The organism is Streptomyces lichenis, from assembly GCF_023218175.1.
Classification (GTDB): domain Bacteria; phylum Actinomycetota; class Actinomycetes; order Streptomycetales; family Streptomycetaceae; genus Streptomyces; species Streptomyces lichenis.
In genome coordinates, this window is sequence record NZ_JALPTH010000021.1 from 57,672 (window position 1) to 113,576 (window position 55,905).

The 55,905-nt window shown below is 73.5% G+C and carries 55 protein-coding genes and 1 pseudogene; 24 read left to right on the forward strand and 32 right to left on the reverse strand.

The features are described from left to right. The first annotated feature begins 29 nt into the window (after positions 1-29). Positions 30-1,961, forward strand: a complete 1,932-nt coding sequence (locus tag M1O15_RS21015) for a peptidoglycan binding domain-containing protein (protein ID WP_248635645.1) — start codon at positions 30-32, stop codon at positions 1,959-1,961. Positions 1,962-2,035: 74 nt separating this feature from the next. On the opposite strand, the gene M1O15_RS21020 is transcribed toward M1O15_RS21015, so the two are convergent. Then, positions 2,036-2,278 (reverse strand): DUF6411 family protein, encoded by a 243-nt coding sequence (locus M1O15_RS21020; RefSeq protein WP_248635646.1) that lies wholly within the window; start codon positions 2,276-2,278, stop codon positions 2,036-2,038. Between the two features lie 145 nt (positions 2,279-2,423). Here M1O15_RS21020 and M1O15_RS21025 point away from each other — a divergent pair, with 145 nt between their 5' ends. Next, positions 2,424-3,662, forward strand: coding sequence for a phospholipase D-like domain-containing protein (locus M1O15_RS21025; RefSeq protein ID WP_248635719.1), 1,239 nt, complete (start codon positions 2,424-2,426; stop codon positions 3,660-3,662). Between the two features lie 84 nt (positions 3,663-3,746). After that, entirely contained in the window at positions 3,747-4,499 is a 753-nt protein-coding gene (locus M1O15_RS21030) for a PepSY domain-containing protein (protein ID WP_248635647.1), read from the forward strand. Between the two features lie 50 nt (positions 4,500-4,549). Here M1O15_RS21030 and M1O15_RS21035 read toward each other — a convergent pair whose 3' ends face one another. Both M1O15_RS21035 and M1O15_RS21040 read right to left on the reverse strand, forming a co-directional pair. Next, a complete protein-coding gene (locus tag M1O15_RS21035) occupies positions 4,550-5,374 on the reverse strand; it encodes a transglutaminase family protein (protein ID WP_248635648.1) in 825 nt (274 codons plus the stop codon). 5 nt (positions 5,375-5,379) lie between these two features. Next, positions 5,380-6,399, reverse strand: coding sequence for a GNAT family N-acetyltransferase (locus M1O15_RS21040; RefSeq protein ID WP_248635649.1), 1,020 nt, complete (start codon positions 6,397-6,399; stop codon positions 5,380-5,382). A gap of 114 nt (positions 6,400-6,513) precedes the next feature. Here M1O15_RS21040 and fdxA point away from each other — a divergent pair, with 114 nt between their 5' ends. Both fdxA and dapC read left to right on the forward strand, forming a co-directional pair. Then, positions 6,514-6,834, forward strand: a complete 321-nt coding sequence (fdxA, locus tag M1O15_RS21045; protein WP_105869511.1) for a ferredoxin — start codon at positions 6,514-6,516, stop codon at positions 6,832-6,834. Positions 6,835-6,935: 101 nt separating this feature from the next. Beyond that, positions 6,936-8,042 carry a succinyldiaminopimelate transaminase gene (dapC, locus tag M1O15_RS21050; protein WP_248635650.1) on the forward strand — a complete coding sequence of 369 codons (1,107 nt, stop codon included), beginning with the start codon at positions 6,936-6,938 and terminating at the stop codon, positions 8,040-8,042. Between the two features lie 110 nt (positions 8,043-8,152). On the opposite strand, the gene M1O15_RS21055 is transcribed toward dapC, so the two are convergent. From M1O15_RS21055 to M1O15_RS21095, 9 genes are all read right to left on the reverse strand, one after another. Beyond that, positions 8,153-8,584 (reverse strand): ATP-binding protein, encoded by a 432-nt coding sequence (locus tag M1O15_RS21055; protein WP_248635651.1) that lies wholly within the window; start codon positions 8,582-8,584, stop codon positions 8,153-8,155. A gap of 336 nt (positions 8,585-8,920) precedes the next feature. After that, entirely contained in the window at positions 8,921-10,090 is a 1,170-nt protein-coding gene (locus tag M1O15_RS21060) for a GNAT family N-acetyltransferase (RefSeq protein WP_248635652.1), read from the reverse strand. Beyond that, positions 10,056-10,631 carry a MaoC family dehydratase gene (locus tag M1O15_RS21065; RefSeq protein ID WP_248635653.1) on the reverse strand — a complete coding sequence of 192 codons (576 nt, stop codon included), beginning with the start codon at positions 10,629-10,631 and terminating at the stop codon, positions 10,056-10,058. The genes M1O15_RS21060 and M1O15_RS21065 overlap by 35 nt, the downstream gene beginning before the upstream one ends. Then, positions 10,628-11,347, reverse strand: a complete 720-nt coding sequence (locus tag M1O15_RS21070; protein ID WP_248635654.1) for an HpcH/HpaI aldolase/citrate lyase family protein — start codon at positions 11,345-11,347, stop codon at positions 10,628-10,630. The genes M1O15_RS21065 and M1O15_RS21070 overlap by 4 nt, the downstream gene beginning before the upstream one ends. Positions 11,348-11,355: 8 nt before the next feature. Further along, complete coding sequence (locus tag M1O15_RS21075; protein WP_248635655.1) at positions 11,356-11,586, reverse strand: acyl carrier protein; 231 nt, start codon at positions 11,584-11,586, stop codon at positions 11,356-11,358. Beyond that, positions 11,576-12,571, reverse strand: a complete 996-nt coding sequence (locus M1O15_RS21080) for a beta-ketoacyl-ACP synthase III (protein ID WP_248635656.1) — start codon at positions 12,569-12,571, stop codon at positions 11,576-11,578. The genes M1O15_RS21075 and M1O15_RS21080 overlap by 11 nt, the downstream gene beginning before the upstream one ends. Beyond that, the gene (gene dmpG, locus M1O15_RS21085) at positions 12,568-13,593 is read right to left on the reverse strand and encodes a 4-hydroxy-2-oxovalerate aldolase (protein WP_248635657.1); all 1,026 of its coding nucleotides are present in this window, start codon (positions 13,591-13,593) and stop codon (positions 12,568-12,570) included. Before dmpG ends, M1O15_RS21080 begins: the two co-directional genes overlap by 4 nt. Before the next feature lie 17 nt (positions 13,594-13,610). Continuing rightward, on the reverse strand, positions 13,611-14,474 hold the full coding sequence (locus tag M1O15_RS21090; protein WP_248635658.1) for an acetaldehyde dehydrogenase (acetylating): 864 nt from the start codon (positions 14,472-14,474) through the stop codon (positions 13,611-13,613). A gap of 83 nt (positions 14,475-14,557) precedes the next feature. After that, positions 14,558-15,349 (reverse strand): 2-keto-4-pentenoate hydratase, encoded by a 792-nt coding sequence (locus M1O15_RS21095; protein ID WP_248635659.1) that lies wholly within the window; start codon positions 15,347-15,349, stop codon positions 14,558-14,560. A 184-nt stretch (positions 15,350-15,533) separates the two neighbouring features. Here M1O15_RS21095 and M1O15_RS21100 point away from each other — a divergent pair, with 184 nt between their 5' ends. Further along, a complete protein-coding gene (locus M1O15_RS21100; protein ID WP_248635660.1) occupies positions 15,534-16,907 on the forward strand; it encodes an NsdA family TPR-like regulatory protein in 1,374 nt (457 codons plus the stop codon). A gap of 15 nt (positions 16,908-16,922) precedes the next feature. Here M1O15_RS21100 and M1O15_RS21105 read toward each other — a convergent pair whose 3' ends face one another. Together M1O15_RS21105 and M1O15_RS21110 are read right to left on the reverse strand one after the other, a co-directional pair. Continuing rightward, complete coding sequence (locus M1O15_RS21105) at positions 16,923-17,663, reverse strand: NUDIX hydrolase (RefSeq protein ID WP_308282376.1); 741 nt, start codon at positions 17,661-17,663, stop codon at positions 16,923-16,925. Between the two features lie 39 nt (positions 17,664-17,702). Further along, complete coding sequence (locus tag M1O15_RS21110; RefSeq protein ID WP_248635661.1) at positions 17,703-18,629, reverse strand: VldE C-terminal domain-containing protein; 927 nt, start codon at positions 18,627-18,629, stop codon at positions 17,703-17,705. 39 nt (positions 18,630-18,668) lie between these two features. On the opposite strand from M1O15_RS21110, the gene dapE reads away from it, so the two are divergent. After that, positions 18,669-19,769, forward strand: a complete 1,101-nt coding sequence (gene dapE, locus M1O15_RS21115) for a succinyl-diaminopimelate desuccinylase (RefSeq protein WP_248635662.1) — start codon at positions 18,669-18,671, stop codon at positions 19,767-19,769. Positions 19,770-19,977: 208 nt separating this feature from the next. Continuing rightward, the gene (locus tag M1O15_RS21120) at positions 19,978-20,751 is read left to right on the forward strand and encodes an LOG family protein (RefSeq protein ID WP_248635663.1); all 774 of its coding nucleotides are present in this window, start codon (positions 19,978-19,980) and stop codon (positions 20,749-20,751) included. Positions 20,752-20,767: 16 nt separating this feature from the next. Here the strand turns inward: M1O15_RS21120 and folP are convergent, their stop codons facing one another. Then, the gene (gene folP / locus M1O15_RS21125; protein ID WP_248635664.1) at positions 20,768-21,628 is read right to left on the reverse strand and encodes a dihydropteroate synthase; all 861 of its coding nucleotides are present in this window, start codon (positions 21,626-21,628) and stop codon (positions 20,768-20,770) included. A 125-nt stretch (positions 21,629-21,753) separates the two neighbouring features. On the opposite strand from folP, the gene M1O15_RS21130 reads away from it, so the two are divergent. Together M1O15_RS21130 and M1O15_RS21135 are read left to right on the forward strand one after the other, a co-directional pair. Beyond that, positions 21,754-22,158, forward strand: coding sequence for a DivIVA domain-containing protein (locus M1O15_RS21130; protein ID WP_248635665.1), 405 nt, complete (start codon positions 21,754-21,756; stop codon positions 22,156-22,158). After that, on the forward strand, positions 22,155-22,745 hold the full coding sequence (locus tag M1O15_RS21135) for a DNA-3-methyladenine glycosylase I (RefSeq protein WP_308282377.1): 591 nt from the start codon (positions 22,155-22,157) through the stop codon (positions 22,743-22,745). Before M1O15_RS21130 ends, M1O15_RS21135 begins: the two co-directional genes overlap by 4 nt. Positions 22,746-23,084: 339 nt before the next feature. Here M1O15_RS21135 and chcB read toward each other — a convergent pair whose 3' ends face one another. Next, a complete protein-coding gene (chcB, locus tag M1O15_RS21140; RefSeq protein WP_248635667.1) occupies positions 23,085-23,873 on the reverse strand; it encodes a 2-cyclohexenylcarbonyl CoA isomerase in 789 nt (262 codons plus the stop codon). A 328-nt stretch (positions 23,874-24,201) separates the two neighbouring features. On the opposite strand from chcB, the gene M1O15_RS21145 reads away from it, so the two are divergent. Beyond that, positions 24,202-24,369 (forward strand): DUF3117 domain-containing protein, encoded by a 168-nt coding sequence (locus M1O15_RS21145; RefSeq protein ID WP_181160481.1) that lies wholly within the window; start codon positions 24,202-24,204, stop codon positions 24,367-24,369. Between the two features lie 139 nt (positions 24,370-24,508). Here M1O15_RS21145 and M1O15_RS21150 read toward each other — a convergent pair whose 3' ends face one another. After that, a complete protein-coding gene (locus M1O15_RS21150; RefSeq protein WP_248635722.1) occupies positions 24,509-25,144 on the reverse strand; it encodes an O-methyltransferase in 636 nt (211 codons plus the stop codon). 317 nt (positions 25,145-25,461) lie between these two features. Between M1O15_RS21150 and sigE the strand changes: the two genes are divergently transcribed. The 5 genes from sigE to M1O15_RS21175 all read left to right on the forward strand — a co-directional run bounded on the left by sigE (position 25,462) and on the right by M1O15_RS21175 (position 30,754). Further along, entirely contained in the window at positions 25,462-26,229 is a 768-nt protein-coding gene (gene sigE, locus M1O15_RS21155) for an RNA polymerase sigma factor SigE (RefSeq protein ID WP_248635669.1), read from the forward strand. Beyond that, on the forward strand, positions 26,226-27,146 hold the full coding sequence (locus M1O15_RS21160; RefSeq protein ID WP_248635670.1) for a zf-HC2 domain-containing protein: 921 nt from the start codon (positions 26,226-26,228) through the stop codon (positions 27,144-27,146). The genes sigE and M1O15_RS21160 overlap by 4 nt, the downstream gene beginning before the upstream one ends. A gap of 118 nt (positions 27,147-27,264) precedes the next feature. Further along, positions 27,265-29,262, forward strand: coding sequence for a S1C family serine protease (locus M1O15_RS21165; protein WP_248635671.1), 1,998 nt, complete (start codon positions 27,265-27,267; stop codon positions 29,260-29,262). A gap of 119 nt (positions 29,263-29,381) precedes the next feature. Continuing rightward, on the forward strand, positions 29,382-29,828 hold the full coding sequence (locus M1O15_RS21170; protein ID WP_248635672.1) for a sec-independent translocase: 447 nt from the start codon (positions 29,382-29,384) through the stop codon (positions 29,826-29,828). 233 nt (positions 29,829-30,061) lie between these two features. Further along, positions 30,062-30,754: a hypothetical protein gene (locus tag M1O15_RS21175; RefSeq protein WP_248635673.1), complete on the forward strand. Its 693-nt coding sequence runs from the start codon at positions 30,062-30,064 to the stop codon at positions 30,752-30,754. Between the two features lie 76 nt (positions 30,755-30,830). Here the strand turns inward: M1O15_RS21175 and M1O15_RS21180 are convergent, their stop codons facing one another. The 3 genes from M1O15_RS21180 to M1O15_RS21190 are packed head-to-tail and all read right to left on the reverse strand — an operon-like array spanning position 30,831 to position 34,069. Continuing rightward, complete coding sequence (locus M1O15_RS21180) at positions 30,831-31,964, reverse strand: Mrp/NBP35 family ATP-binding protein (RefSeq protein ID WP_248635674.1); 1,134 nt, start codon at positions 31,962-31,964, stop codon at positions 30,831-30,833. A 43-nt stretch (positions 31,965-32,007) separates the two neighbouring features. Beyond that, the gene (locus M1O15_RS21185) at positions 32,008-32,664 is read right to left on the reverse strand and encodes a DUF1003 domain-containing protein (RefSeq protein WP_248635723.1); all 657 of its coding nucleotides are present in this window, start codon (positions 32,662-32,664) and stop codon (positions 32,008-32,010) included. A 19-nt stretch (positions 32,665-32,683) separates the two neighbouring features. Continuing rightward, on the reverse strand, positions 32,684-34,069 hold the full coding sequence (locus M1O15_RS21190) for a magnesium transporter MgtE N-terminal domain-containing protein (protein WP_248635675.1): 1,386 nt from the start codon (positions 34,067-34,069) through the stop codon (positions 32,684-32,686). A gap of 405 nt (positions 34,070-34,474) precedes the next feature. On the opposite strand from M1O15_RS21190, the gene M1O15_RS21195 reads away from it, so the two are divergent. Next, positions 34,475-35,257 (forward strand): hypothetical protein, encoded by a 783-nt coding sequence (locus tag M1O15_RS21195; protein WP_248635676.1) that lies wholly within the window; start codon positions 34,475-34,477, stop codon positions 35,255-35,257. A 26-nt stretch (positions 35,258-35,283) separates the two neighbouring features. Here the strand turns inward: M1O15_RS21195 and M1O15_RS21200 are convergent, their stop codons facing one another. After that, positions 35,284-35,823 (reverse strand): hypothetical protein, encoded by a 540-nt coding sequence (locus M1O15_RS21200; RefSeq protein ID WP_248635677.1) that lies wholly within the window; start codon positions 35,821-35,823, stop codon positions 35,284-35,286. Positions 35,824-35,855: 32 nt separating this feature from the next. Further along, entirely contained in the window at positions 35,856-36,989 is a 1,134-nt protein-coding gene (locus M1O15_RS21205) for a magnesium and cobalt transport protein CorA (RefSeq protein ID WP_248635679.1), read from the reverse strand. A gap of 670 nt (positions 36,990-37,659) precedes the next feature. On the opposite strand from M1O15_RS21205, the gene M1O15_RS21210 reads away from it, so the two are divergent. Beyond that, positions 37,660-38,277: a suppressor of fused domain protein gene (locus M1O15_RS21210; protein ID WP_248635681.1), complete on the forward strand. Its 618-nt coding sequence runs from the start codon at positions 37,660-37,662 to the stop codon at positions 38,275-38,277. Positions 38,278-38,280: 3 nt separating this feature from the next. Here M1O15_RS21210 and M1O15_RS21215 read toward each other — a convergent pair whose 3' ends face one another. The 3 genes from M1O15_RS21215 to M1O15_RS21225 all read right to left on the reverse strand — a co-directional run bounded on the left by M1O15_RS21215 (position 38,281) and on the right by M1O15_RS21225 (position 43,319). Then, positions 38,281-41,535 (reverse strand): HEAT repeat domain-containing protein, encoded by a 3,255-nt coding sequence (locus tag M1O15_RS21215; RefSeq protein WP_248635682.1) that lies wholly within the window; start codon positions 41,533-41,535, stop codon positions 38,281-38,283. Continuing rightward, entirely contained in the window at positions 41,532-41,969 is a 438-nt protein-coding gene (locus M1O15_RS21220; RefSeq protein ID WP_248635683.1) for a hypothetical protein, read from the reverse strand. The genes M1O15_RS21215 and M1O15_RS21220 overlap by 4 nt, the downstream gene beginning before the upstream one ends. An 84-nt stretch (positions 41,970-42,053) precedes the next feature. Further along, positions 42,054-43,319, reverse strand: coding sequence for an MFS transporter (locus tag M1O15_RS21225; RefSeq protein ID WP_248635684.1), 1,266 nt, complete (start codon positions 43,317-43,319; stop codon positions 42,054-42,056). A 169-nt stretch (positions 43,320-43,488) separates the two neighbouring features. Here M1O15_RS21225 and M1O15_RS21230 point away from each other — a divergent pair, with 169 nt between their 5' ends. The 3 genes from M1O15_RS21230 (at position 43,489) to M1O15_RS21240 (ending at position 46,018) form a co-directional block, all read left to right on the forward strand. Further along, on the forward strand, positions 43,489-44,127 hold the full coding sequence (locus M1O15_RS21230) for a DUF6758 family protein (RefSeq protein ID WP_248635685.1): 639 nt from the start codon (positions 43,489-43,491) through the stop codon (positions 44,125-44,127). Between the two features lie 83 nt (positions 44,128-44,210). After that, positions 44,211-45,128, forward strand: coding sequence for a PHP domain-containing protein (locus M1O15_RS21235; RefSeq protein ID WP_248635686.1), 918 nt, complete (start codon positions 44,211-44,213; stop codon positions 45,126-45,128). A gap of 284 nt (positions 45,129-45,412) precedes the next feature. Beyond that, entirely contained in the window at positions 45,413-46,018 is a 606-nt protein-coding gene (locus M1O15_RS21240; protein ID WP_248635687.1) for a MarC family protein, read from the forward strand. A gap of 143 nt (positions 46,019-46,161) precedes the next feature. On the opposite strand, the gene M1O15_RS21245 is transcribed toward M1O15_RS21240, so the two are convergent. After that, a complete protein-coding gene (locus M1O15_RS21245; protein WP_248635688.1) occupies positions 46,162-46,314 on the reverse strand; it encodes a DUF8834 family protein in 153 nt (50 codons plus the stop codon). Positions 46,315-46,692: 378 nt separating this feature from the next. Between M1O15_RS21245 and M1O15_RS21250 the strand changes: the two genes are divergently transcribed. Then, on the forward strand, positions 46,693-47,526 hold the full coding sequence (locus tag M1O15_RS21250) for an NYN domain-containing protein (protein WP_248635724.1): 834 nt from the start codon (positions 46,693-46,695) through the stop codon (positions 47,524-47,526). 30 nt (positions 47,527-47,556) lie between these two features. On the opposite strand, the gene M1O15_RS21255 is transcribed toward M1O15_RS21250, so the two are convergent. Then, a complete protein-coding gene (locus tag M1O15_RS21255) occupies positions 47,557-48,435 on the reverse strand; it encodes an alpha/beta fold hydrolase (protein ID WP_248635689.1) in 879 nt (292 codons plus the stop codon). A 155-nt stretch (positions 48,436-48,590) separates the two neighbouring features. Further along, a complete protein-coding gene (locus M1O15_RS21260; protein WP_308282378.1) occupies positions 48,591-50,891 on the reverse strand; it encodes a DEAD/DEAH box helicase in 2,301 nt (766 codons plus the stop codon). 501 nt (positions 50,892-51,392) lie between these two features. On the opposite strand from M1O15_RS21260, the gene M1O15_RS21265 reads away from it, so the two are divergent. After that, complete coding sequence (locus tag M1O15_RS21265) at positions 51,393-52,277, forward strand: ferritin-like fold-containing protein (protein WP_372499527.1); 885 nt, start codon at positions 51,393-51,395, stop codon at positions 52,275-52,277. 55 nt (positions 52,278-52,332) lie between these two features. On the opposite strand, the gene M1O15_RS21270 is transcribed toward M1O15_RS21265, so the two are convergent. The 4 genes from M1O15_RS21270 to M1O15_RS21285 all read right to left on the reverse strand — a co-directional run bounded on the left by M1O15_RS21270 (position 52,333) and on the right by M1O15_RS21285 (position 54,458). Beyond that, positions 52,333-52,608 (reverse strand): hypothetical protein, encoded by a 276-nt coding sequence (locus tag M1O15_RS21270; protein ID WP_248635691.1) that lies wholly within the window; start codon positions 52,606-52,608, stop codon positions 52,333-52,335. A gap of 190 nt (positions 52,609-52,798) precedes the next feature. Further along, positions 52,799-53,026 (reverse strand): DUF3107 domain-containing protein, encoded by a 228-nt coding sequence (locus tag M1O15_RS21275; protein ID WP_248635692.1) that lies wholly within the window; start codon positions 53,024-53,026, stop codon positions 52,799-52,801. Between the two features lie 147 nt (positions 53,027-53,173). Then, a complete protein-coding gene (locus M1O15_RS21280) occupies positions 53,174-53,890 on the reverse strand; it encodes a TetR/AcrR family transcriptional regulator (protein ID WP_505017678.1) in 717 nt (238 codons plus the stop codon). A 271-nt stretch (positions 53,891-54,161) separates the two neighbouring features. Further along, complete coding sequence (locus tag M1O15_RS21285) at positions 54,162-54,458, reverse strand: Rv3202a family protein (RefSeq protein ID WP_248635693.1); 297 nt, start codon at positions 54,456-54,458, stop codon at positions 54,162-54,164. A gap of 148 nt (positions 54,459-54,606) precedes the next feature. Here M1O15_RS21285 and M1O15_RS21290 point away from each other — a divergent pair. After that, positions 54,607-55,566: pseudogene (locus M1O15_RS21290) on the forward strand (alpha/beta fold hydrolase); the annotation flags it as partial. Positions 55,567-55,905: the final 339 nt, after the last annotated feature.

Sequence of the window (55,905 nt, forward strand, 5' to 3'; positions counted from 1 at the left end):
GGCGGCGGAGCCAACCAGGAGAACCTGCTTTGAGCCGTGAAACTGACAGTTCGTCCTCCGGGCCCCAGGGGCGCGGTAAAGCCGCGTACCCCTCGGGCACACCGCCGTACGGAACGCGCCAGTACCCGTCGCAGGACGGTTCGCAGGACGGCGCGGGCGCGAACGGTGCCGCCGAGGCGGCCGAGCCGGACGAGCCCAGGACCGAGACCACGCTGACCACCCGCATCCGGATCAACATCCCCGGATCGCGGCCGATCCCGCCGGTCGTCATGCGCAAGCCGATGAGCGGCTCCGACGGGCCCGCGCCCGAGTCGGACGGCCCCGGCACCCCGCAGGCCGCCCCGGCCGAGCGCCGGCCCGGGGCCCCCGCGGCTCCGGCGGCCCAGGCCCCGGCGGCCCCCGCCGCCCCGGCCCCGGAGAAGCCGGCCGGCGACTGGTTCGCCCCGCGCAAGGCCCCGGCCGCCGCCCCGGAGCCGGAGGCCCCCGCGGACCCGCAGGGCGCGGGCTTCCCGCCGCCCGGCCCCGGCGGCCAGGGTCCGGCCCAGGGCGGCCCGGCGATGCCGTACTTCTCCGACGGTCCCCAGCCCGCCCCCGGCGCACCCGGCGGGCAGCCCGCCGGACCGACCGCCGGTCCGGTGCTCGGCGCGATGGCACCGCCCCCGCCGATGTCCGACGACACCGCGATCCTGACCCCGCAGCAGCAGCCGGCCCGGCCCGGACCCTCCGGGCCGCCCCCGGCGGCCGGCGGCGGCCATGTCTCGGGCGACACCCTCACCAGCGGCATCCCGGTGGTCCCGCCGGACCACCGCCGCGACTCGCCGTTCCCCGCCGCCGGCCCGGCCCGGGTGGCCGGCACCCCCGACGGCGGCCCCGGTGGCCCCGGCGGTCCGGGCGGACCCGCCGCCCCCGGCGGCCCCACCGGCCCCGGCGCTCCCGGGAAGGGACCCGCCCCGGCCGCGCCCCGGCCCACCCCCGCCCCGGCGCCCCGCCCGGCCCCGGCCGCCCCGAAGAAGAAGGGCCGCTCCAAGCTGGTCCTGCTCGGCGCGGGCACGGTCGGCCTGCTCGGCGTGGCCTACGGCGCCGGTCTGCTGCTGAACCACTCCGAGGTGCCCAAGGGCACCGCGGTGCTCGGCGTGGACATCGGCGGCGGCACCAGGCAGGAGGCGGTCCGGAAGCTGGAGAGCGCCTTCGGCGACCGCGCCACCGCGCCGCTCAAGCTGGACGTGAGCGGCAAGCAGGAGACGCTGACCCCGGACCGGGCCGGCCTCTCGCTGGACACCGAGGAGACGGTGCGCGGCGCCGTCGGCGCCGACTACAACCCGGTGTCGGTGATCGGCTCCCTCTTCGGCGGCGAGCGCGTCGCCGAGCCGGTCATCAAGACCGACGAGGAGAAGCTCGGCGTCGCCCTGACCGACCTGGCCGGCACCGCGGGCACCGCCACCGAGGGCACCATCGTCTTCGCCCCCGGCAAGGCCACCCCGGTGCCCGGCAAGGCGGGCAGGACCCTGGACGTCCAGCGCTCGGTGATCTCGGTACGGGACGGCTACCGCGCCCAGGTGGAGACCGGCTCCGCCGGAGCGATCCAGCTGCCGGTCGCCGCCAAGGAGCCGACCATCAGCCAGGCCGAACTGGACCGGGCGATGAAGGAGTTCGCGGAGCCCGCGATGTCCGGTCTGGTCACCATCAAGGCCGGTGGCAAGCAGATCCAGTTCGGCCCCAACCGGTCGCTGCCGAAGATCCTGTCCATGAAGCCGGTGAACGGCCGGCTGGTCGAGGTCTACGACAAGAAGGCCATCGACGACCTGCTGGACGGGGTCTTCGACGGAGTGATGGTCACCAAGGGCGACGGGCAGAAGCACCAGCTGTCCTCCGACGACGTGGCGCATGCCCTGCAGACCGCGCTGCTCGGCAAGACCCCCGCCGAGCGGGTCCAGACGATCTCCCTCGACGGCGAGGGCTGACCCCGCCGGTCATCCACGCGCCGACGCCCCACCCGGACCGTCCCGGGTGGGGCGTTCGCGCGCACGGCGGGACCTCAGAACGGCATCTTGCCGCGGGCCTTGCGTCCCGCCGAACCGCTCTTGCCGACCGCCCGCGAGCTGCTGGAGAACGGCTTGGCGAACCAGTGCCCCAGCTTTCCGGGCGCCTTGCCGCCGGCCCGGGCGCCCAGCCCCAGGGTGCGCTGGGTGCCGCGCTGCGGATGGTGGGACAGCCTCGGCAGCAGAAAGGCCAGCACGGCCAGGACCACGCATATCGCTACCACTCCGGCGATGACCACGGTGCTTCTCCTCAGGTTCGGGTCGGGGTTCGCTGTGCGGTTGCCCGCTGCCGCGCCGGGTATGTGGGTTCAGCCCCGGTGCGCAGGGGGAAGGCGACTGCGCGGTGAAGGAGCGACCCCGACCGTGCGGCAGGAGAAGGCGACGATGACCGTGCAGCACGAGACAATCCCGGTCCCGGCCCAGGCGGCCCCGGACAGCGGCCGGGAGCCGGTGCCGGAGCAGGCGGTGGCCGGACCCAGCCAGCGGATACGCCGGAGGCTGGAGCGGCTGATCGGCATCGCCGCCACCGAGGGCAACGCGGTGGTCCCGCTGGTCAACGGCGACCGGATCTTCGGCGCCATGCTGGAGAGCATCCGCGCCGCCCGGCACACCATCGACATGATGACCTTCGTCTACTGGAAGGGCGAGGTCGCCCGCGACTTCGCCCGGGCGCTGGCCGACCGCTCCCGGGCCGGGGTGCGGGTGCGGCTGCTGCTGGACGGCTTCGGCAGCCGGCTCATCGAGAAGGACCTGCTGCGGGAGATGGACCAGGCCGGGGTGACCGTGGCCTGGTTCCGCCGGCCGCTCTACCTCTCCCCGCTCAAGCAGAACCACCGCTGCCACCGCAAGGTCCTGGTGGTGGACGAGCGCGAGGCGTTCACCGGCGGGGTGGGCATCGCCGAGGAGTGGTGCGGCGACGCCCGTGACGAGCACGAGTGGCGCGACACCCATGTGAAGGTCTCCGGCCCCGCGGTGGACGGCATCGCCGCCGCCTTCGCCCAGAACTGGGCCGAGTGCCATGACGAGCTCTTCGACGAGCGGGACCGCTTCGTGGAGCACCAGCCGCAGGGCGACGCGGTCGTCCAGGTGGTCCGCGGCTCGGCCAGCTTCGGCTGGCAGGACATGCAGACCCTGCTCCGCGTCGTCCTGGAGTCCGCCGAGCAGCGGGTGCGGATGGCCACCGCCTACTTCGCCCCGGACGACTTCTTCATCGACCTGATCTGCGCCACCGCCGCCCGGGGCGTGGAGGTGGAGATCCTGCTGCCCGGCCGCTTCACCGACAAGCGGGTCTGCCAGCTCGCCGGCCAGCGCTACTACGAACGGCTGCTGGCCTGCGGGGTGCGCATCCACCAGTACCAGCCGACGATGATGCACGCCAAGATCGTCACCGTGGACGGGGTGGCCGCGCTGATCGGCTCCACCAACCTCAACCGGCGCTCGCTGGACCACGACGAGGAGGTGATGCTCGCCGTGCTGGACGCCGAGTTCACCCAGAGCCTGGACCGGGACTACGACGAGGACGTGCGGCGCAGCACCCTGATGGAGGAGGGCCGCTGGAAGCGCCGCTCGGTCGCCCAGCGGGCCCGGGAGATCGGCGTCGTCCCCATCCGCCGCTTCCTGTGACCGCCGCCGGGCCCGTACGTCCCTCCGGGTGGTTGTCGGCCCGGCCGGTCATGGCACGGTGACGTCCGGGTTACGGGTGGGGGCATGAGCGCACCCTTCCGACTGCGCGGCCTCGCCGCCGCCTGCCTCGTCGTCTCCTCCGCCCTGCTGGTCACCGCCTGCGGCACCGAGCAGGAGCGGGTCACCGCCGCCGCGCCCGCCCAGCCCACCGGCACCACCAGCGCCTCCCCCTCCGGCTCCGCCTCGCCGCGGCTGACCGACGACCAGGCCGAGCGCCAGAAGCTGGTCCCGGCCGCCAAGGTCACCTGGGACAAGGCGGCCCAGGCGGCGGTGGGCGAGGTCCAGCAGAGCAAGCTGGCCGAGATGGAGCTGACCTGGGCTCCCTCCGGCGCCGAAGCCAGCGCCAGCCCCTCCGGGCAGGCCAGCGGCTCCGCGAGCCCCAGCCCGGCCAGTCCGAGCCCCGCCGGCCCGTCCCCGAGCGGCAGCCCGGGCGCCCAGACGCCGGTCTGGGAGAACACCGTCGTCACCCAGGACGGCACCGCCCACAAGGTGTGGGTGGACGCGGTCAGCGGCCAGGTGATCCGCTCCGAGCAGGACCCCGACCAGGACGCCGACGACAAGAGCGAGTGGGCCGCCCGCCTCAAGGCCGCCACCGTCACCCCGCAGCAGGCCGTCCAGGCCGCCCAAGGCCGCGCCAAGGGCACCGTCACCGCCGCCGAGCTGGACGACAACGTCTGGAAGGTGGACATCGTCGACACCGGCAACTGGGACAAGACCACGGTGGGCGTCTCCGCCACCGACCGCAAGGTCGTCAGCGAGGACGTCGACAAGGACTGATTCCGACGCCCGGGGGCCGCCACCGATCGGCAGCGGCCCCCGGGGCATGCTCAGTTCAACTGCGCCCGGGCCGCGCGGGCCGTGCGGCGGACCGACTCGGCGGCGCCCGGCTCCACCGCGTCGACGATCTCCGCGTAGGCGTCCATCTCCGCCGCACCGCCCAGGAAGTCCCCGCGCTGCACCAGCAGTTGCGCCCGCTCGAAGCGGAGCCGGGCCGGATGGGCGGGCAGCAGCAGGGACAGCTCCACCGCCCACAGGGCCACATCGGTCCGCTCCGGGCGGCCCGCCGCCCAGGTGCGGATGTTGTTGAGCACCCGCAGCACGATCTGCAACGGATCGGCGGGAGCCAGCATCGAGGGGTCCAGCTTGTCCCCGGTGGCCCCGGCCACCAGCAGCTCGGCGTCCGCCCCGGTCAGCAGCCGGCCCGCGGCGTACGGGTCCGCCAGCACCTGGTCCTCCGGGGCGCCGAACCCGACCACGAAGTGCCCGGGCAGCCCCACCCCGTACACCGGGCCGCCCGCCCGCCGGGCCACCTCCATCCACACCACCGACAGCAGGATCGGCAGCCCCCGGCGGCGCCGCAGCACCTCGGGCAGCAGCGAGGACTCCAGCCGCCGGTAGTCGGCGTCGGTGCCGTGGAAGCCGAGCCGGCCGCCCAGCAGCTCCGCCAGCGCCGCCGCCCAGGCGCGCGGGGTGGCCGCCCCGTACGGCAGCATTCCGGCCAGCCGGTCGAGCTCGATCTCGGCGGCGTCCAGTCCGTCCTGCCCGAGCCCCGGATCGGCCTCCGCGCCGATCAGCAGGCAGAGCGCGGCCAGATCCGGCCGCTCCGCGCGGGCCTCCTCGGCGAACCTGGTCCGCCACTCGCTGGTGTGCATGGCTCTCACGTACCCGATCCGGGTGACCGGAAATGGTGGTAGTGGTGGTGCACCGCGAAACCCATGCCCGCGTAGAGCGCGTGCGCCCCCTCGTTGGCCGTCTCCACCTGGAGCCAGGCGGCCGAGGCCCCCTCGTCCAGCGCCCGCCGGGCGAGCGCCGCCATCACCGCGGTGGCCAGCCCCTCGCGGCGCCGCTCCGGGGCGACCTCCACCGCCATGAACCCGGCCCACCGCCCGTCCACCGCACACCGCCCGATCGCCGCCGGCACCCCGCCGGGCGCCTCCTCGTCCGGCACGGTGGCGAACCACACCGAGGGCCCCCCGCCCAGCACCCGCCGCACCTCCGGGCGGGGCGTACGGGACCGCTGGTAGCGAGCGAGCCACCCCTCCCCGAACGACCGCTCCACCCGCACCCGTTCCACGCCCGGCGCCGCCAGGTCCCCGACCCGGGCCAGCGCCCCGATCCGCACCTCGGCGCTCACCTCCCGCCGCCAGCCGAGCCGCTCCAGCTCCAGGCAGCGCGCCTCCTGGGTGCCCTCCGCGCCGGTCGCCAGCTGCACGTATCCGGGCAGGCCCCGCTCGGCGTACCAGGCCCGCACCCGCTCCAGCGCCTGGTCCAGTCCCACCCCCGGGGAGCCGAGCGCCAGCACCGAGTTGGCCCGCCGGGTGAAACCGCCGGAGGCCCGCAGGGTCCACTCGCCGAGCGGGGCGCTCTCCACCGGCGGCCAGGCCCGCGCCCCGATCCGGGTCAGCTCCTCCCAGCCCGCCGCCGGGCCCCGCCGGCGCGCCGGCGCCGGGGGCACCACCTTCCCCGCCACCAGCGAGGATTCAGCGATCCGGACGGTCTCCCCGGTGCGGCGGGTGATCGCCAGCACCCCTTCGTCCCAGGATGTGAGAACGCCGACCGTGTCGGTGAACCGCCCGGCGTCGTCACCGGTCTGCTCCAAGCGGCGGACGGAGACCCTTTTCCCCAGGTCAGAGGCGGTGATTCGGACCTCCAGCCGTCCGCCTGCGGTGAATTCCACTGCTCTGCCAGCCCCTCGTGTTCGGATCGTTGCCGAGAACGGAGATACTAGGTGCGGGCATCGACGACGCCGCGCTCCCGCGCAAACCAGCCCTACCGAGGAGGAACGACCAGCGTGACCTACGTCATCGCGCAGCCTTGTGTCGACGTCAAGGACAAGGCGTGCATCGAGGAGTGCCCCGTCGACTGCATCTACGAGGGCTCCCGCTCCCTGTACATCCACCCCGACGAGTGTGTCGACTGCGGCGCCTGTGAGCCGGTCTGCCCGGTCGAGGCCATCTTCTACGAGGACGACACGCCCGACGAGTGGAAGGACTACTACAAGGCGAACGTCGAGTTCTTCGACGAGCTCGGCTCGCCCGGTGGTGCCTCCAAGCTCGGCCTGATCGAGCGCGACCACCCCTTCGTCGCCGCGCTGCCGCCGCAGAACGGCTGATCGGCGCCCGCGCGCTCTCCCCGGTCCCGTACGGCACCCCGCCGTACGGGACCGGCGCGCATCCGCCCCCAGCACGCCGCCCTCCACCTCGACAGGAAGTGATGAGCCCCGTGTCCTCCCCCGTCTCCACCCGTCTGCCGGTCTTCCCCTGGGACAAGCTGGAGCCCTGCAAGCGGACCGCCGTGGCCCACCCGGACGGCATCGTGGACCTGTCCGTCGGCACTCCCGTCGACCCGGTCCCCGAGCTCGTCCAGCGCGCGCTGACGTCCGCGGCCGACTCCCCGGGCTACCCGACGGTGTGGGGCACGGTCGAGCTGCGGGACGCGCTCACCGGCTGGGGCGGACGCCGCCTGGGCGCGACCGGGCTCACCCACCACCACGTGCTGCCGGTGGTCGGCTCCAAGGAACTGGTCGCCTGGCTGCCCACCCAGCTCGGTCTCGGCCCCGGCGACAGGGTCGCCTACCCGCGCCTCGCCTACCCCACCTACGAGGTGGGCGCGCGGCTGGCGGGCGCGGAGCCGGTGGTCTACGACGACCCCACCGAGCTGGACCCGGCCGGCCTCAAGCTCCTCTGGCTGAACTCCCCCTCCAACCCCACCGGCCGGGTGCTCACCCAGGACGAGCTGACCCGGGCCGTCGGCTGGGCCCGCGAGCACGGCATCCTCCTCGTCAGCGACGAGTGCTACCTCGAACTGGGCTGGGAGGCCGACCCGGTCTCGGTGCTCCACCCGGAGGTCTGCGGCGGCTCCTACGAGGGGATCGTGGCCGTCCACTCCCTCTCCAAGCGCTCCAACCTGGCCGGCTACCGGGCCGCCTTCCTCCTCGGCGACTCGGCGGTGCTGGGCGAGCTGCTCCAGATCCGCAAGCACGGCGGCATGATCACCCCCGCCCCGGTGCAGGCCGCCACCGTCGCCGCGCTGGGCGACGACAGCCACGTCACCGAGCAGCGCGCCCGCTACGCCTCCCGCCGCGCCGCCCTGCGCGCCGCCCTGGAGAGCCACGGCTTCCGCATCGAGCACAGCGAGGCCAGCCTCTACCTCTGGGCCACCCGCGACGAGCCGTGCTGGGACACCGTGGCCCATCTGGCCGCCCTCGGCATCCTGGTCGCCCCCGGCGACTTCTACGGCGAGGCCGGCGCCCGCCACATCCGGGTGGCGTTCACCGCCACCGACGAGCGGGTCGAGGCCGCGGTCAAGCGCCTGGGCTGAGCTGTTCCGGAGTACGCGGAAGGGGCCGGGGAGCGGTGAAGCTCCCCGGCCCCTTCCCCTGGCCGCGTGCGCCCGCGCCCCACGTGGGTTCCGGCACACGCGGCCGAGTGTCAGCCCAGCGCCGGCAGGGTGCGCACCGGCAGCTGGTCGGCGGCCGGCAGCCCGCCGCCGAGCGCGTCCACCGGGGCGGCGCCCGCGGCCCCGCCGACGATCTCGCCCGCGCTGCCCGCCGCGTGGCCGGCGGCGTCCTGGGCGGCCGGGGTGGTGGTGTCCGCGGTCTTCGCCACGGTCTGGCCCGCGGCCGGGACGGCCTGCCGCACGGCCTTGCCACCCGTCTCGCCGGCCATCCCGGTGCCGCCCTCGGCGGCGCCGCCGACCGTGTCGGACACCGAGGCGGTGTCCAGGCTGGACACCCCGCCGAGGTCGGTGGCCTGGGGCAGGTCCACGGCGCTCGCGGAGCCGGCCGCACCGACCACGGGAGCCGCTCCGGCTGCGATCAGCAGCGCGGCACGGGCGATCCGGCGGGTCAGGGGGAGGGACATGGTGCTCCTTGGTCGTTGACTTCTCGTGCCTGTCCGACGATCGGACGCTGTGACAACCGCCGCAGGGCCGGGGGAGGTTGCGGACCGCGAAGGTAAAGAGTCGGTCATGCGTCGCATGATCGGACCACCTGAAAACGGGCAAAGGAGAGGAGTCCGCCACCCCCGCAGAACCGTCACTCCCCGTACTGGGCAGGGGAGTTGCCCCCTGAGGTGGGCAGTGGCAGCCGAGGGGCGCGGGCACCCCGGGCGGACCCCGCACGAGTGAGCCCCTGGACGTACGGCCGAGTCCGGTTTCGATTCCCGTACGGTCCGGGGGCGCGGCAGTCGACAGTGCTGCTAGAAGTGGTCGGGCAACCAGGGTTCGTACTGGGCGGTGCTGTGGAGAAGAGCGGCGAGTGCCCGCTCCGATACGGCGTTGACGCCGTCCATGCGGGCCGAAGTGGTGGACCGGTAACCGCCGGCGTACCAGACCGCGAGCTGCCGCTGTGTGAAGGTCACCTGTCCCCTGACGCGGGTCGGGACGATCTCGGCTGCTCCGGCCTCGATCGACAGAAGCCACCGCTCCCGCCCGCCGGTCTCGCCCTCGATCTCGATCGGTACGGCAGTGGTGAGCTCGGTGGGCCACCCACGCAGCCGGATGGCCTCGGGGATGTCGAGGATACGGAGCATCCACGGGTGCCAGGCGTCAGCGGTGGTGCGGTGATGGCGGAGCCCGTGAAGGAGAGTCGGGTCGGGCGGAAGGGCACCGCGACGGAAGGTGATGGTGCGGGCGCGGGTGTTGTGGCGGCCGAGGAAGGCCATCATGGCGGAGGCGACCGCGCGGCTGTCCGCCCAGAAGTCATGGACGACCAAGCCCATGCCGTGCCGCTCGTGTCGTTGGGTGGTGAGACTCAGCAGACCGGCCGCGGGGTGGCCGGAGCGGGCGAAGCGGTAGCCGGTGAGGTTGCTCTTGTCCTGCTTCCACCGGGTCCACCAGGAAGGCCGGTGGACGGGGCCGTTCCACCGACTGGCGAGGTCGCGTTGGAGGGCCGCTGTGCCACCGGTCAGTCCGTGTTCCACCTCGAAGCCATCGTCGGCGAAGGAGTTCCTGAGGTCGTCGGTGGCCACGGTCCACGCGAAGACACTGGTGGGAGCCTCCCAGCCGAGGCGGCGGGCATAGCCGGTGGACGAGGTCACGACGGCGGAGATCACGGCGCCGCGTTCGATCAGAGGCCGCAGTCGTTCCCTCGCCAGGTCGGCGGCGAGGTGGTCGCCGCGTTCCTCCGGGGCCACGCAGCCGTCGCCGAGGCAGGCACTGGGGACGGGGACGCCGCCGAAGAACTGCCCGACGAGGAGGCCGAGGCCACCGGCGACGACCCGGCCGTCCCGGACGGCGACCCGGAGGTCGGCGTGCTCGCGTAGGTGGGTGATGTCACCGATGGCGTGCCCGTAGGCACGGGTGGCGAGCTGGTCGTACTGCTCCCACAGGCCGTCATCGGCCGGGAAGAAGGCCGGCTGCTGGTCCATGATCCCCCTTCTGGTAGCGGGTGGCGTCGCGGACGGCGTCGGCGTCCAAGGGGAGGAGGAAGGTGCGGACGAAGGCCATGACGCCGATGTCGTCCTGGTTGTGGGCGGTGGTGAGGCAGGTGATGACCCCGGTGCCGGGACGGCTCCGGGAGGACCGGCGGCTGAGGATCTCCGTCTGGGCGTACAGCGTGTCGCCGAGGTGGACAGGGGCGGTGAATCGCACCCGGTCGACGGCCAGGTTGGCGATGGTCAGGCCGCTGATGCTGCGGACGGTCATGCCGGCCACCAGGTTGAGGGTGACACCGGAGCAGACCAGGATGCGTCCCCATGGGGTCTGGCTGCTGTGATGGGCGTCGGTGTGAATGGGGGCGACATTCCCGCTCAGGGCGGCGCCGAGGAGGTTGTCGAGTTCGGTGACGGTGCGGCCGGGACGGTGCTCGATGGTCAGGCCGGGGAAGAGTTCTCCGTAGGACAGGCCGACGTTCTCCCGGACGCGGAGCTCGCCGATCCGGCGGTAACCGTGAGGCGGGTCGGGGTTCACGGCATACGGTCCGCGTCGGCGATGATCGCGCGGGCGGCCTCGAAGAAGGGCGTGCCGCACATCTGCCCGTCCACGGCTGTCACCGTGCCGCCGCTGGCGTCGGCGGCGGTGACGATGGCGCGGGCCCGGGCGATCTCCTCGGAGGTGGGGGCGTCGATGGCGGGGATGTTCGCGGCGGTTGCGGCGTTGACGAGCGCCGACCGGGCGTAGTGGAGGGCATCCCAGTCCAGGCCGCAGCGGACAGAGGCGGCATAGTCGGCAGAGCCGAAGACGACGCCGCCGAGCCGGGGCGCGTGCATGATCGCCGGGAGGATGTCGAAGGCCCGGGGACTTTCGATCAGGGCCCAGATGCCGGGGGTGTAACCGTCGGCGTCCAGTGCGGCGGCGACGAGTTCGACATCACGCGGGGACTCCACTTTGGGGACCACGATGAGGTCGGCCCGGGCGGTGTAGGCGGCCAGGGCAATGAGGTCTTTGAAGCCCTCGACCGTCGTGAGGCTGTTGATGCGGATGCCGAGGGTGCACGGCGGATCAGTGAGGGCGAAGAAGGCTTCCGACGCGGTACGAGCGGTCTGCTTGTCGGGGAGGGCGACAGAATCCTCGATGTCGACGACGGCGACCGCGGCGCCGGACCTCTGCGCACTGACGAAGCGGTGCTGGTGCAGCCCGGGAGTGATGATCCAGGCTCGTCCTGGCGGGCGGCTGGTGCTGGTCATGGGGGACTTCACCTTCCGCTGCGCTTGGCGGCGATGAGCAGGTCGAGTCGGCCGAGGGTGGCGGCGCCCCTGATGGCGTCGTCGTTGACATCGATGCCGTAGCGGTCGCCGAGCAGGACGGACAGTTCGACGAGGGCGAGTGAGTCGAATCCGGCGTCGTCGAGTGTGGTGTCGTCGGTGAGGCGTTCGGCGGGCAGTCTGAGGTCGTCGATCAGGATGCGGGTGAGGTCACTGGTCATGTCCAGGTCCTTTCCGCCCGAAGGGCGGGTGAGCGGGGAGGGTCGGCCAGGTGAGGGCGACAGCGCCGAAGGTCAGTCCGGCGCCGAACGCGGTCAGCAGGGTGCGGTGGCCGGATCGGAGGCGGCCTTTGGCTGCTGCGTCGGCCAGGAGAAGTGGGATGGAGGCGGCGCCGGTGTTGCCGACCTCGGCCACGTTGCCGAGCCGACGGTCCTCGCGGACGCCGAGTCGGCGGGCGACGAAGGAGGTGATGCGGCTGTTGGCTTGGTGTGGGACCAGGCGGTCGACGTCCCCGAGGCTCCATCCGACGGCGGCGGCGGCCTCGCGGGCGGTGGTGGACATGCGGTCGACCGCGTGCCGGAAGACGTCGGCTCCGTCCATGCGCAGAGCACTGGGTCGGGAGGCCCGGATCAGGTCCGCGCCGGTGCCGTCGCTGCCGAGGATCACCGGACCGAGTGCCCCCGCCTCGTTCGCGCCTCCGCCCCGAAGCACTACGGCCCCGGCACCATCGCCGAAGAGTGGGACGGTCGCCCGGTCCTCGGGATCCGGCAGGGTGGCCAGGCGGTCGGCGCCGACGACCAGTGCGGTGCACGCGGTGCCGCCGGCTATGAGACCGGCCGCGGTGGCGAGGGCGTACAGAAAGCCGGTGCAGCCGGCCGCGAGGTCATATGCGGGGATGCCGGTCAGTCCCAGCCGTGTCGCCACGGTGGGCGCGACAGCCGGGCAGCAGCGGTCCGGGGTGGTCGTCGCCACCACCAGGACCTCCGCCCTTTCGGTTCCGCCGCAGGCGAGCGCCTGGCGGGCCGCACGCACCGCGAGGTCGCTCGTGGACAGTTCCGATCCGGCCACGTACCGCTGGACGATTCCGGTCCGCGAGCGAATCCACTGGTCCGTGGTGTCCAGCCGCGTGGTCAGCTCGGTGTTCGAGACAGAGCGCGAAGGCAGCGCGGCGCCGACTCCGCAGACCACCACCGCTTCGGCGGTCATCCGGTGGCCACCTTGAGTCGGCGGGCGACATCGGTGATCAGGTCCTCCTGCCCGGCGACGACCTGCCTCTCGCCGAGGGCGAGGAACAGGTCGATCGGATCGACGCCTCCGGCGCGGGCGGCCTCCAGAACGGGCCGCTTGAAACCGGAGAACACCCCGGCCAGGCCGCTGGCCACAGCGGTCGAGTCGATGGACGGCGGGGCCTTCATCACGCGCGCGGCGGCGATGTCGGCGGCGGCCAGTACCTCTCGCAGACCGATCCCGGTGCTGACGCCCCGGCGGTCGAGGACCGCCACGAGGACTTCGAGCTGGGTGTTGCCGGCACCGGCGCCGAACCCGCGGGCCGTCGCGTCGATGACGGACGCCCCGGCGTCCACGGCGGCCAGGCTGTTCGCCACGGCCAAGCCCAGGTTGTTGTGTCCGTGGAAGATCAACGGCACGTCGACGGCGGAGGCGATGGCGGCCACACGTTCGGTGACGTCCGCCGGGAGGTAGTAGCCCGCGGAGTCCATGATGCCGACGGCCTGTGCGCCGAACCGCACCATCAGGGCACACTGTTCGGCGAGCTTGCGAGGCTCGGCCATGTGGCTCATGAGCAGAACGCCCTGAGCTTCGGCACCGAGTTCGCGGACCACGTCGAGATGGCGCTCGGTGACGTCGGCCTCGGTGCAGTGCGCTGCGATCCGTACGATGTCGGCGCCGTGGCGGACGGCGGCGGCAATATCCTTCGCGGTGCCCCAGCCGGGCGCCATGAAGACACCCATCCGCGACGAGGTGAGGGTCTCGCGGACGGTGGTGAGCATCGTGGCGTCGTCGAGAGCCGCTCGACCGATCTGGAGGCTGGAGGCGCCCAGCCCGTTGCCATGGCCGACCTCCACCACCGGCACGCCGGCGGCGTTCGCGGCGATGGCGTAGGCGCGGAGCTGGCCGGCGTCGAGCTGGTGGCCGACCGCGTGCTGGCCGTCCCGCAACGTCGGGTCGTGGAGAAGCACCCGGGGCCGCTCGTGCGCGGTGGTGTCCACAGGCGGGATTCCTTCCTTCAAAGGGCAGCGGCCGACTGCTCGGCGAGCAGGACGGCGGCGGCGTTGATGATGTCGACACTTCCGGCGTGGTGGGGCAGGCGACGGCCTGAGGTGGTCACCTGCACGGCGACCGAGATGCGGCCGGATCCCATGGCGAGCGAGGTCACCTCGAACCCGGGCGCGTAGCCGCGGACGGTGTCGGCGATGGCCGCGATGCTCGTACGGATATGGGCGGGGCTGAATCCGTCGGCGAGGGCGGTGATGGCCACCCGGAAGGGTGGAGCGGGCCGGGCGGGGCTGAGATTGACCATCACCTTCACGTCCTCGGTGCCGGTGAAGGCACGGATCGCGGCGGAGGTGGTGTCGATGTACTGGTCCAGGTTCCGGCGGGTGGCCCGGCCCGCGCTGGCAGCGGCCCCGGTGGCGACCACCTCGACATAGGTGGGGGCGCAGTGGCGCGACACGGCGTGCAGGACTGGGATGGCTGCCTGCCCGCCGCAGCTGACGAGGTTCAGGTGCCGGCTGGCGACCGGGTAGTGCGGGCTGACGCCCGGGACGACAACGGTGCCCAGGCCCGTGGGGGTCAGGTCGATCAGGGTGGCGCCGGTGGGACGCAGGGCCGCCCAGTGCTCGGCGTGGCTGTCTGCGTTGGTGGCGTCGAAGACCACGTCGAAGGGCCCGGCCTCCACCACGGAACCGATACCACCGGCAGCCGTCGGGTAGCCCAGTTCCGCCACCCGGTGAAGGCCCAGGCTGTTCTGGCCGCGGCCCGCCACCAGGACCAGGTCCAGCTTTGCGGAGCGGTGGACTCTGTCGACGAGATCGATCCCGATCAGGCCCGCACCGAGTACGGCGACGCGGCGCCGTGTGTCAGCAGCCATCGGCCGCTCCTTCGCTTGCTGGGAGGGGGCAGGGGTGGTGTCCAGGGGGTGCGGGGTGCCATGGGAGAGCCGGGGTCCGCTGGTCAGCGGACGTGCAGCTCGACCGGCGGCAGATGGAGAGAACGCGCGCATACCGTGGTCCGGTGTTCCAGGAGGAGGCTGGCGTGCACGGCCCCGGCCAAGACCAACTGCCCGGCCCGCAGCCTGTCGCCGAAGTGATGCAGCCGCTCTGCGAGCCACATCAGGGCGCGCAGTGGATCGCCCAGGACGGCACGGCCCTCCCCGGTGGCGACGGCGGCGCCGTTGACGCTGACGACCAGCGGCTCGTCGGCCAGATCCATGTCGCCGTTCAAGGGAACCGGAGGTCCGGTGACGGCCCGAGCACAGGACGCGTTGTCGGCGACGCTGTCCGCCACCGTGATGCGCCAGTCGGTGAACCGCGTGTCGATCACTTCCAGGGCCAGGAACACCTCCTTCACCGCTGCCCGAGCCTCGTCCTCGCCGACATTCCGGCCCGCCAGGTCGCTGCCGAGCCGGAAGGCGAGCTCCGCTTCCACCCGCGGCTGCATCAGTGCGGACCGGGTCAGGGTGCTGCCGGTGGGCAGCATCATGTCGTCCAGCAGGACGCCCGAGTCCGGCTCGTCGACGGCCATCTGCTCCTGCATGGCTTGCGAAGTGACCCCGGCCTTGTGGCCGACGATGCGAGCGCCATCGGCGATGCGCCGCCGGATGGACGCGGCCTGCACCCGGTAGGCGCTCTCCAGCGACAGGCTCGGCCACCGGAGGCTCAGCGCCTCGATCGGGAGGCGGTCGTACTCCGCCGCCAGCAGAGCCGACGCTGTCGTGGCGATCCAGCGGTCATCCAGGTCGTCCATGGAGATCCCTTTCGGAACACAGGTCCGCCTAGCCGTGCGCAGACGTGGCACGGGAGCAGCAGTGAGATGTCACCCGCCCGGCCGCCGGGGCCGGGCCTGATGAAGAGTCAACCGGCGGACCGCTCGCGGCGGTACGGTGGCGGGCAAGCCAAGCGGTATATCCCGTATACGCAGGCAGGTGCTCATGACCACGCGCACGCCGAATGTCCAGCTCAGCGCTCTTGTGGCCGAGTCCGGCCTCACCTACGAGGCGCTGGCCAAGGCAGTGTGCGCGGTGGCCGTCGAATGCGGTGCACGCTTACGGACGAACAAGTCCAACGTGGAGCACTGGATCTCGGGTTCCGTGCCTCGCGGGGACACCTCCACGTTTCTCGCGGTCGCACTCTCCCGGCGCCTGGGCCGCCTCCTGACCGCCGCGGACCTCGGTCTGCCCTCCATGGCGGGGGCGGAGGATGACACCATCGGCCTGTCCCTCGAAAACGACCCTCTGGACGTCCTGATGCCGATGTGGAGGTACGAGTTGGACCGCCGCCGCCTCCTGACCGCCTCCGCCTACTCCGTGGCGGCCGCGGCCCTGCCCCTGACCGATGTCCGGGACATCGCCGCCCGCACCGCCGCCGCCCGCACCGGCCACACCGCCGGCATGGCCGAAGTCGCCGCCGTCCGCGACATGATCAGCGCCTTCTCCGAGATCGATGAACGCCATGGCGGACAGCACGGTCGCAGCGCCCTTGTCACCTACCTCCGTGATGATGTCGCGCCGCTGTGCCGGGCCCGGTTCCGGACCGACGAGGCCCGCCGGCAGATGCTCTCCGCCGCCAGTCGTGGCGTCCACCTGCTGGGCTGGAAGTCCTACGACGCCGGGCAGCAGGGCCTCGCTCAGCGCTACTACCTGCAGTCCTACGCTCTTGCCGCCGAGTCCGGCCTGCGTGGGCATGACGGCTTCGTGATGCGGACCATGGCCATGCAGGGACTCAAGCTCCATCACCCCGAGCACTGCCTGGGCTTGGCCGAGACCGGACTGAGCAGGGCCAAGGGACGTGTGGACGCGCAGACCGAAGCTCTCTTCCGTGTCGTCCATGCCCACACCCTGGTCAAGAGCGGCAGGCGTCGCGAGGCGCTCGCCGAGGCCGAGCACGCCCGCACCCTGCTGGCCGGTGCTCCTGGTGACGAGGTGCCGTTCTGGGCGCTGGCCTGGGGGCCGCCTGCTGCCTCGGTGCACTCCCGCACCGCCAAGGTCCACGAGACTCTCGGGGATCACCATGCCGCCGCCGCGCACTACACGCTGGCCGCAGCGGCCCGTCCGGCCGGCACCTATGCGCGGATCGTCGCGTTGGATCTGGTCGCGGGTGCCGAGATGCACCTCAAGGGCGGCCGCATCGAGCAGGCCTGCGACACCTGGCACCGGGCCATCGACCACATGGGCGGCGTGCGTTCCGTCCGTACCCGCAAGGCCGTCTCCCGTATGCGCGGCGACCTCGTACGCTTCCAGGCCCGCGGCCTGCGGTGCGTGGCCGAGCTGGACGAACGGGGACGCGACTTCCTCAACGGGGCCTGAGTGCCGTTGGAGCCCTCAGACGCGCTCGGAGTGACGACGGACGAGGGGGGCCAGATAGTCCGCGTGGGGACCGGCCAGGCCGGCCAGCTCGTCCGGTGAGCGGACCAGGGCCACGTCGTCGAGTTCGGGGGCCCGCCCGTGAACGCGGTCGGCCTCTGCGGCGGCGGTGAAGCCAGCGCGCAGTGCCGCCTCGGGGAGGGCCGGGGCGAGGTAGGTCAGGCCGACGCTGCCGTTCTCGCCGCGGGTGACCGCCCACAGCCTCAGATCCGTCGCGGCCGCGACGATCCCCAACTCCTCCGCCAGCTCCCTGGCGGCCTGCCCGGCCAGTGCCGACTCGTCCAGGGTCCTGCCCTCCTGTGGGGGCTCGACGGATCCTCCTGGCAGTTGCCAGCGGCCCGGGGCGGCCGTTGAGGGCGACATCCTCGCTGCCAGGACACGGCCGTCAGGGGTCGGCTGGACCACGTTCACGAACAGCGAGGGCAGCGCGCTCGCGCCCGGGACCCGGCGCAGGGCGTAGTGCCGGTACGTCACACGAACCCAGGACAGGCGCAAGACGCGAGGCCCCGCCCACCGCAACCCTCCACAGGCCACCACCGGTCCGTCGAAGAGGCTCGGGTTGGCCCGGACCGCCGTCTCCCATACCTGGTCCCGGGCGGCCGCGTCCTGAGGCGTCAGCGGCGGTTCCACGGCCTCGGACAGCAGAAGCCGCTCGGCCTCGAAGAGATCGACGCCCATGGCGGGCGAGGAGTCGGTCACCCGCTGATCGTAAAGGCCCCTCAGGCCATGGCCGGTCGCCTACCGCGCCGGCGCCGCCGTGATGCGGACCGTGTCGGTGGAGCCGTCCGGGCCGGGGCGGGCGGTGACGGTGCGCCAGCCCTCGGAGGAGCGTTCGGCGGTCCAGACGCGGCCCGCGTAGGACACCTCGGCGATGCCCAGGGAGTGCGCCCGGGCCACCGCCCAGTGGGCCAGCTCCCAGCCGCGGCGGCTGCCCGGGGCCGACGGCTCGGTGTCCGGGGCGCCGGAGGCACCGCCCGCCGCCGGGGCGGCCGGGACCGAGAGCACCGCGCCGGTACCGGCCTTGGGCAGTACGGCGGGGCCGAAGGCCCGGCGCAGCTCCGCCCGTACCTTCGCCGGGTCGCCGGCCGGGACCGCCTCCGCGCCCCGGTCGCAGGTCAGCGAGGCCGGGGTGCGGCCGGTCAGGGCGGCGGCGAGCAGTGCGGCGTCCGGCTCGTGCTTGGCGTACGCCTGGGGGAAGCCGCTGCGCTGCACCCGCTGCGCGGCCACCGTCAGCGGCATCCGCGAGTACCCCGGGACCTCGTCCAGGTGCTCGTAGAACTCCCCGGAGGCGTACACCGGGTCCATGATCTGCCGCTCGGTGCCCCAGCCCTGCGAGGGCCGCTGCTGGAACAGCCCGAGCGAGTCCCGGTCGCCGTAGTCGATGTTGCGCAGCCCCGACTCCTGGAGCGCGGTGGCCAGGGCGATGGTCACCGCCCGCTCCGGCATGCCCCGGGTGGTGCCGACCGCCGCTATCACCGCCGCGTTGGAGGCCTGTTCGGGATCGAACCGGTAGCGGCCTCCGCCGTCGGCCACCTCACAGGAGGGGCTGCCCTTGGCGCCGGTCAGATACTGCGCCAGGACATAGCCGATCAGCGCCAGCAGCACGGCGAACGCGGCGGCCAGACGGAGCGGACGGCGGCGGGGGAGGGGGTGGGGCTCGGACACCAGGCCACCGTACTGGAGGCGGCGGATAGGCTCGGCGCCATGTCCGAGACCCAGCCTGACCACGTTCCCGCGGCCCTCGACCTGACCCTGGACGGCCCGGCGCTGACCGCCGCCCTGGTGGACTTCCCGTCGATCAGCGGCACCGAGAAGCCGCTCGCCGACGCCATCGAGGAGGCCCTGCGCGCCCTTCCGCACCTGAGGGTGGACCGGCACGGCAACAACGTGGTGGCCCGCACCGACCTCGGCCGGCCGGAGCGGGTGGTGCTCGCCGGGCACATCGACACGGTGCCCATCGCGGACAACGTGCCCTCCCGGTTGGACGAGGAGGGCGTGCTCTGGGGCTGCGGCACCTCCGACATGAAGTCCGGGGTGGCCGTCCAGCTGCGGATCGCCGCCACCGTGCCCGCCCCCAACCGCGACCTCACCTTCGTCTTCTACGACAACGAGGAGGTCGCCGCCCACCTCAACGGCCTCGGGCACGTGGCCGAGGCCCACCCCGACTGGCTGGCCGGGGACTTCGCCATCCTGCTGGAGCCGTCCGACGGCGAGGTGGAGGGCGGCTGCCAGGGCACCCTGCGGGTCAAGCTGCGGCTGACCGGTGAGCGGGCGCACTCCGCGCGCTCCTGGATGGGCTCCAACGCGGTGCACGCCGCCGCGCCGATCCTGGCGAAGCTCGCCGCGTACCAGCCGCGCCGGCCGGTGATCGACGGGCTGGAGTACCACGAGGGGCTGAACGCGGTCGGCATCGAGGGCGGGGTGGCCACCAACGTCATCCCCGACGCGTGCGTGGTCACCGTCAACTACCGCTACGCGCCGGACCGCTCCATGGCGGAGGCGGAGGCGCACGTCCGCGAGGTGTTCGCGGACTGCGGGGTGGCCGAGATCACCGTGGACGACCACACCGGCGGCGCCCTGCCCGGCCTCTCCCACCCCGCGGCGGCCGCCTTCATGGCCGCGGTGGGCGGCGCCGCCAAGCCCAAGTTCGGCTGGACCGACGTCTCCCGGTTCAGCGCGCTGGGCGTGCCCGCGGTCAACTACGGCCCCGGCGAACCGCTGCTCGCCCACAAGCGGGACGAGCGGGTGGCGGTGGAGCGGATCACCCACTGCGAGCGGCGGCTGTACGACTGGCTCACCGCCTGACACCGGGGGCGCCCGCCGTCCGCCCCGGGCAGCTCGGGGGCCCGTGTCCCCGGGCATCCTGAGGACCCGTGTCCCCGGGCATCCTGAGGACCCGTGTCTCCGGGCCTCCGCCCGCTCCCCGACTCCCTGACCTTCGTAATTTCCCGAATCTCCATCTTCCCCGGCCTACCCTGAGCGGAGAACGAAGGTCAGCGGAGGGAGTCAGGTCATGGGGAACCCCGAGGCCGAGGCGGATGGACTGCGCGCGCTCGCCGAGCAGCGGCTGGGGCCGGTGGTGCGCCGCCGGGAGCAGATGCAGCCCGGCACCACGGACCAGCGGCTGCTGGACACCGACGGCGGCGACAGCCAGTGGGTGCACACCGACCCGTGGCGGGTGATGCGCATCCAGTCGGAGTTCGTGGAGGGCTTCGGCGCCCTCGCCGAACTGCCGAGCGCCATCAGCGTCTTCGGCTCCGCCCGCACCCCGCAGGACAGTCCGGAGTACGACGCGGGCATCCGCATCGGCCGGGCCCTGGTGGACGCCGGGTTCGCGGTGATCACCGGCGGCGGGCCCGGCGCCATGGAGGCCGCCAACCGGGGCGCCCGGGAGGGCAAGGGCGTCTCGGTCGGGCTCGGCATCGAGCTCCCCTTCGAGCAGGGGCTCAACCCGCATGTCGACATCGGCGTCAACTTCCGCTACTTCTTCGTGCGGAAGACGATGTTCGTGAAGTACGCGCAGGGCTTCGTGGTCCTGCCGGGGGGCCTGGGCACCCTGGACGAGCTGTTCGAGGCGCTCACCCTGGTGCAGACCCGCAAGGTCACCCGCTTCCCGATCGTGCTCTTCGGCACCGCCTACTGGTCGGGTCTGGTCGACTGGCTGAAGAACACCGTGGTCGCCCAGGGCAAGGCCTCCGAGCGGGACCTGCTGCTGTTCCATGTCACCGACGACGTGGACGAGGCGGTCGCCCTGGTCACCAAGGAGACCGGCCCCAACACGCCGTAGGCGGGTCCACCGGCCGTCAGGCCAGCCCCCGGCGGGCGACCGCCGGGGGACGGTGGCCGGCGATCGAGGCCACCATGTCCAGCACCTGGCGGGTCTCCGCCACCTCGTGCACCCGGTACACCTGGGCGCCCAGCCAGGCCGAGACGGCCGTGGTGGCCAGGGTGCCCACCACCCGCTCTTTGACCGGGCGGTCCAGCGTCTCGCCGACGAAGTCCTTGTTGGAGAGCGAGACCAGCACCGGCCAGCCGGTCGCCGTCATCTCGCCGAGCCGGCGGGTCGCCTCCAGGCTGTGCCGGGTGTTCTTCCCGAAGTCATGGCCGGGGTCGATCATGATCCCGTCCCGCCGCACGCCCAGCGCCACGGCCCGCTCGGCCAACCCCAGGGTCACCCGGAGCACATCGGCCATCACATCCTCGTACGCCGCCCGGTGCGGCCGGGTCCGCGGATCGGCGCCGCCCGCGTGGGTGCACACCAGCCCCGCCCCGTAACGAGCCGCCACCTCCGCCAGTTTGGGGTCGACCCCGCCCCAGGCGTCGTTGAGCACATCGGCGCCCGCCTCGCAGACCGCCTCGCCCACCTCGTGGCGCCAGGTGTCCACGCTGATCACCACATCCGGGTGGCGGCGGCGCACCTCGGCGACGAAGCCGACCGTGCGGCGCGCCTCCTCCTCGGCGGAGACCTCCTCGCCGGGCCCGGCCTTCACCCCGCCGATGTCCACGATCGCCGCGCCCTCGGCCACCGCCTGCTCGACCCGGGCGAGCGCCGGCTCGTCGGCGAAGGTGGCGCCCTGGTCGTAGAAGGAGTCCGGGGTCCGGTTCACGATGGCCATCACCACCGGTTCGCGGGTGTCGAACTCCCGCCGTCCCAAGCGCAGCATGCCGCTCCGTCCTCGCTGATCCCGGCTCTGTCGCCGCTCCCGCTGTCGCCTGGAACCCTAGCCGTCGGCGCCTCATGGCACGATCAGGGCTGAGACGAGTTCCGCTCCCCGGGGAAGGCACGCCTGTGTTCTGGTTCTTGCTGATCGCGATGGTGGTGGTCATCGCCGCGGTCACCCTCGCGGTCGTCGGCGGAGGCGAGAGCGAGGTGCTGCCGGAGGCGGCGCCCGAGCAGCTGACCGACCCGCTGCCGCCGACCCGCCCGGCGACCCGGGCGGACATCGATGCGCTGCGGCTGCCGGTGACGGCCCGGGGCTACCGGATGGCCGACGTGGACGACGTCCTCGGCCGCCTCGGCGCCGAACTGGCCGAACGGGACGCCCGCATCGCCCAGCTGGAGGCCGCCCTCGCCGGGGCGCAGGCCACCGCCGCGGACCGGTCCGGCGCCCCCGGCATGTTCGACAAGCCCCTCGCCCGTCCCGCCGAGGGCCCGCAGGACGCGGACGCCACCGAGCCCGGGGACGACCGGTGACCGGCGGCGCCGTACCCGGCCCGGACGGCCGTCCCCGCTGCCCCTGGGGGATCTCCAGCGAGGACTACACCGCCTACCACGACGAGGAGTGGGGCCGTCCCGTCCACGGCGACGACGCCCTCTACGAGCGGCTGTCGCTGGAGGCGTTCCAGTCCGGGCTGTCCTGGATCACCATCCTGCGCCGCCGCGAAGGCTTCCGTCGCGCCTTCGCCGGCTTCCGCATTCCCGAGGTCGCCGCCTTCACCGACGCCGACCGGGAGCGGCTGCTGGCCGACCCCGGCATCATCCGCAACCGCGCCAAGATCGACGCCTGCCTGGACAACGCCCGCCGGCTCGCCGAGTGGGCCCCCGGCGAGCTGGACGAGCTGATCTGGTCCCACGCCCCCGCCCCGGCCGCCCGCCCCGCCCCCCGCACCCTCGCCGACGTGCCCGCGGTCACCCCCGAGTCCACCGCCCTGGCCAAGGAACTGAAACGCCGCGGAGTCCGCTTCGTCGGCCCCACCACCGCCTACGCCCTCATGCAGGCCTGCGGCCTCGTCGACGACCACCTGACCGACTGCGCCGCCCGAGGCGGCGCGATCGTCTGACGTTCCGAGGGCCGGAGGGCGGCGGTACGGGGGAGACGCGGCGCCCGGAGCCGCGGTACGGGCCCGGCAGGCACGGCGCCTGAGGCGGCGGCCCCGGGGCCAAGGGCCGTACCCCCAGCGGCCCCGGCCTTCGGCGGCCCTGCCCGGGGTGTCGCCCGGCGCCCGGGTGGTCGTACGGGCCGGGGTGGCGGTACGGCCAAGGTGCCGCCGCCCGTTCCTTCGGCGGGCCCGGCCCCGCGCCCCGGCGGTCACCCCGGCGCTCGGCGGCCGTCCCGGCGCCCCAGGCGGCCCCGGCGCCCCCGGTGGTCACCCCGGTCCTCGGCGGCGGCAGCCGCCCCCTCAGCGGCCCTGGTAGACCGGCTTCTCCTTGGCGACGAAGGCGCGGACCGCGATGGCGTGGTCCTCGGAGGCGCCCGCGCGCATCTGGAGCTCGCCCTCCTTGTCCAGGGCCTCGTCCAGGCCGTGCCCGGCGCCGTAGGCCAGGGACTCCTTGATCGCGGCGTAGGCGAGGGTCGGTCCGGCGGCCAGGGTGCGGGCCACCGCGAGGGACTGCTCGGCCAGTTCGGCGGCCGGCACCACCTTGTTGGCGATGCCCAGCTCGTACGCCTCCTGCGCCGGGATGGACCGCGGGAAGAACAGCAGCTCGGCGGCGCGCCCGGGGCCCACCACCCGGGGCAGCGTCCAGGAGACGCCGGAGTCCGCGGTGAGCGCCACCCCGGCGAACGCGGTGGTGAAGGAGGCGGTGTCGGCGACCACCCGGTAGTCCGCGGCCAGCGCGAAGCCGAACCCGGCGCCCGCGGCCACCCCGTTCACCCCGGCCACCACCGGCTTCGGCATGCCCGCGATGGCCCGCACGATCGGGTTGTAGTGCTCGGCCACCGTGCTCATCACGGAGTCCGCGTTCTCGGCGAGCAGCCCCATGTGCTCCTTGAGGTCCTGCCCGACGCAGAACGCCCGGCCCGTCGCGGTCAGCAGCACCGCGCGCACCGCCTCGTCCCCGCCCGCCGCCCGCAGGGCCTCCCGCAGCGCCTCCTTGGCCTCGACGCTCAGCGCGTTCATGGCCTCGGGCCGGTTCAGCGTGATCGTCGCCAGTCCGTCGGTCACCTCGTACAGCACGGTGTCGGCCATGGATCTTCAGGTCCCCTCGCTCGGTGACGGCGTTGTCCCGCCCAGCATGGCGGAGATCATCGGGCCCCGGAACGCGGCCCCGGGTGTGACCTGCGTCAAAGGAAGGCCCTCCGGCCGCCTCGCGGCGGGGGCGCAGTATCGCAGGCGGATCGCCGAATTATGCGCTTTTGCGAAAGCGCGTTGCCCAAGCGATGCCGCCCGATGTTGGTCATCGGGTGCGGCCATGCGGGATAATGAGCGGGTAGCAAGGTGTTCGACGCCGGTGAGGTGTGCCCATGCCAGAGGGCCGTCGGCTGACGATGAGCTGGTTTCAGGAAGGGGAACGAGCATGGCGGCCATGAAGCCGCGGACGGGCGACGGCCCGCTCGAGGTGACCAAGGAGGGGCGGGGCATCGTCATGCGCGTTCCGCTCGAAGGCGGCGGTCGGCTTGTCGTCGAGCTGACCCCGGACGAGGCTCGCGCCCTCGGCGACGCACTGAACAACGTCGTCGTCTAAGCGCCGAAGCCCGCGGCGCCGCAGCGCCGCAGCCCTCCACGGTTCTCGAAGCGCCACTTCTGTGGGTCCGCCCCGGCACGGTACACACCGTGCCGGGGCGGTCGTGTTTCCCCGGGTTCCTCCGGGTTTCCCGGGAGCCTCAGGGGCGGCGCACAGCGCAGAGGAGGCCGTCCCCGACCGGCAGCAGGGAGGACAGCAGTTCCGGGCTCTCCCGGACCGCCCGCAGCAGCTCCCGCAGCCGCAGCACCTCCGGCGGCTGGGCCGCCGAGTCCACCGTGCGGCCGTCCGCGAAGACCCCCTCGAAGCAGACCAGTCCGCCGGGGCGGAGCAGGCGCAACGATTCAGCGAGATAGTCCAGGCTCTCCGTACGGTCGCCGTCGCAGAACACCAGGTCGTATCCGCCGTCCGCCAACCGCGGCAGCACATCCAGCGCCCGGCCCGGGATGAACCGCGCCCGGTTGCCCGCGAAGCCGGCCGCCCGGAACGCCTGCCGGGCGAACTGCTGCCGCTCCGGCTCCGGGTCCACGGTGGTCAGCACCCCGTCGGGGCGCATCCCGAGCAGCAGATAGATCCCGGACACCCCCGTCCCGGTGCCGATCTCGGCCACCGCCTTGGCGTCCGCCGTCGCCGCCAGCATCCGCAGCGCGGCGCCGGTGCCCGGGGACACCGAGGGCAGCCCTGCCTCGCGGGCCCGGTCCCGGGCCCAGCGCAGTGCTTCGTCCTCGGCGACAAAGGCGTCGGCGAACGCCCAGCTCGTCTGCCGGTTGGCGGTAATGACCCTCTCCCGTCCCCGTAGTTCGGCAACGGTGACTGTATCCGTTCGGCGCCGGGAACCCGCAGATGGGAGTACGCGTTGGAAGAGGGTGGGAGACAGGGTGGAGAACGGGACGGGGACCGGGACCGGGATCGAGCCGGTGATCAGGCCGGTGATCGGGACCGGGATCGGGACGGAAACGGGGCCGTCACCGGGCCCGGCGGACGGTCCGATCCGGCACTGTTCCGGCACCGCGCCGGCAGCCCCGGCACCGCACCGCGAAGCCCGTCCCAAATGCGCGTAAAGATTCTTATCCGGAGCTAACGGACGGGGTGGCTATGGTAGGGGCTCCACTGGACACCACCAGAGCCGACAGGGGAGGTGCGGCTGTTCCTGCGGGACACCGGGGCGGGTCGCGGTTGCGGCGCTTCCTAGGGTCGGCGGGTGAGCCGAAATCCGTGACCGACACCGCTGACCGTTCCATGCCCGCCGCCTCCGCGCCCACCACCGCGACCTTCGCATCGGACGCGGAATCGCAGGCGTGGGCTCCTCCGACCTGGGAGGAGATCGTCAGCACCCACAGCGGCCGCGTCTACCGCCTCGCCTACCGGCTGAGCGGCAACCAGCACGACGCCGAGGACATCACCCAGGAGGTGTTCGTCCGCGTCTTCCGCTCGCTGTCCACCTACACGCCCGGCACCTTCGAGGGCTGGCTGCACCGCATCACCACCAACCTCTTCCTGGACATGGTGCGCCGCAAGCAGCGCATCCGCTTCGACTCGCTCGGCGACGACGCGGCGGAGCGGCTGCCCAGCAAGGAGCCGGACGCCCAGCAGATCTTCCAGGACACCCACTTCGACGCCGACGTCCAGCAGGCGCTGGACACCCTCGCGCCGGAGTTCCGCGCCGCCGTGGTGCTGTGCGACATCGAAGGGCTGTCGTACGAGGAGATCGCCGCCACCCTCGGGGTGAAGCTCGGCACCGTCCGCAGCCGCATCCACCGCGGCCGCTCCCATCTGCGCAAGGCCCTCCAGCACCGTTCGCCCGAGGCCCGGGCCGAGCAGCGGGCCTTCGCCGCCCTGACGGGGGAGGTCGGTACGGCGTGAGCGGCACAGGACCCACCCCGGCGGACGACCACCTCGGGGACCGTCTCGCCGCCCTCGTCGACGGCGAGCTCGGCCATGACACCCGTGAGCGGTGCCTCGCCCACCTCGCGACCTGCGCCCGCTGCAAGGCCGAGGCCGACGCCCAGCGCCGGCTGAAGAGCGTCTTCGCCCAGGCCGCGCCCCCGCCGCCCTCCGCGGGGCTGCTCGCACGCCTCCAGGGGTTGCCCGGGGGTGCTCCGGGAGACGACGGCGGACCCCCGGGCCCCTTCGGCGGACCGCCGGGGCCCCTCGGCCGGCGGCGAAGCCCTTTCGCCACCGACCGGGCCGACGGGGGAGGGTACGGAATGAGCCCCGGCCCGCTGGAGTACGCGGCCGCCTCCGCCCTCCCGGGCGGGCGCGGTGAGGGCTTCCCCATCCACGAGATCCACGAGGTGGCCCGCCGCGAGGCGGAGCGCTCCCCGTGGCGCGGCCGGCGGTTCGCGCTGACCGCGGCCAGTGCGGTGTCCTTCGCTGCCATCGCCCTGGGCGGCGCCCTGCCCGCGGCCGCCCCGGTCGACGTCCGCGGCGAGGGCACCGGAAGCAACGTCACCCCGGTGCGCTCACCCGGCCAGCAGCAGGGCAGCGACCCCGGCCGGCGCCGCGGCTCCGGCTCCGCCGAGCGGCCCGCGCCGCCGACGGGCGTCCCGGCCCGGGCGGTCCAGCAGCCCGCGGCCCCGCTGCGCACCGGTGCGCCGCCGTTCCTCACGGCGACCCACCCGGGCGCCGGGACCGGGGTGCTCAACGCCCCCGTGGCCCCGCCGCTGGTGCGGCCCGCCGGGCAGGGGCCCTATCTGGCCGCGGTCTCCGGGCCGGGCCCGGCCCGTTCCGCCGCACAGGACGCGTCCTCCGTTTCGCGGCCGTCCACCGGCCGGCGCTGACCGGTCCGGAACCGGTCGCCCCGCACCGGTCGTCCTCCACCGGGCGCGCGGAACCTGGTTGAATCCAGGGCAGCGCGCCCAGTGGTGCGTTCGGGTGAGGGCAGGCAGCGGGGAGAGCATGGACGACGGGAAGCCCACGGGAAGCACACCGGCGTGGTGGAGCCGCCCCGCGCCACCGCGGCCCACCACGCCCCCGCCGGCGGCTCCCGCCGACACGGCCGCCCTTTCGGTGGACCCGCCGCCCGCCGCTCCGGCGAATGAGGCCCCGGCGGATGAGCCCCCGACGGCTGCCGGGACCGCCGCGGCCGGGCCGCCGCCCGCCGCCGCTGTGGACAAGCCCCAGGCGGTTGCCGGAGCTGCCGCGGCCGGGCCCCCGCCCGCCGCCTCGGAGGCGCCTTCAGGGGAGCGCCCGCAGCCGCTGCACGAGCCGGACGAGTACCGCACCCCGCCCTACGGGGAGCCCGGCCCCTGGGCGCCCGCACCCCCCGTACAGCGCCCCGCGCCGACCCCGCCGCACGGCAGCCCCGTACCCGTACCCGCTCCGGCCCCGCCGCCCGGGCACGCCCCGAGCGCGTCGGCCGCCGCCGGGCAGCCGGGGCCCGCGCCCCAGCCGCTCCAGCCGCCGGCCGGGCCGCCGCCGGCCGTACCGGGGCCCGGGGCCGGTCACGCCCTGCCCGCGCACTCGGGCGTACCGGGGCCCGCGACGGGGCACCCCGAGCCCGCGCCGCAGCCGCTCCAGCCGCCGGCCGGGCCGCCGCCGGCCGTACCGGGGCCCGGGGCCGGTCACGCCCCGCCCGCGCACTCGGGCGTACCGGGGCCCGCGACCGGGCACCCCGAGCCCGCGCCGCAGCCCGCGCCCCCGGCCGTAGCTGCGCGGCCCGGGGGCGGACATGCCCCCTCCCAGTGGCTCCAGTACGACCCGTGGAACGCCCCGGGGGCCGCGTCCGTACCGCCGCCGCGGCAGCCGTTCACCCACACCGGTGATCCTGGTCCGGGACGGGCCCCCCGGCGCCGGCGGCGGCTGCTCGGAGTGGCCGGCGCGCTGGTGTTCGCCGCGCTCGCCGGGGTGGTCGGCGGCGGCGTCGGCGCCTACATCGAGCGCAACGGCGGGCTGACCACCGTGGAACTGCCGCAGGCCGCCCGCGAGGACACCGGCCGGGCACCCGGCAGCGTCGCCGGGATCGCGGCCAGCGCGCTGCCCAGCGTGGTGACCATCCATGTCAGCGGCGGCGGCGAACAGGGCACCGGCACCGGCTTCGTACTCGACAAGCGCGGCCACATCCTCACCAACCACCATGTGGTGGACCCCTCGGGCAGCTCCGGGGAGATCGCGGTCACCTTCAGCGGGGGCGAGACGGCCGCCGCCGAACTGGTCGGCAAGGACGCGGGCTACGACCTGGCCGTGATCAAGGTCAAAGGCGTCTCCGGGCTGAAGCCGCTGCCGCTGGGCAACAGCGACAGTGTCCGGGTCGGCGACCCGGTGGTGGCGATCGGCGCCCCCTTCGACCTCCAGAACACCGTGACCTCCGGGATCATCAGCGCCAAGGGGCGGCCGATCACCGCGGGCGGCGAGGAGGGGGACGGCAGCGACATCAGCTATGTCGACGCCCTCCAGACCGACGCGCCGATCAACCCCGGCAACTCCGGCGGCCCGCTGGTCGACGACCGGGCCCGGGTCATCGGCATCAACAGCGCCATCCGGGCCGCCGACGGCGGCTCGGGCTCGGAGGGCGGCCGGGCCGGGTCGATAGGGCTGGGCTTCGCGATCCCGATCAACCAGGGCAAGCGGGTCGCCGAGGAGCTGATCAACACCGGCAAGGCGACCCATCCGGTCATCGGGGTCAGCCTCGACATGAAGTACACCGGCGACGGCGCGAAGGTCGGCACCAAGGGCCAGGACGGCGCCCCGTCCGTGGTCCCGGACGGCCCGGCCGCCAAGGCCGGCATCCGCTCGGGCGACGTCATCACCCAAGTGGACGGGGAGCGGGTGCACAGCGGCGAGGAGCTGATCGTCAAGATCCGCGCCCACCGCCCCGGCGACCGCCTCCGGCTCACCCTGGAGCGGGGCGGCAAGGAGGAGACCAGGACCCTGACCCTGGGCTCCGCCGGCAACTGAACGCGCCGCCGCCCGGTCCGGGGACCGGGCGGTACCGCCCCGCCGGGGCGGCCAGGTACCGTGGAACGGCCCGGCGCGCCCCGGACCGAACCGGGCGGACCCTGTGGAGGAGCGGCAAGGTGTTCAACGACATAGGCGCACTGGAGCTGGTGGTGCTCGTGGTCCTTGCCGTGCTCATCTTCGGCCCGGACAAGCTGCCGAAGCTGATCCAGGACATCTCCGGCTTCGTCCGCAAGATCCGGGACTTCTCCGAGAACGCCAAGCAGGACATCCGCACCGAGCTGGGGCCCGAGTTCAAGGACTTCGAGTTCGAGGACCTCAACCCCAAGGCGTTCATCCGCAAGCATCTCGCCGAGAACGAGGACCTGAAGGAGCTCAAGGAGCTCCGCGGCAGCTTCGACCTGCGCAAGGAGATCGGCGAGGTCGCCGACGCGGTGCACAGCCGCGAGGCGGACGCCTCCGTCCCGGCGGCGGTCAACGGCAGCTCCGGCGCCCCCGACCTGCGCAAGCGCACCGACCCCCCCGCCCCCGGCGACCGCCCCCCCTTCGACGCCGACGCCACCTGAGGCCGAGAGCCGACGGCACCCGGGGCCCGCAGCCAGAGGCTTATGGCCGACAGCCCCCGGGGCTCGCGGCCGTCGGGGCCCGACACCGGTCTGAGGCTCCCCGACACCGCCCGGGGGCCGGGCTTCCGGAGTCTGTCCGCCCGGGGTGGATATCCTCTCCCTCTGTCCGGCTGTGAGGACGCCCATGGGACGGGCCCTGCCGGACTCCATGTGACGAGGAGGCGGCCGGGCAGATGGAGACGACGAGTCGGGTGGGGACCGCGGGCCCCGCGCCCGCACCCACCCCACCCACCACCGCGTCCGCGGGGACCGACGCGGCGCGCCGGCAGGTGGTCGAGGGCTTCGTGCGCGCGACCTTCCCCTGGTACGGCCTGGACGCGGCGTTCACCGGGCCGCGCTGGCTGATGCAGGTCGGCACCTCCGCCGACGGCACGGTGCAGCACGGCACCACCGGCCACGGCGAGGAGCCGTCGATAAGGCCGGACGGCTCCGGACCGGACGACGAGCGGTTCACCGCCGTGGTGACGGTCGCCGCCAGCCCCGTGCGCCGCACCGGAGACGGCACCGGGGTGCTGGACGCCACCAGCGTCTCCTCGGCCGCCTGGCTGGCCGGCTCGGGCCTCCTCGCGTACACCTGGCCGCCACAGCTCGACCACGCGCTGCGCGACGACTGGCTGGAGCAGCAGACCGAGGCCGCCTTCGCGCTCGCCGACGACCTGGACGGCCCGGAGTGGACCACGCTCTCGTTGCCGGTGGACGGGGTGCCGGTGCCCTTCCACTACCGCGAGTCCGAGTTCGGCTGGGTGCTGGCCGGCACCACCGCGGGCGGCGCCCACATCGGCGCGTACGGCCGCGGCATGAGCGCCTACGGCCTCGGCTTCGCCGTGGTCGAGGACTTGGTGGAGTACAGCGCCTCGTACCGCTGAGGACATGTGCGTACGGCGAAGGGGGCGGACCCGGGATCCCGGGTCCGCCCCCTTCCTCGTAGCTCGGTGCGTCGGCTCAGAACTTGTTGCGCGGGGTGATGCCCAGCGACATCCCGGACAGACCGCGCTGGCGGCCGCCGAGCTTGCCCGCGATGGTGCGCAGCGCCGCACCGGCCGGGGAGTCGGGGTCGGAGAGCACCACCGGGCGACCCTCGTCGCCGCCCTCGCGCAGCCGTACGTCGATCGGGATCTGGCCGAGCACCGGGACGGTGGCGCCGGTGGTCCGGGTCAGCCCGTCGGCGACCGCCTGACCGCCGCCGGTGCCGAAGACGTCCACCATCTCGTCGCAGTGCGGACAGGGCAGGCCGGACATGTTCTCGACCACGCCGACGATCTTCTGGTGGGTCTGCACGGCGATCGACCCGGCCCGCTCGGCGACCTCGGCGGCCGCCTGCTGCGGGGTGGTGACGACCAGGATCTCCGCGTTCGGCACCAGCTGGGCGACCGAGATCGCGATGTCACCGGTGCCCGGCGGCAGGTCCAGCAGCAGCACGTCCAGGTCGCCCCAGTACACGTCCGCCAGGAACTGCTGGAGCGCCCGGTGCAGCATCGGGCCGCGCCACACCACGGGCGCGTTGCCCGGGGTGAACATGCCGATGGAGATGACCTTCACGCCGTTCGCCGAGGGCGGCATGATCATGTTCTCGACCTGGGTGGGGCGGCCGTCCGCGCCCAGCATCCGCGGCACGCTGTGGCCGTAGATGTCGGCGTCCACCACGCCGACCTTCAGCCCGTCGGCGGCCATCGCGGCCGCCAGGTTCACGGTCACGGAGGACTTGCCGACGCCGCCCTTGCCGGAGGCCACCGCGTACACCCGGGTCAGCGAGCCCGGCTTGGCGAACGGCACCTCCCGCTCGGCGGTGGTGCCGCGCAGCGCCGCCGCCAGCTCCTTGCGCTGCTCGTCGCCCATCACGTCGAGCTCGACCTCGACCCCGGTGACGCCCTCGACGCGGGAGACCGCCTCGGTGACCCGGGCGGTGATGGTGTCGCGCATCGGGCATCCGGCGACCGTCAGGTAGACCGCGACCGCGACCGTCCCGTCCGCGCCGATCTCCACCGACTTGACCATGCCCAGCTCGGTGATCGGCCGGTTGATCTCGGGGTCGTTCACCGTCGCCAGTGCTTCGCGCACCGCGTCTTCCGTAGCCATAGGGACGATGGTACGGCGCCCGGGCCCGCCGCCGGAAAGCCCGTCAGCGGTCGCCTTCGTCACTCGTCCCACCGCGGCGGGACGGGAACACCCCGCTCCGCTCGCCGGGACCGTCGAGCTCCTTCAGGTCCTTGTACTCCTTCAGCTCCTCCAGCTCGCGCAGGTCGCGGACCAGGTCCTCCAGCTCGGAGCGGATCCAGTCCCGGGTGGCGACCTCGCCGAGACCCATCCGCAGCGCGGCGATCTCCCTGGTCAGGTACTCGGTGTCGGCGATCGAGCGCTCGTTCTGCTTGCGGTCCTGCTCCAGGTTGACCCGGTCCCGGTCGTCCTGGCGGTTCTGCGCCAGCAGGATCAGCGGGGCCGCGTAGGAGGCCTGGAGGGAGAGCATCAGGGTGAGGAAGATGAACGGGTAGTTGTCGAACCGCAGATGGGCGGGGGCGAAGATGTTCCACACCACCCACAGGATGATCACCACCGTCATCCAGACGATGAACCGCCCGGTGCCCAGGAAGCGGGCGATCCGCTCGGACAGCCGCCCGAACGCGTCGGGGTCGTAGGAGGGCAGCAGCCGGGGCCGCCGCTCCCGGGGCAGGTCCAGCCTGATCCGGGGCGGGGTGGCCGCCGGCGACCGCTCCTGCGCGCCGCGGGCCGCCCGCTCCTGCCCGCTGCGGCCGATCCGCTCCTGGGCGGCGCGGCCCATCCGGTCCTGGGTGTTGCGCTCAGCGGCCACCGGTGACCTCCGTCGATGTGCCGGCCCGGTCCGTGCCACCGCCGGTGCCACTGTCCGAGCCGCGGTCCCTGCCATGGTCCGAGCCACTGTCCTGCCGCCCGATCCCGTCCGGGCCGATCTCCTCCGGGGAGTGGAACTCGGTCTCCCGCCAGTCGTCGGGCAGCAGGTGGTCCAGTACGTCGTCCACGGTGACCGCGCCCAGCAGCGAACCGCCGTCGTCCACCACCGGCGCGGCGACCAGGTTGTACGCGGCGAGGTGGCTGGTCACCACCGGCAGCGGGGTGTCCGGGGCGAGCGGCCCCAGGTCGGTGTCGACGATCGCCGAGACCAGGGTGAAGGGCGGGTCCCGCAGCAGCCGCTGGAAGTGCACCGTGCCCAGGTACTTCCCGGTGGGCGTCTCCTCGGGCGGCCGGCACACGTACACCTGCGCGGCGAGCGCGGGGGAGAGGTCCTGGCGGCGCACCCGGGCCAGCGCGTCGGCCACCGTGGCGTCCGGCCGCAGCACGATCGGCTCGGTGGTCATCAGGCCGCCCGCGGTGCGCTCCTCGTACGACATCAGCCGCCGTACGTCGGCGGCGTCGTCCGGCCGCATCAGGGTGAGCAGCCGCTCCTTGTCGTCCTCGGGCAGCTCGGAGAGCAGGTCGGCCGCGTCGTCCGGGTCCATCGCCTCCAGCACGTCGGCGGCCCGCTCCTCCTTCAGCTTGCCGAGGATCTCCACCTGGTCGTCCTCCGGCAGCTCCTCCAGCACGTCGGCCAGCCGGTCGTCGTCCAGGGCGGCCGCCACCTCGGCGCGCCGCTTGGGGGAGAGGTGGTGCAGCACGTTGGCGAGGTCCGCGGGGCGCATCCGCTCGAAGGTGGCCACCAGGTTCTCCGCGCCCTGGCCCTCCTCCTCCAGCGAGAAGCCGGTCACCGCCGACCACTCCACGGTCAGCGTCTCGCCCCGGCGGCGCAGCGCACCGCCGCCGCCCCGGCGGACGAAGACCTTGTCGATCTCCCAGTCCCGGCGGGCCGGCAGCTGCTGGATGGCCACGTCCAGCACGGTCACCTCGGCGTCGTCCTCGACCAGCCGGACCCGGCGGTCCAGCAGCTCGCCCAGGACCAGCCGCTCGGTGGGGCGCTGCTCGAAGCGGCGTACATTGAGCACGCCGGTGGTGATGACCTGGCCGGACTCGACGCCGGTCACCCGGGTCATGGGCAGGAAGATCCGCCGCCGGCCGATCACCTCGACCACCAGGCCGAGCAGCCGCGGCGGCCGGCGGCCCACCCGCAGCATCGCGACGAGGTCGCGGACCCGCCCCACCTGGTCGCCGTTGGGGTCGAAGACCGGAACGCCGGCGAGGTGTGAGACGAAGATCCGGGGAGCGCCCGCGGCCATGCTCCGCGCCTCCCTTCCGTAGCGGATGTACTCGGGTGTACCTCCGTGTCGGATGTACCGACGCGTGCCGATGAAACCCACTGGTCCGTGCGGCCTCAGGCTAGCCCGTCGGGCTCCGGGCCGCCCAGGCAGGGCGCCCGGACGGCCGCGCCGGGTGCCTCGGCACGGTCCGCGGAAGGCATTCGTCCGGTGGTGGCCGCTGTCGTGCGGAGCCCCGCGGAGGGCGTCCGTCCGACCCCCGGAGGCGTACGCCGGCGGCACCGGTACGCTGCGGTCAGCCGCCCCCGTGGCGCCCCCGATTCCCACCCCGCGACACCCCGCGACCCCGTAATCGACCCGCATCCGGCTCGTATCCGATCCGACCGCATCCGGCCCGTATCCGACGCCGTGACGAGAGGCAGAGTGTTGACGACCCTCCCCCCGGTTCCGCGTGCCCGCCGGGCCGCGCTGGCCGTGGCCCTGTGCGCGGGGCTCACGGCGGTCCTCACCGCGTGCGGCGGGACGGAGCCCCCGCCGCCGGATCCGGACGCGGGCACCAACGGGGTGGGCAAGCTGACCGCCGCCGGAATCGAGGCCAAGGCGCGAAACGCGGTGCGCGGCGCGGAGGCGGTACGGCTGGCCGGGAACCTGGTCAGCAAGGGCGGCACCTACCGGCTGAACATGCGGCTCAAGGGCGCCGGGGCGGCCGGCTCGGTGGTGAACGGCGACACCACCTTCGAGCTGCTGCGGGTCGGCGACGTCCTCTACCTCAAGGCGGACGCCGAGTTCTGGACGCATGCCGAGGAGGCGTCGAACGCGCCCACCGAGGCCGACCGGCAGGCGGCGAAGAAGCTCGGTGGCAAGTTCGTGAAGGTGCCCGAGGACGACCCGTCCTACAAGCAGCTGCGCGGCTTCACCGAGATGAACACCCTGCTGGGCGGGTTGCTGGTGCTCCACGGCGAGCTGCACAAGGGCGAGCGCGACAGCATCGGGGGCATCCGCACCATCAAGGTCGCCGGCGGCCCGGGCGGGGAGGGCGGCACCCTCGACGTCTCGCTGGAGGGCACGCCGTACCCGCTGAAGTTCGAGCGCGGCGGGGACGCCGGGGTGGTGGTGCTGTCCGACTGGAACGAGGACTTCGCGCTCCAGGAGCCGTCCAAGGAGCAGTCCGTGGACTACGGCCGCCAGCTGCCGCGCGCGGGCGGCTGACAGCCGGCCACCCCAGGCCGCCCGGCCTATGCCCGCCTACCGCGCCGGCCCCGGAGCAGCAGCCGGGGCAGCGCGGGCGGTACCGGATGGCGGGTGGTGGCCGGGGTGGGCAGCGGTACGGCGGCCAGTGAGCCGTCCGGCAGCTCGGTGGAGGCGGTACGCGGGGCCAGCCGCAGCACCCGGCACTCCCGCGCCCACCGCTCGGTCATCGTCTCCGCGTCCGGGGCGTTGAGCCGCTTGCCCTTCAGCTCGGCGACCGCCGCCTCCCAGGCCTCCGAGCCGGGCGCCAGCTCGGTCACCTCGGCGCTCCAGCCGACCACCCGGCCGCCCTTGTCCTTGCTGCGCACGGTGACCTCGGCCACCGAGCCGTCGGCGAGGCCCGGCAGCGGCTGCTCGCCCGGCCCGTCGCCGACCACATGGGCGGCGCCCTCGTGCCAGACGTGCCAGAGTGCCCGGGCGGGGCCGGTGCCGCGCACCCAGACCAGGCCGGACTTCTTGGTGGCCTCCTCGGCCAGCGCCCGGTCGAGCAGCTCGGGCGAGACCGATACCGTCGGCGATTCCGTCATACCGGGAGCCTATCCCCGGCCCTGCCGGGTGCTCAGAGCCAGCCGTTGCGCTTCAGGGTGCGGTGGATGGCCAGGCAGACGCCGATGATGCCGACCAGCACCATCGGGTAGCCGTAGCGCCAGTGCAGCTCCGGCATATGGTCGAAGTTCATCCCGTATACCCCGCAGACCGCCGTCGGGACGGCCACGATCGCCGCCCAGGAGGTGATCTTGCGCATGTCCTCGTTCTGCGCGACGGTCGCCTGCGCCAGGTTGGCCTGGAGGATGGAGTTCAGCAGCTCGTCGAAGCCGACGACCTGCTCCTGCACCCGGGCCAGGTGGTCGGCGACATCCCGGAAGTACTTCTGGATGTCCGGGTCCACCAGCCGCATCGGCCGCTCGCTCAGCAGCTGCATGGGCCGCAGCAGCGGGGTGACCGCGCGCTTGAACTCCAGCATCTCGCGCTTCATCTGGTAGATCCGCCCGGTGTCCGTGCCGCGGGTGGTGCCCTTGGCGGGCGGCGAGAACACGTCGATCTCGATCTGGTCGATGTCGGTCTGGACGGCGTCGGCCACCAGGATGTAGCCGTCCACCACATGGTCGCCGATGGCGTGCAGCACCGCCGAGGGGCCCTTGGCCAGCAGCTCCGGATCGCCCTCCATCCGGTGGCGCAGATTGCGCAGCGAGCCCTGGCCGCCGTGCCGGACGGTGATCACGAAGTCCTGGCCGGTGAAGCACATCACCTCGCCGGTCTCCACGACCTCGCTGGTCGCGGTCAGCTCGGCGTGCTCCACATAGTGGATCGTCTTGAAGACGGTGAACAGCGTGTCGTCGTACCGCTCCAGCTTGGGGCGCTGGTGGGCGTGGACGGCGTCCTCCACGGCCAGCGGATGCAGACCGAACTCGGCCGCGATCCCGGCGAACTCCTTCTCGGTGGGCTCGTGCAGCCCGATCCAGGCGAACCCACCGCCGTCGCGCACCTGGCGCATCGCCTCGCGCGGGGTGAGGCAGGCGTCGGACTCCTGCTTCTGCCGCCGCCCGTCGCGGTAGACGGCGCAGTCCACCACGGCGGTGGAGGCCGAGGGGTCGCGGGTGGGGTCGTAGGAGTTGTACCCGTTGTACGGGCCTTGGCTGCTCTTGCGCAGGGAGGGGCGTACGACTGCACGCAGGTCGCGGATCATCGACATGGGCGGGCTCCTTCACGAAAGGGGCCGTCGGCGGTGCGTGGCACAGCCCGGAATGGGGGCGTCCTCGATGCCGTACGCGCGGGTGGTGCTCGGGGTGGTGCGTGCGCGTCGTACGGGCTGACGTCCGCAAAGCGGGCGGCACCGCGGTGTCGCGGTGACGGCGTTCGCTACAGACAGGCAAAACCGGACGGTGGTGTGCAGACCGGTGCGTCGCTCTTCCGTTGAGTGCGCCGTGGACCCGGTGGACGGCCGAGGCCGCGCGGGCCGGTGCGGCGGACCGGTGCCCTGGGGCCGTACGTCGCCGTACGGTTCCGGGCGGGCCGTGCGCCGACCGGGTGGGCACGTCGGCACGGAAGGTGCCGACGGGTCACGGCTCGTGTTCCCCGGGCGCCCGGAGGGATTCCCCGGTGTGTCCGGGGTCTCGGTCTCGGAAAGGCGCGATCAGCAGGAGCGGAGCCGGGCCACTGGGGCGGAAGAGCTGCCGGTACTGCACGATCGACTTCGATCCATCGCAGCCCCACCTCCTCCGGCCGGTCCCCCGTGAGGGACGTCTTCCGTCGGGACCGGAGGGCGTGCTCGGCATGCCGTCCCGACCAGACCGCCAGGGTAGCAGCCGATCAAGGCCCAAACCCGTTGCCTGCCCATTCCTTACGCGCTTTATGCTCGCCGCATGGCAGAAGTTTTGGATCTGGTCGAGGCCCGGCTGCGCACCGCCCTCGGCGAACCGGACGCCCGGGCCTCGGTCACCTTCCTCGGCACCGACCGGATCGAGGTGCTCCGCTTCACCGCGGTGGACACCGACGCCGACGGCGGTGGCAGCGGCGGCCGGCTGGTCCGCTACGCCACCCTCGGAATGTCCGCCCAGCCGATGGCCGACCCGACCGCCGTCCTCGCCGACCCGGTGAGGGGCCCGCGCGCCGAGCTGCTGCTGACGGTACGCGCCGGGCGCGCCGACACCGACCAGGTGCTCCGCCCCCTCGCCGTACTCGCCGCCTCCCCGCAGGTCGAGGGCGTGGTCGTGGCCCCCGGCGCCTCCCTGGACACCGGCGCCCCCCTCTGGCCGGACGCCCCCTTCACCTCCGTCCTGGTGGCCGAGCCCGGCGGGCTGGTCGAGGACCTGGAGCTGGACGACCCGATGGACCCGGTCCGCTTCCTACCCCTCCTCCCGATGACCCCCAACGAGGCCGCCTGGAAGCGGGTGCACGGGGCGGGCGCGTTGCAGGAGCGATGGCTGACGGGGGGTACGGATCTGCGGGACCCGGGGCGGGGGGCCGTACGGCTGGACTGAGGTTTACGGTTCCAGCGGCTCGGGCCGGAGCGCGTCGAGCAGGTCCCGGGCGAAGGTGCGGATGCCCTCGTCGAGGTCGTGGGCGGCGCGGTCGGCGAGCAGGTCGAGGGTGGTGGGGACCTCGGGGGCGCGCCGGACGGTCTCGCGGAGGGCGGGAAGACGGACGTCCGGGTGCGGATCGCGGGCGGACAGGCCCATGAGGAGCGCCAGTGCGTTCGGGTCGAGCAGGGCGCGCAGGGACAGCGCCGGGAGTGCGGCGGCGCGGACGGCGGGGGAGGGGTCATCGCGGATGAAACGCGTCTGGAGCGCGTGGTCGTCGTGCGCCAGGTAGATCACCTGGACCACCGCCGTGCGCACGGCGGGATCGTCGTCGCCGATGGCCTGGGCCAGGACGGCCGAGCGGGTCTCGGCGTCGTCGTGCGCGGCGAGCAGCGCGACGGCGACGGCCCGGGCGCTGCCCGCGGTGTCCCGGCGGAGCCGGTCAAGCAGGAAGTCCTTCTCGTCACCGTTGGAGTGGGATTCCAGGTAGTGCAGTGCGGTGGCCCGCACCTCGGCGCTCTCGTCCTCCACCGCCCGTCGCCGGAAGAGCGCGTCGAGCCTTGGCCGGCCTCGGTAGCGGAGGGTGAGGACGCGCAGGGCGTGGGACCGGATCTCCGGGTCCGGGTCGCGGACCGCCCATTCCTCCGCAAGATCCCCTGCGAAGGGGATCAGCCCGGGTAGGAGCATCAGCTCCGCCAGCACCTGCCGGCGTGCCGCCACGGAGGGTGTCTGCCGCAGCTGTGCCACCAGCTCCTGTCGCGATTCCGATGACGAGTCGGACATCGCCGTGAGGACCACCACCCGCAGCTCCTCCGTCTCCACTCGGGCCCGCTCCTGGAGGAAGGCCTCCACCGCGGCCCTGTCCCGGTCCGAGGGGGGAGTGGCGGCGAGCAACCGCAGGCCCACCGCACGGACATCGGGATGAGGGTCCTGCGCGGCGCGCAGCCGCACGAAGTCCGGCGTGACATGAGGCCCCTCCTCCACCAGCAGGGCGAGCGCCAGCGCCCGCAGCTCCTTGCTGCCGTCCTCGGCGGCGAGCCGTCGCACAAAGGCGAGGAATTCCTCGGCAGGGGGGCCACCGTCCCGCGGCCGGGCGAACAGGGCGCGCAGTGCCGCCGATCGGGTCGCCGGGGTGTGCTCCGGGGCGATCAGGGTGCGCAGTGCCGCTTCCCTGTCCTCCCCGGCGGCCAGCAGGGCCACCACCAGGCCCGCCATGGCCTCGGCGGAGTTGTGCAGGATCTCAGCGCTCTGGGCCTGCCCGTACTGCCCGTCCCGGACGTACCAATCCACCAGCCCCGACAACCCTGGCCAGCGTGGCCCGAGGGCCCGTAGCGCGGCTCCGGTCCTGGCGAGGGTGTCGGCCGGCGGATACCAACCGGTCCCGATTCTCCGGTGCACCTCGACGGTCCTGATCAGCAGCCGCACCAGGCTCACGGTCTGCGCCTCCACCAGGCCGGGTCTGCGTACCTCCGCCAGGCACTCGGCGGCGAGCAGGAGTTCCGCGAAACTGCTGTCGTCGCCCGCCACCGCCCGCTCCCCGAACGGGCGCGCCGCCAGCACGCGATCGATGGCCCGTCCGGCGAACCGCTCGTCCAGGAGTCCGCTGAGCAGCAGCAGGATCTCGTGCCAGGCCGGGTCCTCCCAGTAGGCCGCGAAGATCCCGTACAGCTCCTCCTCGCTCACGCTGCGTTCACTCTGGAAGCGGTGGACCAGGTCGATGGCCACCAGGTACTCCAGGAAGGTGCGGTGGACGAAGCCGTAGACCCCGCCGCCGAACAGGCTGAGCACGAAGTTGCGGTGCTGGAACTGGTCCAGCATGATCCGCGCGGCGGTGACCGCACGGTCGGGGGGCAGGGCGTAGCGGCCGGTCAGATAGGTCTCGAAGGTGTCGATGAGGTCCGGGCCCGCGATGTGGTTGCCCGCGATTCCGCCCTCGCCCTCCTGCATCCGGCGGGCCACCAGCCGCAGCAGCTCCAGCTTGTCCTCGGGTCCCAGGTACGGCAGGTGCTCCTCGACCCGGCGGTCCCTGAGGAACCGGCTCGGATCCCAGTGCTCGACCAGCACCGCCATCGCGTGCTCGTACACCGCCCGCCGGTCGCGGGGGAGTTCACGGCGGCGGCCGATGATGGCCAGGATGGTGAGGATCAGCGGATTGCCCGCCAGGGAGCGTACGGAGGCGGAGCCGTCCACCGCCGTCAGCACCCGCTGCTCCAGCCGCCGGGCGTTCGCCGGATCGTCCGGGCAGGCCAGGGCGAACCACCGGTGGCAGAAGGCCCCGATCCGCTCCCGGTCCAGATCCTGGAGCATGAAGTCGGTGAAGCCCGCGCCGTCCAGTACCGCCCGCTGGTACCCGATCCGGCGGGAGGTGACCACGACGCGGGTCGCCGGGTACTTCGCGGCGAATCCGGCGATACGGCGGGCCACCGCGTTGCGGACGTCCTTCTCGAAGAGTTCGTCCAGGCCGTCGAAGACCACGAGCGCCGCGCGCGGACCGGTCCCGGCCAGGCACTCGCCCAGCATCCCGGGCGGAAGCCCCAGGCCCTCGTCCTCATGGAGGTGCCCGAGGAAGTCCTCGAAGGTACGGTCCCGCCAGGCGGCCTCCGCGTACATCCGCAACTCCACGACGAGCGGCAGCCGGCCGTCCAGCCGCCCCAGCTCCGGGGGCGGCCCGCCCTCCGCCGTGAGCGCCAGCGCCAGATAGCGGGCGAGGGTGGACTTGCCGGCTCCCGGGTCGCCGAGCAACACCAGCCGGGTGTGCTCCGGGTCGCTCAGCACCTCCAGCACCGGAAGGGCGGGGCGCGCCTCGTACTCCTGGCGCATCCGCTCCACCATGAAGCGGTCCATGCCGAGGAACTGCGGCAGCGCGTCGTCCGCGCCCGCCTCCCGCAGCCGCTGGACGACATCCCGGGGCAGCTCCACCGGTGGCGGGTCGGCGCGCACCGACTGGGGCACGAATATCTCCCGCAGCCGCACGGCGGGGTGTTCGCCCTGCTCGTGCAGGGGTGTCAGCACCTCCAGGTCCAGCCGTCCGTACCGCTCCCGCAGCCGCTTGGCGTACGCGGTGTACGCCGCCTGGAAGTCGTCCTCGGTCGGGTCGGGGGCCGGCTGCGGGCCGAACACCACCGAGCCCTGGACCCCGTTGATCTGGACCAGGTCGCCGCCGACCCGCGCCCCGGACGCCTGCTGGCCCTTCCACCACCGCCCGAACAGCCCGCTCACGGCGCCCCCGACCCCGTACCGTCCCCGTCGATACGGGCCGAGCCGCCCACCCCGTCCACCTGGTTGAGGCCGCCCCCGGCCCGCGCGCCCCGGGCCGACTGGCCGCCACCGGTGGGCGGCGGCGGGGGAGTGGCCTCGGCCGGCGGAGGGGGCGGTGCCGGACGGGACCCGCCGATGGTCAGGTCCCCCGCCACACCCCGCACCTGGTTGATGGACCCCCCGGCCGTCGCCCCGTCCGCCGACTGCCCGCTTCCGTCAGCGGAGTCGCCGCCCCGCAGGCCGTACACCGCCAGGCCCAGCCCCAGGAGGAAGCTGCCCACTCCGGCCCACTTGTCGGCCCGGTCCAGCCCCTGGAACACGAAGAAGACCACCAGGCCCGCGAGGACGAGCACCGCCCCCGCCCCGACCAGCCACCGCCGCCGCCGTTCCGTCATCCGTCCATCTTCACCGGAACGCGACGGCGCGGGGGCGCCCTTCGGAAGAAAGGGCACCCCCGCGCAACCAGCCTCACCCAGGGCTCAGTTGGCGAAGACCGCCACCGAGTCCTCCACCGCGTGCTGCGGCTGGAGCTCCTCGGCCTGGTGGCTGAGGGCCCGGCGGCGGACCCAGACGATGCCCGCGCCGACCAGGGCGGCCGCGCCCGCGACGACGAAGGGGATGTGGACGTTGGTCCACTCCTCGATCTTCGGGGCGAGGAAGGGCGCCGCGGCCGCGGCGAACCAGCGGACGAAGTTGTAGCCCGCGCTGGCGACCGGGCGCGGCGCGTCCGAGACGCCGAGGGCCAGTTCGGTGAAGACGGTGTTGTTCACGCCGATGAACGCGCCGGACAGGATGGTGCAGACGATCGCGGCGGTGTGGCTGCCGTAGCCGAGGACCACCACGTCCGCGGCGAGCAGCACCAGCGAGCCGCCCAGCACCTTCAGCGAGCCGAAGCGCTCCTGGAGCCGGGGCGCGACCAGCACGGAGAAGACCGCGAGCAGCACACCCCAGGCGAAGAAGACCGCGCCGGACTTGTACGGGGTCATGTCCAGCACGAACGGGGTGAACGCCAGCACCGTGAAGAACGCGTAGTTGTAGAAGAACGCGGAGGCGGCGGCCGAGGCCAGCCCCCCGTGGCCGAGCGCCTTGAGCGGGTCGGTCAGCGAGGTCTTCCGGGCGGGCCTGGGCTGCTCCTTCAGGAAGACGGTGATGCAGAGGAAGCCGACCGCCATCAGCGCGGCGGTGCCGAAGAACGGGTAGCGCCAGCTGGCGTCGCCCAGCAGGGCGCCGAGCAGCGGGCCGCAGGCCATACCGAGGCCGAGCGCCGACTCGTAGAGCAGGATCGCCGCCGCGCTGCCGCCGGCCGCCGCGCCCACGATCACGGCGAGCGAGGTGGAGACGAAGAGTGCGTTGCCGAGGCCCCAGCCGGCCCGGAAGCCCACCAGTTCACCGACCGAGCCGGAGGTGCCGGACAGCGCGGCGAAGACGATCACCAGGGCGAGACCGGCCAGCAGGGTCTTCTTGCCGCCGATGCGGCTGGAGACGAAGCCGGTGACCAGCATCGCCACGGCGGTGATCAGGAAGTAGGAGGTGAAGAGCAGGGAGACCTGGCTGGCGTTGGCGTGCAGCCCTTGGGCGATGGACGGCAGGATCGGGTCGACCAGGCCGATGCCCATGAAGGCGACGACGGAGGCCCCGGCGGTGGCCCAGACGGCCTTGGGCTGGCGCAGGATGCTGCCGGCCCCCTCGTCGAGCGGGTCCGTCCCGGTCGGCCGCTCCGCTGTGGACGGTTCCTTTCCGCGCATGCCTGGCTCCTTCTCAGCCTCGCGAGATGTAAGTGCTATATACACATATTAAGTTAGACAGGCTAATGAATGCAAGTGGCACCCAGCCGAGGGGTGGGGACGACTTCCGCTTCCCCGATCGGGTGATCGTCCTTGACGAGCCGACTCCCGGGGAGGACCGTGGAACGCTATGAGGGGCGAACCCAGTTGCCCGAAGTGCGGAGGCCGGGTCCGGACGCCCGGTCTCTTCTCCGACGCGTGGCAGTGCGAGGCGCACGGCGCCGTCCATCCGCTGCAACCGGTGATCCCACCCAGCGTCGAGGCGCTCGGCGTGGCCACCCACCGCGCCAAGGTCCCGGTCTGGATGCCCTGGCCGCTGCCGGTCGGCTGGCTGTTCACCGGGGTCGCCTACGCCGGTGACGACCGCAGCGGGGGCCGTGCCACCGTGGTCGCCTGCTCCGGCCCCGCCCCGCTCGGCGGCGTGGGCGAGCTGCTGCTGGTCGCCGAGGAACTGGGCGTCGGCCTGGGTGCCCGGTACGCCGGTGTGGAGGGCCCCGACCCCGCCCCGTACATGCGGATCGACAACCGCCCGCACGCCAAGGTGCTCGCGGCCGGCCGTCCCACCCCGCTGTGGAACGTCATGGGCGCCCCCGAGGACCGGGCCGTCTTCGCCGGTGAGGCGCGCGGGCTGTGGCTGTGGGCCATCGTCTGGCCGGAGAAGTCCGGGATGCTGCTCTACGACGAACTGGTCCTCACCGACCTGCGCGAGGCCGGTGCCGAGATGGAGCTGCTGCCCTGCGGGGCGCTCACCCCCAAGCTGCTGGACTGAGCCGGCCGGGAGGACCGGGGAGCCGGGGCCGTTATCCTTGAGCGTCCCCCCGTCCGTCCCGAGCCCCCGTCCGGAGTCCGCCCGTGCGCATCGACCTGCACACCCACTCCACGGCCTCCGACGGCACGGACACCCCCGCCGAGCTGGTCCGCAAGGCCGCGGCCGCCGGTCTGGACGCGGTCGCGCTGACCGACCACGACACCACCCGCGGGCACGCCGAGGCGATCGGCGCCCTCCCGGCCGGACTCACCCTGGTCACCGGCGCCGAGCTGTCCTGCCGCCTGGACGGCATCAGCCTGCACATGCTGGCCTACCTCTTCGACCCCGACGAGCCCGAGCTGCTGCGCGAGCGCGAGCTGGTGCGCGACGACCGCGTGCCCCGCGCCCAGGCCATGGTCCGCAAGCTGCGCGAGCTGGGCGTCCCGGTCACCTGGGAGCGGGTCGCCGCCATCGCGGCGGACGGCTCCGTGGGCCGCCCGCACATCGCCGAGGCCCTGGTGGAACTCGGCCTGGTCGCCACCGTCTCCGACGCCTTCACGCCCGAGTGGCTCGCCGACGGCGGCCGGGTCCACGCCCCCCGGCACGAGCTGGACCCGTTCACCGCGGTACGGCTGATCAAGGGCGCCGGCGGGGTCGCCGTGCTGGCCCACCCGGCCGCCGCCAAGCGCGGCCGCACCGTCTCCGAGTCCGTCATCGCCGAGCTGGCCGCCTGCGGACTGGACGGCGTCGAGGTCGACCACATGGACCACGACGGGCCCGCCCGCCAGCGGCTGCGCGCCCTCGCCGCCGACCACGGGCTGCTGACCACCGGCTCCAGCGACTACCACGGCAGCCGCAAGACCTGCCGGCTCGGTGAGTACACCACCGACCCGGAGATCTACGGGGAGATCACCCGCCGGGCCACCGGCGCCTTCCCCGTCCCGGGCGCGGGCGGACCGCAGGACCCCGCCCCACGGGATGATGCGCGGGTCGTCCGGACTCCGGACGGCCGCCAGGGCTGAGCAGCCGCTTCGGCCCCGGCGCCCCTGCCCAGGGGCCGCCTCCGCCGGTCGCCGCCGGTTGGAGGGCGGCGTCTCCCGGGGCCGTCTCCGTCTGGGGGGGCCGGAAGGGCCGCCTCCGCCGGTCGCCTTCGGCTGAGGGCTGCCGCCGGGGGCACCGCGCCGCCTCATCCCGTACCCCACCTCCTCCGTCACGCGCCGTGCGTGCCCCGCACGGCCGCTTCCCGTCGCCCCGCCGCCCGGCGCGGCGGCACTCCGCACGTACACCCCTCACCGCAAGGCCTACCGTGTTCGACCTCGCCGTCTTCGGCTCCCTCTTCCTGACCCTCTTCGTCATCATGGACCCGCCGGGAATCACCCCGATCTTCCTGGCCCTCACCTCCGGGCGGCCCGCCAAGGTGCAGCGCCGAATGGCCTGGCAGGCCGTCGCCGTCGCCTTCGGTGTGATCACCGTCTTCGGCATCCTCGGCCAGCAGATCCTCGCCTATCTGCATGTCTCCGTCCCCGCCCTGATGATCGCCGGCGGGCTGCTCCTGCTGCTCATCGCGCTCGACCTGCTCACCGGGAAGACCGACGAGCCCAAGCAGACCAAGGACGTCAACGTCGCCCTGGTACCGCTGGGCATGCCGCTGCTGGCCGGGCCCGGTGCGATCGTCTCGGTCATCCTCGCCGTGCAGCACGCCAAGGGCGTCGAGGACCAGATCTCGGTCTGGGTCGCCATCGCCGCCATGCACGGGGTGCTCTGGCTGACCATGCGCTACTCGCTGGTGATCATCCGGGTCATCAAGGACGGCGGTGTGGTGCTGGTGACCCGGCTCGCCGGAATGATGCTCTCCGCCATCGCGGTGCAGCAGATCATCAACGGCGTCACCCAGGTGATCCAGGGCGCCTGAGTCCTGTACCTGCCGGGCCCCCACACAGCACTGCGCCCCCGTACGGATTCTCCCGGGGTCGGGGGAGTCCGTGCGGGGGCGCGGTGGTCCGTACTCCGGCCGCCTCCCGGCTGTCTGCCGTCGGGGCGGGCGGTGGATGCCGGTTACGAGGCGGAGGCCTCGGCCGGGCGGATCCAGATGCGCTGACCGATCGCGGCGGCCTGCTGCACGATGGTGTTGACGGAGGCGGCGTCCACGACGGTGCTGTCGACGGGGGTGCCGTCGATGTCGTCCAGTCGCAGGATTTCGAAGCGCATGGGGCTTCTCCCTTCGTCGATGAGTTGATCCTCCAGTGGAGAACATGAGCGCCGCGACACGACCGCGGACGCGGCTGTGGCGCTGTGCGTATGAGTGCCAACGTGATGCACCCTGCAAACATTCCCTACGCTAAATAAAACTTTCGAGCGGCTAAGGACCGAGGGTCGCTGTCGGCCATCCGGGTCCTCCGCCCTCGGCGGGTGGCGGACAATGAGTCCGGTATGAACGACGACACCTTCGACGCGCGCGTCCACAGTCCCGGCGCCCACAGCCCCGGCCCTCCCCGGCAGGCCCCCGGCGGCGGTGACGGGCCGGCCGCCGAGCTCGGCGCCCGCCTGGAGCGGACGCTGGAGCACACCAATGAGCTCCTGCGGCGGATGCTCGCCGAGGTGGCCAAGACCCCCTCGACCCATGCCATTTTCGTCGACGCGGGTTACGTCCATGCTGCGGCCGGGTTGCTTTGCGTCGGCACCGAGGACCGGCGCGCCTTCGACCTGGACGCCGAGGGGCTGATCGACGCCTTCATCGACAAGGCCCGGACGATCTTCGCCGACAGCAGGCTGCTGCGCGTCTACTGGTACGACGGTGCCCGCCGCCGTATCCACACCCCCGAGCAGCAGGCGATCGCCGAACTCCCGGACGTCAAGGTCCGCCTGGGCAACCTCAACGCCAGCAACCAGCAGAAGGGCGTCGACTCGCTGATCCGCTCCGACCTGGAGTCCCTGGCGCGCCACCGGGCCATCAGCGACGCCGCGCTGGTCGGCGGGGACGAGGACCTGGTCTCCGCTGTGGAGGCCGCCCAGGGCTACGGCGCCCGGGTCCACCTCTGGGGCATCGAGGCGGCCGAGGGCCGCAACCAGGCCGAGGCCCTGCTCTGGGAGGTGGACAGCAGCCGCACCTTCGAGCTGGACTTCTGCCGCCCGTATGTCACCCGTCGGCCGGTGACGACTTACGAGAACGAGGGCGAGCCCCCGCCCTCCCGGGACGAGGTCCGCTTCGTCGGCCAGCGGATCGCCGCCACCTGGTACGGCGAGCGCGGCCCCGCCTTCCTCGCCGAGCTGCTCCCGGGCCACCCCTATCTGCCGGGGCCCGTCGACCAGGACCTGCTGATCGAGGCCGAGCGGCTGATCGGCCGGTCGCTGCGCGGCCACGCGGTCCTGCGCCGCTCGCTGCGGGACGGCTTCTGGGACCATCTGCGGTCCCGGCTCTGAACCGCCCGGTGCGGTCATCGGGTGTGCGGGTCAGGCGCCCGACCCCTGGTGGGCGGCCCAGAACTCCGCCACGGCCGCTGCGGTCTCCTCCGGACGGTCGGTGTTGGGGGAGTGCTCCGCGCCCGCGATCCGCGTCCGGTGGGCGCCGAGCCGTACGGCCATCTCGTCCAGCAGCGACACCGGCCAGACCTCGTCCCGTACGCCGGACAGCACATGCACCGGCAGCCGGTCGCCCAGCGCCGCCAGCTCGTCCACCCGGTCCGGTTCCACCACCAGCTGACGACCGGTCACCCGGAGCTGGACGGGGCTGTTCCGCAGCCAGCGGCGGCGCAGGTCCTCCCGGTTGCCGACCGCCTCCTCCGCCTCCTCCGGCGGGTCCATGGCGCGGATCGCCTCCCACACCTGGGCCATGTCCATCACGGTGAGGGCGTCGCTCAGCAGCTTCACCTTGTCCCGCTGGTCCGCCGCGACCTGCGCCGGTCCGGACGACATCAGGGTGAGGGTGCGGAACGGAGCCGGATCGAGCAGTACGGCGGCCCGGGAGACGAGCCCGCCGAGCGAGTGGCCGAGCAGCTGCACCCGGCCGGCGCCGAGTGCCTCCACCTGGGCCAGCAGATCGCGGGCCAGCTCTCCGAGCGCGTACGCGGACTCCTCGTCCGGCCCCTCGCTCTCGTACTGCCCGCGCCCGTCCACCGCGACGGCCCGCCAGCCGGCCTCGGCCAGCGGCGGGAGCATGGCGATGAAGTCCTCCTTGGACCCGGTGTACCCGGGCACCAGCAGCGCGGTGCCCCTGGCCCGCTCGGGACCGCCGGGCGGAGCCGCGTCGAGCACGGCGAAGGTGCCGCGCGCGGTACGCAGGGAGTGGGACCGGGTGCCGGGCGGCGGGGTGAACGTGGGCGGGCGGCTCATGGGAAGAGGCTAACGGGGCGCCCCGCGCCGGGAGGGAGCGGTTGCGGCCATCCGTGCGCGTACGTCGGCACGGAAGCAGGGCCGCTGACGCCGACGGCCCCGCACCACCCCCGGAGGGGTGGTGACGGGGCCGTCGGATGCCGAACGGCGAGCGATCAGCCTGCGGGCTGCTCGGGCTGCGCGGCGACCGCCTTCTTACGGGTGCGACGCGGCTTCACCTCGGCCTCGGCGATCTCCGAGGTCGGCTCGACGGCGGCGACGGCCTTCTTGCGGGTCCGGCGGGGCTTGGCCTCGGTCTCGGCCGGGGTCTCGGTGACCGGGGCTGCGGGCTCCGCGACGGCCTTCTTCCGGGTCCGGCGGGGCTTGGCCTCGGTCTCGGCCGGGGCCTCGGCGACTGCGGCTACGGGCTCCGCGACGGCCTTCTTGCGGGTCCGGCGGGGCTTGGCCTCGGTCTCGGCCGGGGTCTCGGTGACCGGGGCTGCGGGCTCCGCGACGGCCTTCTTACGGGTCCGGCGAGGCTTGGCTTCGGTCTCGGCCGGGGCCTCGGTGACCGGGGCTGCGGCTTCCGCGACGGCCTTCTTACGGGTCCGGCGCGGCTTCGCCTCGGCCTCGATCTCGACCAGGGCCTCGGCGGCTTCCGGGGTCGGCTCGACCGGGGCGACGGCCTTCTTGCGCGTACGGCGCGGCTTGGCCTCCGCCTCGACCGGCGCCTCGGTGACCGGGGCTGCGGCTTCCGCGACGGCCTTCTTACGGGTCCGGCGGGGCTTGGCCGGGGCCGCGGGCTCCTCGGCGGCGACCGGCTCGGGCACCGTCACCGGCTCCACGACGGCCACCGGCTCCACGACGGCCACCGGCTCCGCGACCGCGACCGGCTTGGCCTCGGCGGCCTGGGCCGGGATCGCCACCGTGGCGGTGGCGGTGACGGCCGCCGACGGGGCGTTGGACCGGGTACGGCGACGGCGGCGCGGGGTGCGCGGCGCGGTGGAACCGTCCTCGGCGGGAGCCACCGGGGTGACCGGGGCCACCGGAGCGGTCGTGGCGGGGGCCGCCGTCTCCGCCACGGGGGCGGAGCCGACCGCCTCGCCGCCGCGGGTGCGGCGGCGCCGGCGCGGAGTGCGCGTACGGGCGGGACGCTCCTCGGTCCGCTCCGACGGGCGGCCCGACCGGCCCGACCCGTCCGGGGAACGGGATCCGTCCGAAGAGCGGGATCCTTCCGAGGACCGGGAGGAGGAGCGCGGCGGACGGCCGGAGCGGCCGCGGCCACCGGTCTCGCCCAGGTCCTCCAGCTCCTCCGCGTCCAGACCGGCCCGGGTCCGCTCGGCACGCGGCAGTATGCCCTTGGTGCCCTCGGCGATGTCCAGGTCGCTGTAGAGGTGCGGGGAGGTGGAGTAGGTCTCCGGCGGATCGTTGAAGCCCAGCTCCAGCGCCTTGTTGATCAGCTGCCAGCGCGGGATGTCGTCCCAGTCGACCAGGGTGATCGCGGTGCCGCTGGCACCCGCGCGGCCGGTGCGGCCCACCCGGTGCAGATAGGTCTTCTCGTCCTCGGGGGACTGGTAGTTGATGACGTGCGTGACGCCCTCGACGTCGATACCGCGGGCGGCGACGTCGGTGCAGACCAGCACGTCCACCTTGCCGTTGCGGAAGGCGCGCAGCGCCTGCTCGCGGGCGCCCTGGCCGAGGTCGCCGTGGACCGCGCCGGAGGCGAATCCGCGCCGCTCCAGCTGCTCGGCGATGTCCGCGGCCGTCCGCTTGGTCCGGCAGAAGATCATCGCCAGACCGCGGCCCTCGGCCTGCAGGATGCGCGAGACCATTTCCGGCTTGTCCATGGAGTGGGCGCGGTAGACGTGCTGGGTGATGTTGGCGACGGTCGCGCCCGAGTCGTCCGGCGCGGTGGCGCGGATGTGGGTGGGCTGCGACATGTAGCGGCGGGCCAGACCGATCACCGCGCCCGGCATGGTGGCCGAGAACAGCATGGTCTGCCGACGCGCCGGAAGCATGTTGATGATCTTCTCGACGTCCGGCAGGAAGCCGAGGTCGAGCATCTCGTCGGCCTCGTCGAGGACGAGGGCCTTGACGTGGGAGAGGTCCAGCTTGCGCTGGCCGGCCAGGTCGAGCAGCCGGCCCGGGGTGCCGACGATCACGTCGACGCCCTTGTTCAGCGCCTCGACCTGGGGCTCGTACGCCCGGCCGCCGTAGATGGCGAGGACGCGCACATTGCGCACCTTGCCGGCGGTGAGCAGGTCGTTGGTGACCTGGGTGCACAGCTCGCGGGTCGGGACGACCACCAGCGCCTGCGGGGCGTCGGTGAGCTGATCGGGGCGGGCGCGGCCGGCCTCGACGTCGGCGGGGACGGTGACCCGCTCCAGGAGCGGCAGTCCGAAGCCGAGCGTCTTGCCGGTGCCGGTCTTGGCCTGGCCGATGACGTCGGAGCCGGAGAGCGCGACCGGGAGGGTCATCTCCTGGATGGGGAAAGGGTTGATGATGCCGACGGCTTCGAGGGCCTCGGCCGTCTCGGAAAGGATTCCGAGCTCTCGGAAAGTCGTAGTCAGGGTGCTGCCTCTTCTGTGAGACGCGGCATGAGGCGAACGCTGGGGGTCTTACCGTGCAGAACCGTGCCGGTCACGTCCGGCCGCGGGCCCTGGCGGGCCGCAGCCCGTACGAGACCTCGGGTGGCGCGGGACCACTGCCGTCGCTCTAGCGTCATACCGCTGAGGGTCCCCTCGCATGCGGCGCTGACGCGCGCACGGAGGGCTGTCGGGTCGGAGCCGATCGGGCCACCGACCGGGCATCCTCATTCATGAGACGGCCCGCCGAGTACATACGAGAAACCACTGCATGCTCAGCAGGCGCATTACCACTGTACCCCGGAATGGCGCAGGCGTGTTGTGCCAATTCACAAGGAGGTGGAGGTCACAGTGGACGACCGGGGCCATCCGGGGCAGGACGGGCGGGCTATTGTGCGCTCCATGGAGACGCCAGACCCCGCCAACACCCCCGCTGACGACGCTTCCTCGGCCGATTCCGCCGCCCCCCTGAGAGAGCGGCAGACCTCCCCCGCAGAGCAGTCGACCTCTCTCGGAGAGCAGTCGACCCCTCTCGGAGAGCGGCCGGCGGAGCAGCCCACCGGGGAGCCGGCCGAGCAGCCGACCGGGATCGCCGCCCTCGGCTGGGCCGCCGCCTCGGCCGAGCCCCAGTACCGCGCCGCCGTGGTGGATCTGCTGGGCGCGCTGGCGTACGGGGAGCTGGCGGCCTTCGAGCGGCTCGCCGAGGACGCCAAGCTGGCGCCGGGCCTGGCGGACAAGGCGGAACTGGCCAAGATGGCGTCGGCCGAGTTCCACCACTTCGAGCGGCTGCGGGACCGGCTGACCGCGATCGACGCCGAGCCGACCGGCGCGATGGAGCCGTTCGCCAAGGCACTGGACGAGTTCCACCGGCAGACGGCGCCCTCCGACTGGCTGGAGGGCCTGGTCAAGGCGTACGTGGGCGACTCGATCGCCAGCGACTTCTACCGGGAGGTGGCGGTCCGGCTGGACTCCGACACCCGCGCCCTGGTCGTCGCGGTGCTGGACGACACCGGTCACGGCAACTTCGCGGTGGAGAAGGTGCGGGCCGCCATCGAGGCCGACCCCCGGGTCGGCGGGCGGCTGGCCCTGTGGGCGCGCCGGCTGATGGGCGAGGCCCTCTCCCAGGCGCAGCGGGTGGTGGCGGACCGGGATGCGCTCTCCACCATGCTGGTCGGCGGGGTCGCGGACGGCTTCGACCTGGCGGCGGTCGGCGAGATGTTCTCCCGTATCACCAAGGCCCACACCAAGCGCATGGCGGCACTCGGCCTCGCGTCCTGAGTCCGGTCCGCCTTCCGCGGCGGCCGGGCCCGGCGGCTCAGCTCTGGGTGGCGGCTCAGCTCTGGGTCGCCGCTGATCGGCGCATACGGCGGGTGGTCGGGCGCAGCAGCAGCGACAGGACGACCGCCGCGACCGCGACGGCGCCGACGAGGGTGCCCGGCGCGTTCCCGGGGCCGAGCGCGGCGTGTGTCACCAGGGCGCCGAACAGGGCTCCGAGCGTGCCCGAGGCCAGCACCACACGGCGGGCGGGGAGCCGGTCCGGGAGCCGGTGGGCGGCCGCCCAGGAGAGGGCCAGCCCGAGCATGACGGAGCCGAGAGCTTCCCAGAACACTACGGATCACCTCGCGGTCGGCGGGGCGGGCAAAACGGTCATGGCCGTAGTACCCGATGCACCGGAAACGCAATCATCATCCCGGGGGCCGGAGGCCCTTTTGTCGATACGTCGACAGGGCGAAGAGCCGGGCCCGGAACATGGCGGAGGCCCGGCGGACCAGCCGCCGGGCCTCTCGTCGTACCACCGCTCAGAGCGTGCCGAAGCCCACCCGCCGCGCCGTCGGCTCGCCGATCTCCACATAGGCGATCCGCTCCGACGGCACCAGCACCTTGCGGCCCTTGTCGTCCGTCAGGCTCAGCAGCTGCGACTTCCCGGCCAGCGACTGGGCCACCAGCTGCTCCACCTCCTCGGCGGACTGCCCGCTCTCCAGAACGATCTCCCGGGGTGCGTGCTGCACGCCGATCTTGACCTCCACGGCTATGTCCCTCCGAACGGTCAGCGTTGCGCGGTCGACCGCGCCGTACGCTGCACAGATTAGCCCGGGGAGCGGACGCCTCAGGGCGCGGAGCCGCACGCCAGGAGCGAACAGCACCCCCGGCCCGTACGGGGAGGGGCCGGTCGATCAGCGGTTCGCGCCGCCGTGGTTCTCCGTGCCGTGCACGTCACTGCCCTGGTGCTCGCCGCCGTGGCTGTCCGTGCCGTGGTTCTCGCTGCCGTGCAGCGGGAAGCCGGCGATGCCCCGCCAGGCCAGCGAGGTGAGCAGCTGCACCGCGGTGCCACGGGGGATCGGGGACTCGCTGGAGAGCCAGTAGCGGGCCACCACCTGGGAGACCCCGCCGAGCCCGACGGCGAGCAGCATCGACTCGTCCTTGGACAGCCCGGTGTCCTCGGCGATGACCTCCGAGATCGCCTCGGCGCACTGGAGCGACACCCGCTCGACCCGCTCGCGCACCGCGGGCTCGTTGGTCAGGTCGGACTCGAACACCAGCCGGAACGCGCCGCCCTCGTCCTCCACGTACGCGAAGTAGGCGTCCATCGTCGCGGCCACCCGCTGCTTGTTCTCGGTGGTCGACGCGAGCGCCGTGCGCACCGCCTGGAGCAGCGACTCGCAGTGCTGGTCGAGCAGCGCCAGGTAGAGCTCCAGCTTCCCCGGGAAGTGCTGGTACAGCACGGGCTTGCTGACGCCGGCGCGCTCGGCGATGTCATCCATCGCGGCCGCGTGGTAGCCCTGCGCCACGAACACTTCCTGGGCCGCGCCCAGCAGCTGGTTCCGTCGGGCCCGGCGCGGCAGTCGCGTGCCCCTAGGGCGCGCCGCCTCCGTCTGCTCGATGGCTGTCACGCCGCCTCCTGAAATAGATTCATGCGCGCTGTGCGCCGCGCCGCCATCGTACTTTTGGGTAACCCGCCTGTGTGCGGTGCGAGCGCGAAATTTCACGTACCGGACGGCCCGGGCCGACGGCGATTCAACGTTAAACCGACCGAGGGGTCGGGACCAGCCCCGGGCCGGTCGCATATACGCGGACCGGCTCGGGGCCGTCACTCCCGGCGGCGCGGCTCCCATGGCGGCTCCCATGGAACGCCCCGGGCGGAATGCCCCGGAGGCCGCTGCCTCAGCGGTAGTCGTCCTCGTCCAGACTGACCACCCGGGTCTGCTCGATCGCATCGGCCTCGTTCGCACTGGCCGGGTCGACGCCGGTCAGCGGCTCGTCGCCGCGCTGCTGCCACTCCGCCCGCTGCTCCGCTACGTCCCCCTCGGGGGACTCCTCGTCCAAGGGGGCCGCCGCCTCCCGCTCGGCGGCCCGCTCGTCCTCCGCCCGGGCCTCGGACTCCTCCGCCTCGTCCGCCTCGTTCCGGTCGAAGGTCTCGAAGGTCTCGAAGGTCTCGGGATCAGTGGGGTCGGCGCTCATGTGCTCCCTCTCACGCGGATCGGTACTCGACGGTCACCGGGGTCGGATGCCCACAGACACGAGCGTATGCAGGACCCCCGGGCAACGCCATGCGGCCTGTGACGGCGAACACACCAGGGGGAGCGTGATCCTCTCGTAACATTGCCGCATGTCTTCGACCGAGCTGCCGGAAGCCCTCGCCGCCACCGTGGCCGGCCCGAGGGTGAGCGCGGTGCGGGTCGCGGAGGGGGAGCGGCTGCGCACCGTGACGCTGCCCGGTCTGACGCTCAACGTGCGGGAACGCCCGTCGGACCGCACCGGACTGCCGCCCGCCCTCTACGTGCACGGCCTCGGCGGCTCGTCCCAGAACTGGTCGGCGCTGATGCCGCTGCTGGCGGACATCGTGGACGGCGAGGCCGTCGACCTGCCCGGTTTCGGTGACTCGCCCCCGCCGGACGACGGCGACTACTCGGTGACCGGTCACGCCCGGGCGGTGATCCGGCTGCTCGACGCGGGCGGCCGCGGGCCGGTCCATCTGATCGGCAACTCCCTGGGCGGCGCGGTCAGCACCCGGATCGCCGCGCTGCGGCCGGACCTGGTGCGCACTCTGACCCTGGTCTCCCCGGCGCTGCCCGAGATCCGCGTCCAGCGCGACACCTGGCCCACCGCCCTGCTCGCGGTGCCCGGCGCCGCCGCCCTGCTCACCCGGCTCACCAAGGGGTGGACCGCCGAGCAACGCGTCCGCGGGGTGACGGCCCTCTGCTACGGGGACCCGGGCCGGGTCACCGAGGAGGGCTTCCGCAACGCGGTGGAGGAGATGGAGCGCCGCCTCGCGCTCCCCTACTTCTGGGACGCCATGGCCCGCTCGACACGCGGTCTGGTCGACGCGTACACGCTCGGTGGCCAGCACGGGCTGTGGCGGCAGGCCGAGCGGGTGCTCGCCCCGACGCTGCTGGTGTACGGCGGCCGCGACCGGCTGATCTCGTTCCGGATGGCGAGCCGGGCCGCCCGCGCCTTCCGCGACGCCCGGATGCTGACCCTCCCGGACGCGGGGCATGTGGCGATGATGGAGTACCCGGAGACCGTCGCCACCGCGATACGGGAACTGATCCGCGAACGCGGCGGGGCCGGGCACGGCGAACGGGTCGGGGCCGGACACGGCGGTGCCGAACGGGCCGGGGCGCACGTGGGCGCCGGGGACGGCGAGGTCCGTACCGAGGACGGCCGGGACGACGAGGCCCGCACCGGGGGTGGCCGAGGCGGTGAGGCTCGTACCGAGGTCGGCCGGGGCGGCGGGGCCCGCACCGGGGGTGGCCGGGATGGCGAGGCTCGCACCGGGGGTGGCCAGGAGGGCGAGGCTCGCACCGGGGGTGGCCGGGACGGTGAGGCTCGTACCGAGGTCGGCCGGGGCGGCGAGGCCCGCATCGGGGGTGGCCGGGACGGTGAGGCTCGTACCGGGGGCGGCCGG

Excerpts from the sequence above, each read along its gene's own strand:
- chcB (WP_248635667.1), bottom strand. The coding sequence starts at position 23,873 with ATGGCCGACACCGTGCTGTACGAGGTGACCGACGGACTGGCGACGATC.
- M1O15_RS21055 (WP_248635651.1), bottom strand. The coding sequence starts at position 8,584 with ATGTCCCTCCCCCTGACCCGCCGGATCGCCCGTGCCGCGCTGCTGATC.
- M1O15_RS21120 (WP_248635663.1), top strand. The coding sequence starts at position 19,978 with ATGGGGAACCCCGAGGCCGAGGCGGATGGACTGCGCGCGCTCGCCGAG.
- M1O15_RS21205 (WP_248635679.1), bottom strand. The coding sequence starts at position 36,989 with ATGTCGATGATCCGCGACCTGCGTGCAGTCGTACGCCCCTCCCTGCGC.
- M1O15_RS21080 (WP_248635656.1), bottom strand. The coding sequence starts at position 12,571 with ATGACCGCCGAAGCGGTGGTGGTCTGCGGAGTCGGCGCCGCGCTGCCT.
- M1O15_RS21200 (WP_248635677.1), bottom strand. The coding sequence starts at position 35,823 with ATGACGGAATCGCCGACGGTATCGGTCTCGCCCGAGCTGCTCGACCGG.
- M1O15_RS21230 (WP_248635685.1), top strand. The coding sequence starts at position 43,489 with ATGAGGGGCGAACCCAGTTGCCCGAAGTGCGGAGGCCGGGTCCGGACG.
- M1O15_RS21025 (WP_248635719.1), top strand. The coding sequence starts at position 2,424 with ATGACCGTGCAGCACGAGACAATCCCGGTCCCGGCCCAGGCGGCCCCG.
- M1O15_RS21060 (WP_248635652.1), bottom strand. The coding sequence starts at position 10,090 with ATGGACCAGCAGCCGGCCTTCTTCCCGGCCGATGACGGCCTGTGGGAG.
- M1O15_RS21220 (WP_248635683.1), bottom strand. The coding sequence starts at position 41,969 with ATGACGGAACGGCGGCGGCGGTGGCTGGTCGGGGCGGGGGCGGTGCTC.
- sigE (WP_248635669.1), top strand. The coding sequence starts at position 25,462 with ATGGTAGGGGCTCCACTGGACACCACCAGAGCCGACAGGGGAGGTGCG.
- M1O15_RS21145 (WP_181160481.1), top strand. The coding sequence starts at position 24,202 with ATGGCGGCCATGAAGCCGCGGACGGGCGACGGCCCGCTCGAGGTGACC.
- M1O15_RS21030 (WP_248635647.1), top strand. The coding sequence starts at position 3,747 with ATGAGCGCACCCTTCCGACTGCGCGGCCTCGCCGCCGCCTGCCTCGTC.
- M1O15_RS21285 (WP_248635693.1), bottom strand. The coding sequence starts at position 54,458 with ATGAGCGCCGACCCCACTGATCCCGAGACCTTCGAGACCTTCGAGACC.
- M1O15_RS21260 (WP_308282378.1), bottom strand. The coding sequence starts at position 50,891 with ATGACCCTCCCGGTCGCGCTCTCCGGCTCCGACGTCATCGGCCAGGCC.
- M1O15_RS21210 (WP_248635681.1), top strand. The coding sequence starts at position 37,660 with ATGGCAGAAGTTTTGGATCTGGTCGAGGCCCGGCTGCGCACCGCCCTC.
- M1O15_RS21035 (WP_248635648.1), bottom strand. The coding sequence starts at position 5,374 with ATGCACACCAGCGAGTGGCGGACCAGGTTCGCCGAGGAGGCCCGCGCG.
- dapC (WP_248635650.1), top strand. The coding sequence starts at position 6,936 with ATGAGCCCCGTGTCCTCCCCCGTCTCCACCCGTCTGCCGGTCTTCCCC.
- M1O15_RS21175 (WP_248635673.1), top strand. The coding sequence starts at position 30,062 with ATGGAGACGACGAGTCGGGTGGGGACCGCGGGCCCCGCGCCCGCACCC.
- M1O15_RS21070 (WP_248635654.1), bottom strand. The coding sequence starts at position 11,347 with ATGACCAGCACCAGCCGCCCGCCAGGACGAGCCTGGATCATCACTCCC.
- M1O15_RS21100 (WP_248635660.1), top strand. The coding sequence starts at position 15,534 with ATGACCACGCGCACGCCGAATGTCCAGCTCAGCGCTCTTGTGGCCGAG.
- M1O15_RS21185 (WP_248635723.1), bottom strand. The coding sequence starts at position 32,664 with ATGGGCCGCGCCGCCCAGGAGCGGATCGGCCGCAGCGGGCAGGAGCGG.
- M1O15_RS21090 (WP_248635658.1), bottom strand. The coding sequence starts at position 14,474 with ATGGCTGCTGACACACGGCGCCGCGTCGCCGTACTCGGTGCGGGCCTG.
- folP (WP_248635664.1), bottom strand. The coding sequence starts at position 21,628 with ATGCTGCGCTTGGGACGGCGGGAGTTCGACACCCGCGAACCGGTGGTG.
- M1O15_RS21075 (WP_248635655.1), bottom strand. The coding sequence starts at position 11,586 with ATGACCAGTGACCTCACCCGCATCCTGATCGACGACCTCAGACTGCCC.
- M1O15_RS21190 (WP_248635675.1), bottom strand. The coding sequence starts at position 34,069 with ATGGCCGCGGGCGCTCCCCGGATCTTCGTCTCACACCTCGCCGGCGTT.
- M1O15_RS21255 (WP_248635689.1), bottom strand. The coding sequence starts at position 48,435 with ATGAGCCGCCCGCCCACGTTCACCCCGCCGCCCGGCACCCGGTCCCAC.
- M1O15_RS21165 (WP_248635671.1), top strand. The coding sequence starts at position 27,265 with ATGGACGACGGGAAGCCCACGGGAAGCACACCGGCGTGGTGGAGCCGC.
- M1O15_RS21245 (WP_248635688.1), bottom strand. The coding sequence starts at position 46,314 with ATGCGCTTCGAAATCCTGCGACTGGACGACATCGACGGCACCCCCGTC.
- M1O15_RS21095 (WP_248635659.1), bottom strand. The coding sequence starts at position 15,349 with ATGGACGACCTGGATGACCGCTGGATCGCCACGACAGCGTCGGCTCTG.
- dapE (WP_248635662.1), top strand. The coding sequence starts at position 18,669 with ATGTCCGAGACCCAGCCTGACCACGTTCCCGCGGCCCTCGACCTGACC.
- M1O15_RS21225 (WP_248635684.1), bottom strand. The coding sequence starts at position 43,319 with ATGCGCGGAAAGGAACCGTCCACAGCGGAGCGGCCGACCGGGACGGAC.
- M1O15_RS21180 (WP_248635674.1), bottom strand. The coding sequence starts at position 31,964 with ATGGCTACGGAAGACGCGGTGCGCGAAGCACTGGCGACGGTGAACGAC.
- M1O15_RS21250 (WP_248635724.1), top strand. The coding sequence starts at position 46,693 with ATGCTCGCCGAGGTGGCCAAGACCCCCTCGACCCATGCCATTTTCGTC.